This is a genomic window from Rhodococcus sp. NPDC060086 (assembly GCF_042730275.1).
In the GTDB taxonomy this organism is placed as follows: domain Bacteria; phylum Actinomycetota; class Actinomycetes; order Mycobacteriales; family Mycobacteriaceae; genus Rhodococcus.
Genome location: NZ_JBHWWZ010000035.1, coordinates 1 through 50,108 on the forward strand (window position 1 = coordinate 1; position 50,108 = coordinate 50,108).

46 protein-coding genes, 6 tRNA genes and 1 pseudogene are annotated in these 50,108 nt (G+C 66.1%); 35 read left to right on the forward strand and 18 right to left on the reverse strand.

The genetic code is table 11. The features are described from left to right. Positions 1 to 46: 46 nt before the first annotated feature. The 4 genes from ACFWB0_RS18040 to ACFWB0_RS18055 form a co-directional block, all read right to left on the reverse strand. Positions 47 to 2,155 carry a 3-hydroxyacyl-CoA dehydrogenase NAD-binding domain-containing protein gene (locus tag ACFWB0_RS18040; RefSeq protein ID WP_378491837.1) on the reverse strand — a complete coding sequence of 703 codons (2,109 nt, stop codon included), beginning with the start codon at positions 2,153 to 2,155 and terminating at the stop codon, positions 47 to 49. A gap of 2 nt (positions 2,156 to 2,157) precedes the next feature. Beyond that, on the reverse strand, positions 2,158 to 3,366 hold the full coding sequence (locus ACFWB0_RS18045) for a thiolase family protein (protein WP_378491838.1): 1,209 nt from the start codon (positions 3,364 to 3,366) through the stop codon (positions 2,158 to 2,160). Between the two features lie 141 nt (positions 3,367 to 3,507). After that, a complete protein-coding gene (locus ACFWB0_RS18050) occupies positions 3,508 to 4,770 on the reverse strand; it encodes an HRDC domain-containing protein (protein WP_378491839.1) in 1,263 nt (420 codons plus the stop codon). 10 nt (positions 4,771 to 4,780) lie between these two features. Continuing rightward, a complete protein-coding gene (locus ACFWB0_RS18055) occupies positions 4,781 to 5,356 on the reverse strand; it encodes a DUF3000 domain-containing protein (RefSeq protein WP_378491840.1) in 576 nt (191 codons plus the stop codon). 117 nt (positions 5,357 to 5,473) lie between these two features. Between ACFWB0_RS18055 and hemE the strand changes: the two genes are divergently transcribed. The 6 genes from hemE (at position 5,474) to ACFWB0_RS18085 (ending at position 13,050) form a co-directional block, all read left to right on the forward strand. Further along, entirely contained in the window at positions 5,474 to 6,571 is a 1,098-nt protein-coding gene (gene hemE / locus ACFWB0_RS18060) for a uroporphyrinogen decarboxylase (RefSeq protein ID WP_378491841.1), read from the forward strand. Continuing rightward, positions 6,568 to 7,926: a protoporphyrinogen oxidase gene (locus ACFWB0_RS18065; RefSeq protein ID WP_378491842.1), complete on the forward strand. Its 1,359-nt coding sequence runs from the start codon at positions 6,568 to 6,570 to the stop codon at positions 7,924 to 7,926. Before hemE ends, ACFWB0_RS18065 begins: the two co-directional genes overlap by 4 nt. A 5-nt stretch (positions 7,927 to 7,931) precedes the next feature. Further along, complete coding sequence (gene hemQ / locus ACFWB0_RS18070) at positions 7,932 to 8,627, forward strand: hydrogen peroxide-dependent heme synthase (protein ID WP_378491843.1); 696 nt, start codon at positions 7,932 to 7,934, stop codon at positions 8,625 to 8,627. A 77-nt stretch (positions 8,628 to 8,704) separates the two neighbouring features. Then, positions 8,705 to 10,993, forward strand: a complete 2,289-nt coding sequence (locus ACFWB0_RS18075) for a molybdopterin-dependent oxidoreductase (protein ID WP_378491844.1) — start codon at positions 8,705 to 8,707, stop codon at positions 10,991 to 10,993. Between the two features lie 44 nt (positions 10,994 to 11,037). After that, positions 11,038 to 12,300 carry a serine hydrolase domain-containing protein gene (locus tag ACFWB0_RS18080; RefSeq protein ID WP_378491845.1) on the forward strand — a complete coding sequence of 421 codons (1,263 nt, stop codon included), beginning with the start codon at positions 11,038 to 11,040 and terminating at the stop codon, positions 12,298 to 12,300. A 27-nt stretch (positions 12,301 to 12,327) separates the two neighbouring features. Beyond that, the gene (locus ACFWB0_RS18085; RefSeq protein WP_378491846.1) at positions 12,328 to 13,050 is read left to right on the forward strand and encodes an HAD family hydrolase; all 723 of its coding nucleotides are present in this window, start codon (positions 12,328 to 12,330) and stop codon (positions 13,048 to 13,050) included. On the opposite strand, the gene msrB is transcribed toward ACFWB0_RS18085, so the two are convergent. The 3 genes from msrB to ACFWB0_RS18100 all read right to left on the reverse strand — a co-directional run bounded on the left by msrB (position 13,013) and on the right by ACFWB0_RS18100 (position 16,398). Next, the gene (msrB, locus tag ACFWB0_RS18090; protein ID WP_378491847.1) at positions 13,013 to 13,441 is read right to left on the reverse strand and encodes a peptide-methionine (R)-S-oxide reductase MsrB; all 429 of its coding nucleotides are present in this window, start codon (positions 13,439 to 13,441) and stop codon (positions 13,013 to 13,015) included. The two genes, ACFWB0_RS18085 and msrB, sit on opposite strands and share 38 nt — an antisense overlap. 52 nt (positions 13,442 to 13,493) lie before the next feature. Continuing rightward, a complete protein-coding gene (locus ACFWB0_RS18095) occupies positions 13,494 to 14,777 on the reverse strand; it encodes a glycosyltransferase family 87 protein (protein WP_378491848.1) in 1,284 nt (427 codons plus the stop codon). A gap of 61 nt (positions 14,778 to 14,838) precedes the next feature. Then, a complete protein-coding gene (locus tag ACFWB0_RS18100; RefSeq protein WP_378491849.1) occupies positions 14,839 to 16,398 on the reverse strand; it encodes an alpha/beta fold hydrolase in 1,560 nt (519 codons plus the stop codon). Between the two features lie 175 nt (positions 16,399 to 16,573). Here ACFWB0_RS18100 and zapE point away from each other — a divergent pair, with 175 nt between their 5' ends. Beyond that, entirely contained in the window at positions 16,574 to 17,584 is a 1,011-nt protein-coding gene (zapE, locus tag ACFWB0_RS18105) for a cell division protein ZapE (protein ID WP_378491850.1), read from the forward strand. A gap of 42 nt (positions 17,585 to 17,626) precedes the next feature. Here zapE and ACFWB0_RS18110 read toward each other — a convergent pair whose 3' ends face one another. After that, positions 17,627 to 18,181 carry a GNAT family N-acetyltransferase gene (locus ACFWB0_RS18110; protein ID WP_378491851.1) on the reverse strand — a complete coding sequence of 185 codons (555 nt, stop codon included), beginning with the start codon at positions 18,179 to 18,181 and terminating at the stop codon, positions 17,627 to 17,629. 302 nt (positions 18,182 to 18,483) lie between these two features. On the opposite strand from ACFWB0_RS18110, the gene ACFWB0_RS18115 reads away from it, so the two are divergent. Then, the gene (locus ACFWB0_RS18115) at positions 18,484 to 18,810 is read left to right on the forward strand and encodes a hypothetical protein (protein ID WP_378491852.1); all 327 of its coding nucleotides are present in this window, start codon (positions 18,484 to 18,486) and stop codon (positions 18,808 to 18,810) included. A gap of 53 nt (positions 18,811 to 18,863) precedes the next feature. Here the strand turns inward: ACFWB0_RS18115 and ACFWB0_RS18120 are convergent. From ACFWB0_RS18120 to ACFWB0_RS18140, 5 genes are all read right to left on the reverse strand, one after another. After that, positions 18,864 to 18,938, reverse strand: a tRNA-Val gene (locus ACFWB0_RS18120). A gap of 18 nt (positions 18,939 to 18,956) precedes the next feature. Further along, positions 18,957 to 19,032, reverse strand: a tRNA-Gly gene (locus tag ACFWB0_RS18125). 49 nt (positions 19,033 to 19,081) lie between these two features. Beyond that, positions 19,082 to 19,156 (reverse strand) — tRNA-Val (locus tag ACFWB0_RS18130). Between the two features lies 1 nt (position 19,157). Further along, positions 19,158 to 19,228: transfer RNA gene (locus tag ACFWB0_RS18135), tRNA-Cys, on the reverse strand. A 25-nt stretch (positions 19,229 to 19,253) separates the two neighbouring features. Beyond that, a tRNA-Gly gene (locus tag ACFWB0_RS18140) sits at positions 19,254 to 19,326 on the reverse strand. Positions 19,327 to 19,712: 386 nt separating this feature from the next. Here ACFWB0_RS18140 and ACFWB0_RS18145 point away from each other — a divergent pair. The 21 genes from ACFWB0_RS18145 (at position 19,713) to ACFWB0_RS18245 (ending at position 41,616) form a co-directional block, all read left to right on the forward strand. Beyond that, a tRNA-Val gene (locus ACFWB0_RS18145) sits at positions 19,713 to 19,784 on the forward strand. Positions 19,785 to 20,293: 509 nt separating this feature from the next. Next, positions 20,294 to 20,617, forward strand: a complete 324-nt coding sequence (locus ACFWB0_RS18150) for a DUF742 domain-containing protein (protein ID WP_378491853.1) — start codon at positions 20,294 to 20,296, stop codon at positions 20,615 to 20,617. 156 nt (positions 20,618 to 20,773) lie between these two features. Then, a complete protein-coding gene (thrS, locus tag ACFWB0_RS18155; RefSeq protein WP_378491854.1) occupies positions 20,774 to 22,840 on the forward strand; it encodes a threonine--tRNA ligase in 2,067 nt (688 codons plus the stop codon). A gap of 41 nt (positions 22,841 to 22,881) precedes the next feature. Beyond that, complete coding sequence (locus ACFWB0_RS18160) at positions 22,882 to 23,403, forward strand: HIT family protein (protein ID WP_378491880.1); 522 nt, start codon at positions 22,882 to 22,884, stop codon at positions 23,401 to 23,403. Positions 23,404 to 23,512: 109 nt separating this feature from the next. Then, positions 23,513 to 24,187 carry a phosphatidylinositol phosphate synthase gene (gene pgsA, locus ACFWB0_RS18165; RefSeq protein WP_378491855.1) on the forward strand — a complete coding sequence of 225 codons (675 nt, stop codon included), beginning with the start codon at positions 23,513 to 23,515 and terminating at the stop codon, positions 24,185 to 24,187. 16 nt (positions 24,188 to 24,203) lie between these two features. After that, a complete protein-coding gene (locus ACFWB0_RS18170) occupies positions 24,204 to 25,106 on the forward strand; it encodes a phosphatidylinositol mannoside acyltransferase (protein ID WP_378491856.1) in 903 nt (300 codons plus the stop codon). Next, positions 25,107 to 26,234: a glycosyltransferase family 4 protein gene (locus tag ACFWB0_RS18175; protein ID WP_378491857.1), complete on the forward strand. Its 1,128-nt coding sequence runs from the start codon at positions 25,107 to 25,109 to the stop codon at positions 26,232 to 26,234. Continuing rightward, the gene (locus tag ACFWB0_RS18180) at positions 26,231 to 27,271 is read left to right on the forward strand and encodes an NUDIX domain-containing protein (protein ID WP_378491858.1); all 1,041 of its coding nucleotides are present in this window, start codon (positions 26,231 to 26,233) and stop codon (positions 27,269 to 27,271) included. Before ACFWB0_RS18175 ends, ACFWB0_RS18180 begins: the two co-directional genes overlap by 4 nt. Positions 27,272 to 27,588: 317 nt before the next feature. Beyond that, entirely contained in the window at positions 27,589 to 28,491 is a 903-nt protein-coding gene (gene pdxS / locus ACFWB0_RS18185; protein ID WP_378491859.1) for a pyridoxal 5'-phosphate synthase lyase subunit PdxS, read from the forward strand. A 68-nt stretch (positions 28,492 to 28,559) separates the two neighbouring features. Next, complete coding sequence (locus tag ACFWB0_RS18190) at positions 28,560 to 29,390, forward strand: acyl-CoA thioesterase (RefSeq protein ID WP_378491860.1); 831 nt, start codon at positions 28,560 to 28,562, stop codon at positions 29,388 to 29,390. 89 nt (positions 29,391 to 29,479) lie between these two features. Next, positions 29,480 to 30,100: a pyridoxal 5'-phosphate synthase glutaminase subunit PdxT gene (gene pdxT, locus ACFWB0_RS18195; RefSeq protein ID WP_378491881.1), complete on the forward strand. Its 621-nt coding sequence runs from the start codon at positions 29,480 to 29,482 to the stop codon at positions 30,098 to 30,100. 65 nt (positions 30,101 to 30,165) lie between these two features. Next, complete coding sequence (locus ACFWB0_RS18200; protein WP_378491861.1) at positions 30,166 to 30,918, forward strand: YebC/PmpR family DNA-binding transcriptional regulator; 753 nt, start codon at positions 30,166 to 30,168, stop codon at positions 30,916 to 30,918. 152 nt (positions 30,919 to 31,070) lie between these two features. Continuing rightward, on the forward strand, positions 31,071 to 31,649 hold the full coding sequence (ruvC, locus tag ACFWB0_RS18205; protein ID WP_378491862.1) for a crossover junction endodeoxyribonuclease RuvC: 579 nt from the start codon (positions 31,071 to 31,073) through the stop codon (positions 31,647 to 31,649). After that, complete coding sequence (gene ruvA / locus ACFWB0_RS18210) at positions 31,646 to 32,245, forward strand: Holliday junction branch migration protein RuvA (protein WP_378491863.1); 600 nt, start codon at positions 31,646 to 31,648, stop codon at positions 32,243 to 32,245. The genes ruvC and ruvA overlap by 4 nt, the downstream gene beginning before the upstream one ends. Next, positions 32,242 to 33,348 (forward strand): Holliday junction branch migration DNA helicase RuvB, encoded by a 1,107-nt coding sequence (gene ruvB, locus ACFWB0_RS18215; protein WP_378491864.1) that lies wholly within the window; start codon positions 32,242 to 32,244, stop codon positions 33,346 to 33,348. The genes ruvA and ruvB overlap by 4 nt, the downstream gene beginning before the upstream one ends. A gap of 157 nt (positions 33,349 to 33,505) precedes the next feature. Next, the gene (gene yajC / locus ACFWB0_RS18220) at positions 33,506 to 33,844 is read left to right on the forward strand and encodes a preprotein translocase subunit YajC (RefSeq protein WP_378491865.1); all 339 of its coding nucleotides are present in this window, start codon (positions 33,506 to 33,508) and stop codon (positions 33,842 to 33,844) included. Positions 33,845 to 33,993: 149 nt separating this feature from the next. Next, positions 33,994 to 35,745: a protein translocase subunit SecD gene (secD, locus tag ACFWB0_RS18225; protein ID WP_378491866.1), complete on the forward strand. Its 1,752-nt coding sequence runs from the start codon at positions 33,994 to 33,996 to the stop codon at positions 35,743 to 35,745. A gap of 2 nt (positions 35,746 to 35,747) precedes the next feature. Then, positions 35,748 to 36,941 carry a protein translocase subunit SecF gene (gene secF, locus ACFWB0_RS18230; RefSeq protein ID WP_378491867.1) on the forward strand — a complete coding sequence of 398 codons (1,194 nt, stop codon included), beginning with the start codon at positions 35,748 to 35,750 and terminating at the stop codon, positions 36,939 to 36,941. Position 36,942: 1 nt separating this feature from the next. Beyond that, the gene (locus ACFWB0_RS18235) at positions 36,943 to 38,694 is read left to right on the forward strand and encodes an ABC transporter substrate-binding protein (RefSeq protein ID WP_378491868.1); all 1,752 of its coding nucleotides are present in this window, start codon (positions 36,943 to 36,945) and stop codon (positions 38,692 to 38,694) included. After that, positions 38,691 to 39,248: an adenine phosphoribosyltransferase gene (locus ACFWB0_RS18240; RefSeq protein WP_378491869.1), complete on the forward strand. Its 558-nt coding sequence runs from the start codon at positions 38,691 to 38,693 to the stop codon at positions 39,246 to 39,248. The genes ACFWB0_RS18235 and ACFWB0_RS18240 overlap by 4 nt, the downstream gene beginning before the upstream one ends. A 40-nt stretch (positions 39,249 to 39,288) precedes the next feature. Beyond that, positions 39,289 to 41,616 (forward strand): RelA/SpoT family protein, encoded by a 2,328-nt coding sequence (locus ACFWB0_RS18245; RefSeq protein WP_378491870.1) that lies wholly within the window; start codon positions 39,289 to 39,291, stop codon positions 41,614 to 41,616. Positions 41,617 to 41,646: 30 nt separating this feature from the next. Here the strand turns inward: ACFWB0_RS18245 and ACFWB0_RS18250 are convergent, their stop codons facing one another. From ACFWB0_RS18250 to ACFWB0_RS18260, 3 genes are all read right to left on the reverse strand, one after another. After that, positions 41,647 to 42,513: a peptidylprolyl isomerase gene (locus ACFWB0_RS18250; protein WP_378491871.1), complete on the reverse strand. Its 867-nt coding sequence runs from the start codon at positions 42,511 to 42,513 to the stop codon at positions 41,647 to 41,649. Positions 42,514 to 42,638: 125 nt separating this feature from the next. Next, a complete protein-coding gene (locus ACFWB0_RS18255) occupies positions 42,639 to 43,412 on the reverse strand; it encodes a peptidylprolyl isomerase (protein ID WP_378491872.1) in 774 nt (257 codons plus the stop codon). Then, entirely contained in the window at positions 43,412 to 44,284 is an 873-nt protein-coding gene (locus tag ACFWB0_RS18260) for a peptidylprolyl isomerase (RefSeq protein ID WP_378491873.1), read from the reverse strand. The genes ACFWB0_RS18255 and ACFWB0_RS18260 overlap by 1 nt, the downstream gene beginning before the upstream one ends. Before the next feature lie 149 nt (positions 44,285 to 44,433). Between ACFWB0_RS18260 and ACFWB0_RS18265 the strand changes: the two genes are divergently transcribed. From ACFWB0_RS18265 to ACFWB0_RS18275, 3 genes are read left to right on the forward strand one after another with little or no spacing between them, the layout of a single operon-like run. Continuing rightward, a complete protein-coding gene (locus ACFWB0_RS18265) occupies positions 44,434 to 45,117 on the forward strand; it encodes an MBL fold metallo-hydrolase (protein ID WP_378491882.1) in 684 nt (227 codons plus the stop codon). A 50-nt stretch (positions 45,118 to 45,167) separates the two neighbouring features. After that, entirely contained in the window at positions 45,168 to 46,442 is a 1,275-nt protein-coding gene (hisS, locus tag ACFWB0_RS18270) for a histidine--tRNA ligase (RefSeq protein ID WP_378491874.1), read from the forward strand. 28 nt (positions 46,443 to 46,470) lie between these two features. Beyond that, on the forward strand, positions 46,471 to 47,082 hold the full coding sequence (locus ACFWB0_RS18275) for a hypothetical protein (protein WP_378491875.1): 612 nt from the start codon (positions 46,471 to 46,473) through the stop codon (positions 47,080 to 47,082). Between the two features lie 81 nt (positions 47,083 to 47,163). Here ACFWB0_RS18275 and ACFWB0_RS18280 read toward each other — a convergent pair whose 3' ends face one another. Next, entirely contained in the window at positions 47,164 to 48,393 is a 1,230-nt protein-coding gene (locus ACFWB0_RS18280) for a hypothetical protein (RefSeq protein WP_378491876.1), read from the reverse strand. Further along, a complete protein-coding gene (locus ACFWB0_RS18285; protein WP_378491877.1) occupies positions 48,390 to 48,728 on the reverse strand; it encodes a type VII secretion target in 339 nt (112 codons plus the stop codon). Before ACFWB0_RS18285 ends, ACFWB0_RS18280 begins: the two co-directional genes overlap by 4 nt. A 153-nt stretch (positions 48,729 to 48,881) precedes the next feature. Between ACFWB0_RS18285 and ACFWB0_RS18290 the strand changes: the two are divergent. The 3 genes and pseudogenes from ACFWB0_RS18290 to ACFWB0_RS18300 all read left to right on the forward strand — a co-directional run. Beyond that, positions 48,882 to 49,227: pseudogene (locus ACFWB0_RS18290) on the forward strand (radical SAM protein); the annotation flags it as partial. A 71-nt stretch (positions 49,228 to 49,298) separates the two neighbouring features. Further along, a complete protein-coding gene (locus tag ACFWB0_RS18295; protein ID WP_378491878.1) occupies positions 49,299 to 49,874 on the forward strand; it encodes an IS607 family transposase in 576 nt (191 codons plus the stop codon). Then, the coding region (locus tag ACFWB0_RS18300; protein ID WP_378491879.1) for a helix-turn-helix domain-containing protein at positions 49,871 to 50,108 on the forward strand (238 nt) is incomplete at its 3' end. The genes ACFWB0_RS18295 and ACFWB0_RS18300, both read left to right, overlap by 4 nt.

Sequence of the window (50,108 nt, forward strand, 5' to 3'; positions counted from 1 at the left end):
GGTCACCGACAGGTGACACGCCCCTCGTTCTCACGGATCGGAAACGTCAGGAGACGCCGGCAACTCCCGGCGCCAGGAAACGCTGTCCGTTGACCGCCTCGGAGACACCGGTGCGATCGAGGTACGGGGTGATTCCTCCGTTCCAGAACGCGAAACCACCGCCGAGGATCAGGCACAGATCGATGTCCTCGGGGGCCGCGACCACGCCCTCGTCGAGCATGATGCGGATTTCCTCGGCGAACGCACGCCGGGTCCGATCGAGGACCTCGTCGGCGGTCGAGGGGTTCTCGCCCTGCGGCCACAGTGCAGCGACCTCGGGATCGACGACCTGCGCGCCTCCCTCGTAGGACCACACACCGGGCTTCTTCGCTGCGACGAGTGCCTCGAGGCCGGGGGAGGAGACGAAGCGATCCGGGTACGCGGCGTGGAGCGTCTCGCCGGTGTGCAGCGCGACGGCCGGCCCGACGAGCGCGAGCAGCGTGAACGGTGACATCGGCATACCGAGCGCGCCGACGGCATTGTCCGCCACCTCGAACGGCGTGCCCTCGTCCACCGCGGTCATGACCTCACCGAGGGTGCGGGTGACGAGGCGGTTGAACACGAAACCGGGCTTGTCGCCGCACAGCACAGCCGACTTCTTCAGCGACTTCGCGGTGGCGAATGCCGTGGCGAGGGTTGCGTCGTCGGTCTGCTCGCCCTTGATCACTTCGAGGAGAGGGAGGACCGCGACCGGGTTGAAGAAGTGGAACCCGACGACCCGCTCGGGGTGCTGCAGATCCGCGGCCATCTCGGTGATGGACAGCGACGACGTGTTGGTCGCGAGGATCGTCTCGGGCGAGATGTGCTGCTCGAGTTCGGCGAACACGTTCTTCTTGACATCCATGTTCTCGAACACGGCCTCGATGACGAAGTCCGTCTTCGCGAACGCGGCCTTGTCGAGAGAACCGGACACGAGCGCCTTCAGGCGGTTCGCGGCGTCGGGGGAGAGGCGACCCTTGCCCTGCAGCTTGTCGATCTCGGCGTGCACGTAGCCCACACCCTTGTCGATGCGCTCCTGATCGATGTCGGTGAGGATCACCGGCACCTTCAGCTGACGCACGAACAGCAGCGCGAGCTGGCTTGCCATCAGGCCGGCGCCGACGATGCCCACACCGGTGATCTTCCGGGCGAGCGATTTGTCGGGAGCCCCGGCCGGACGTTTCGCACGCTTGTTGACGAGATCGAACGAGTACAGGCCCGCGCGCAGTTCGTCGGTCAGCAACAGGTCGGCAAGTGCTTCGTCCTCGGCGGCGAATCCCTTGTCGAGCGACGCGGAGTCGGAGATGTCGGTGCCACGGGCGAGTTCGAGCAGTTCGATCGCGCGCAGTGCGGCGGGGGCGAAGCCCCGGGTCTTGCCGTCGACCAGGGCCTTGGCCCGGGCGATCGCGGCATCCCAGCCGGCGCCACGATCGATTTCGGGGCGTGCGGGTGTGATCTCACCGTTGATGACCTTCACGGCCCAGGCGAGCGATTGCTCGAGGAAGTCGGCCGAGCCGAAGACCTCGTCGGCGTAACCGAGCTTCTTCGCCTGGGCTGCGCGGACGGTGCGTCCGTTGTTCAGCGGGTTCTCGAGGATGAGCGTGACCGCGTGCTCCGGGCCGACGATGTTCGGCAGCAACTGCGTGCCACCCCACCCGGGGACGAGGCCGAGCATCGTCTCGGGCAGGCCCAGGGCCGGAACATTGTCCGCGACGGTGCGGTAGTGCGCGTGCAGACCCACTTCGAGTCCGCCACCGAGGGCCAGACCGTTCACGAACGCGAACGTCGGGACCGACGACTCGCGCAACTTCCGGAACACGTCGTGGCCGAGCTTGCCGAGCTCGACGCCCTGCGCGTGCTCGGTGACCGCGGGGACACCCTTGAGGTCGGCGCCGGCAGCGAAGATGAACGGCTTGCCGGTGACGGCGACAGCCACCGGATTCGCGGCGAACGCCTTGTCGAGGGCAGCGCCGAACGCGGCCAGCCCGGCGGGACCGAACGAATTCGGCTTGGTGTGATCGAACCCGTTGTCGAGGGTGACCAGGGCGATCTGCCCCTCGAGTCCGGGAACCGACACGAGTGTGGTGTAGGCGTTCGTCACGACCTCGTCGGCGAACAGGGACGAAAGATCGGTCATGTCTACTTGTCTCCCTCGAAGTTCGGGTTCTCCCAGATCACGGTGCCGCCCATGCCTAGACCGATGCACATGGTGGTCAGTCCGTAGCGCACCTCGGGGTGCTGCGCGAACTGGTGGGAGAGTTGGGTCATCAGGCGTACACCCGACGATGCGAGGGGGTGGCCGCACGCGATGGCGCCGCCCCACTGGTTGACGCGCGGGTCGTCGTCGGCGATGCCGAAGTGCTCGAGGAACGCGAGCACCTGTACGGCGAACGCCTCGTTGATCTCGAACAGGCCGATGTCGTCGATGCTCAGACCGGTGCGGGCAAGGACCTTCTCGGTCGCCGGAACGGGACCGATACCCATGACGGCCGGGTCGACACCTTGGAATGCGAAGCCGACCATGCGCATGCCGATGGGAAGACCGAGCTCACGCGCGGTGTCTTCGCCCGCGAGGATCGCGGCGGTCGCGCCGTCGTTGAGGCCGGCCGCGTTACCTGCCGTGATCCGGCCTGCGGGACGGAACGGGGTCTTGAGCTTCGCGAGATCTTCGATCGTCGTCCCGGGGCGGGGCGGCTCGTCCTCTGTGGCCAGTCCCCATCCCGAGCCCGAGCGGGTTGCGACGGGCACGAGTGTGTCGGCGATCCAGCCGGCCTTCTTGGCGGCGTCGTACTTGTTCTGGCTGTTCACCGCGTAGGCGTCGGTGCGGGCCTTGGTGATGCTGGGGAACCGGTCGTGCAGGTTCTCGGCGGTATTACCCATGACGAGCGCACTCGGGTCGACGAGCTTGTCGGCGAGGAAGCGTGGGTTGGGGTCGGCGCCCTCACCCATCGGGTGGCGGCCCATGTGCTCGACACCGCCGGCGATCACGACGTCGTACTGACCGAAGCCGATTCCCGATGCGGTGGTGGTCACTGCGGTCATCGCGCCGGCGCACATGCGGTCGATCGCGAACCCCGGCACGGTTTCGGGAAGCCCGGCGAGGATCGCGGAGGTGCGACCGATCGTCAGCCCCTGGTCGCCGGTCTGGGTGGTGGCCGCGACAGCGACCTCGTCGATGCGGGCGGGATCGAGCTGGGGGTTGCGGCGCATCAGTTCCCGGATGGCCTTGACGACGAGATCGTCGGCGCGGGTGTCGGCGTAGATGCCCTTCGGGCCCGCCTTGCCGAACGGGGTACGTATGCCGTCGACGAAGACGACGTTGCGTTGGTTCGAGGTGGTGGAAGCCACGCGTTTTCCTCCCGGTGGAGCGGTGTCCTCGCCGACACGTTCCGCGGCGAGGCGAGGCGGACCGGGCACCGAGCGGTGACCGGTCTCGTCATCACCCTACATCGTCATTACCGGTGAGTAACTTGCGTGGCGTGGTCGCCTCTAATTCTCGTCTGCAAGGGCCTTCGAAAGCCGTGTGACAGTCAATTCTCGCTGCCACGGACGCGCGCCCCCCGCCGCGAACCGGGAGTCGATGTAGGCGGCCGCGTCGGCGGTCGCGGGTAGCTCCCAGTCCCAGCACAGGCGTCGCACGAGCTCGGGGCTCACGAGATTTTCCACCGGCACCGAAACTTCCTCGCCCAACGCGGAGAGTTCCGTACGGGCGGCCGTCAGGCGAGCTGCAGCCTCGGGATGGTGACGTGCCCAGCGTCCCGCAGGAGGCGGACCATCGAGCGGTGGTGTCAGCGGTGGAAGTTCGGAATCGGGCAGAGCTCGGGCACGCTCGATCGCGGAGAGCCACGCCCGCGAGGACCGCCGCTGGCGCGGGCCGCCGAAGACGGGTAGCCCGCGCAGACCGTCGATGGTGTTCGGAACGGACTGTGCCGCCGACACAATTGCAGAATCCGGCAGGATCCGTCCCGGTGCGATATCGCGCCGAGTGGCGATCTCGTCGCGGGCCGTCCACAGCTCCCGAACGATCGCCAGCTTGCGGGCGTTCTTGATCGCATGGACCCCCGAGGTGCGACGCCACCGCTCGGGCTTCGGCTTCGGCGGACCCGCGAGCCGAATATGCTCGAACTCCTGTGCAGCCCACTCCGACTTGCCCTGCCGGTCCAACTCTGCGGCCATCTCGTCGCGGAGTTCGACGAGGATCTCGACGTCGAGCGCGGCGTAGTTGAGCCACGAATCGGGCAGCGGGCGTTTCGACCAGTCGGCAGCGCCGTGACCCTTCTTCAGTTCGAAACCGAGTGTCTGTGCGACGATCGCGGCGAGCCCGACCCGCGGGAATCCCGCGAGCCGCCCCGCGAGTTCGGTGTCGTAGAGCATCGCCGGACGCAGCCCGAGTTCCTCCAAGCCGGGCAGATCCTGATCGGCCGAATGCAAGACCCACTCGAGTTCGTTGATCACCGATGCGAGAGATCCGAGCCCTCCTGCGATCGGGATCGGATCGATCAGGACGGTCCCCGCACCGCGACGCCGGAGCTGGACGAGATACGCGCGGGCGGAATACCGATAACCCGATGCGCGCTCGGCGTCGACCGCGAGCGGACCGTGGCCACGCGCCAGCAGCGCCGCGGCCTCGTCGACGTCCGCCGCCGTCGTGACGACGTCGGGGACACCCTCTCGCGGTGCCAGCAACGGCACAGTGGCCGCAGCGGGCTCGTCGTCCGAAGGGATCGGGTCGTGATCGTTTCCTGCCGACATGGCCGTGACTCTATCGCTGCAGGCGAGAGACTCCGGTCGGTGGCAGTCCTGCTGCGTACGCAAGGACTTCGCAGAAGGCCTCGACGTGGGGTCCGAGCACCTCGGAGGTCGGCGTCCACGACGCACGCAATTCCAACTGATGTGCGTGTGCCGGCCCCGCGATGTCACCGAAACGCACCGAACTCGTCGAGGTGACCGTGCCTCCGAGCGCTGTGAGAGGTTCGTGGTGGGCCTCGAGCGCATCGACGAGCCAGCTCCACGCGACCTCGGGAAGCAACGGGTCGGCAGCCAGGCTCGCGTCGACATCGGCCTGGATGTACGAGACCAGGCGGGTGGTTCCGTGCCAGGCCTCGTCGCCATCGGGGTCGTACAACAGGATCAGCCGTCCGAACGCGTCGCCCTCCGAGTCTTCCGGAACATCGGTCTCGTCGGGATGGAGGACTTCGGCACCGAGCGCGTAGCTGAAAGGGGCGAGTCGCTGCGGCGGCCGGATCGGTTCGACCTCGATCTCCGGTCGCACGGTAGCCGCTTTCATCGCGTCGACAGCGGCGCGAAAGCGGGCCGGCTCGGCAGGCGAGGTGGTCACGCCAGCGGACGTTAGTGCCGGTGACCGAGCACACGCGGGAGGCGCGCCGATTCCAGCGGACCGGACACGCGTGGCAGCATGGGCAGCGACCCGTGCCTTTCGGAAGAACGAGGATCGATGACCGGCTTGGAGAACACGAACGTCGGCTCCCCTGCGGCCACGCAGTACCCCACGCGGCGGGCCCTCCCGCACGCCCCGCTTCTCGCCGCGGCCCGCGGCGAGAAACCAGCACACCGGCCGGTGTGGTTCATGCGTCAGGCAGGCCGCTCGCTGCCCGAATACCGCGAGATCCGAGTGGGAACCGGGATGCTCGAATCCTGCTTCGATCCCGACCTCGTGTGCGAGATCACCATGCAGCCCGTACGTCGTCACAAGGTCGACGCTGCGATCTTGTTCTCCGACATCGTGGTGCCCCTCAAAGCTGCGGGTGTCGACCTCGACATCGTCGCGGGTACCGGTCCGGTCGTTGCCGAACCGATCCGCACCGCCGCCGATGTCGCTGCACTCCCACGCCTCGAACCGGAAGAGGTCGGCGCCGTTGCGCGGGCAGTGACCATGCTGACCCGCGAACTGGGCGACACACCGCTCATCGGGTTCGCCGGTGCACCGTTCACACTCGCGTCGTACCTGGTCGAGGGCGGACCGAGCCGCAATCACGAACACACCAAAGCGCTCATGCACGCGGATCCGAAAACCTGGCATGCACTGCTCGGCAAGCTCACCGATATCGCCCTCGTGTTCCTGCGCGCGCAGCTCGAAGCCGGCGTCGACGCCGTTCAACTCTTCGATTCGTGGGCGGGTGCACTCTCACTCGCCGACTATCGGGAGTTCGTCATGCCGCATTCACAGCGGGTGTTCGCCGAACTCGAGTCCGCCGGTGTTCCCCGAATCCACTTCGGTGTCGGAACGGGCGAACTTCTCGGCGCGATGGGTGAGGTCGGCGCGGATGTCGTGGGTGTCGACTGGCGGGTGCCGCTCGACGTCGCGGCGCAGCGTGTCGGGGCAGGCAAGGTACTGCAGGGCAATCTCGACCCGGCGCTGTTGTTCGCCGGCTGGGACGTCGTCGACTCCGAAGTCCGTCGTGTGATCGCCTCTGCCGACCGCGCCCTCGCGACCGGCGCGACCGGACACATCTTCAACCTCGGTCACGGTGTGCTCCCCGACACCGATCCGACCATTCTCACCCGGGTCGTAGAGCTGGTGCATTCGCTGTGAGCGCGCCTGCCGTCGCCGTCGTCGGTGGCGGCATCACCGGACTCGTCGCGGCATATCGGCTGCGGGCGACGTTGGGCCCGGACGCCCGGATAGTGCTGCTCGAGCGCTCGGACCGACTCGGCGGCAAGCTTCGCACCGTCTCGCTGGCGGGTGCTCCCGTCGACGTCGGTGCCGAGGCATTCATCGGGCGGCGACCCGAGGTGCCCGCTCTGCTCGACGAACTCGGGCTCACCGATCAGCTCGTCCACCCGTCAGGAGCACGTCCCCTCGTCTACGCCGGCGCGGCACTGCACCCCATGCCGACCGGAACGTTGATGGGAATTCCCGCCGACGCCCGGTCCCTCGAAGGGCTCGTCGACGAGCACACCCTTGCCCGCATCGTGGGTGAGCCCGAGGTGCCTCTCGGCTGGGACCGCGACGGGGACATGTCGGTCGCAGAGTTGGTGGGGTCGCGGTTCGGCGAACAGGTGGTGCGCCGCAGCGTCGACCCGCTGCTCGGCGGCGTCTACTCCGGCCTGTCCGACACAGCGGGGGTACGCGCCACGGTGCCGACCCTCGCACGCGCACTCGACGACGGTGCGGCGAGCCTGACCGAGGCGGTCGCGAGCGCGCTCCCGACTCCCTCCGACAAGCCGGTGTTCGGCACGTTGCGCGGTGGCTACGGTGTGCTCCTCGACGCGCTCGAACGCGCAGCAGGCGCCGAGATCCACTACGGAACGGTCGCGTCGAACCTGCGTCGTAGCGGGAGTCGTTGGTCACTCGATCCGGTCGGTGAGGTCGATGGTGTGATCCTGGCGGTTCCCGCACCGGAGGCGGCGGCGTTGCTGACCGATCCGGTGCCTGCCGCCGCCGCGCACGCCGCCGAGATTCCGCTCGCGTCGTCGGTGACCGTGTCGCTCGCATTGCCGGCGGGCACAGCATTGCCACAGAACTCGGGCATCCTAGTCGCCACCGGGGAGACACTGGCGGCCAAGGCTTTCACGCTGTCGGGACGAAAGTGGCCGCATCTCGCAGAACGCGACGTCGCTCTCGTGCGCGCGTCGTTCGGCCGGTTCGGCGACGACCGGCTCGTCGATGCATCCGACGAACAGCTGAGCACTCTTGCCCGCGCCGACCTCGCCACCGTCACCGGAGTCACCGCTGAGCCCGTCGCGGCATTTGTGCAGCGGTGGCACGGCGGCCTGCCTCAGTACCGTGCCGGACACACCGAGATCGTGGCGGCGTTCGAGCGGGAAATCGACGGAATCGACGGAATTGCAGTGGCCGGCGCGATGCTGCACGGGGTAGGTGTTCCGGCGTGTGTCGAATCAGGCACAAAGGCCGCAGCACGGCTCGCGGCACGAGTGGCAGGATGAGAGTCATGGCACGTCTCGATTTCGACAAGCTCAATTCCACGCTTCGCTACGCGATGTGGTCGGTGTTCCAGGTCAGGCCGGGTGCGCTCGGTGAAGATCGGACGGAGGCGATCGAGGACTTCCAGAAGTTCCTCGCCTCCTTCGACAGCACCGACGTCATCGTGCGCGGGATCTACGACATTGCAGGGATGCGCGCCGACGCAGACTTCATGATCTGGACCCACGCCGAACACATCGAGGATCTGCAGAAGTTCTACGCTGAATTCCGTCGCACCACGATCCTCGGGCGTGCGAGTACCGCGGTGTGGTCGAACACCGCGCTGCACCGGCCGGCGGAGTTCAACAAGAGCCACCTCCCGGCGTTCGTCGCAGGTGAGGAACCGGGCGACTACATCTGTGTGTACCCGTTCGTGCGTTCGCTCGACTGGTATCTGCTTCCGGATGCCGATCGTCGCAAGATGCTTGCCGACCACGGCAAGGAAGCGCGTCCGTACCCGGACGTGCGCGCGAACACCGTTCCGTCGTTCGCGCTCGGTGACTACGAATGGATTCTTGCGTTCGAAGCCCCCGCGCTCGATCGGATCGTCGACCTGATGCGCGACCTGCGTGCCACCGAGGCACGGCGGCACGTCCGGGAGGAGACGCCGTTCTTCTCCGGTCCGCGTGTCGCGCCAGAGTCGCTGATCGCTTCACTTCCCTGATCATGTCCGACGGGGCGCGGTACTCCCATATGGCGCACGCGAGGTACTCGCATATGGCGCACGCGAGGTACTCGCATATGGCGCACTGGGGGATGTATTCGGCGGAGGTGCGCGAGGGCGAGGTTGTCGCTGCGCACCCGTTCGCCGGCGACCGCGACCCGTCGCCCATCCTCGGGAACGTGCCGGGCTCGGTGCGGCACCGCGCCCGCATCGCCGGGCCTGTGGTGCGTCGAGGGTGGCTCGAACATGGTCCCGGGCCCAGCAGTAGACGCGGCAGCGACGAGTTCGTCGCCGTGTCGTGGGACGAACTGACCGAACTGCTCGCCGGTGAATTGCGACGCGTCGCGGATCGCTACGGCAACCGTGCGATCTTCGGTGGTTCGTACGGATGGTCGGCGCCCGGACGATTCCATCATGCGCAGAGCCAGGTGCACCGCTTCCTCAAGATGTTCGGCGGTTACACCCGCTCGGTGCACAGCTATTCGCTCGGCGCGACCGGTGTGGTCATGCCCCACGTCGTCGGGACCCACTGGAAACTGTTCGCGCGTTCGACCCATTGGGATCTCATCGCCCGGCACACCGAGCTGCTCGTGTGCTTCGGCGGCGTCCCCGTGAAGAACACCTCCATCAACGACGGCGGGAACAGCGACCACCCCACCCGCGACGCGCTCGACCGTATGCGGGCCCGTGGTGGCCGTATCGTGTCGATCAGTCCGCTTCGTGACGACACACATGGCGAGTGCGAGTGGCTCGCACCGCGGCCGGGGAGCGATGTCGCGGTCATGCTCGCGTTGGCGTATGTTCTTGCCACCGAGGGCCTGGCCGACCGCCGATTCCTCGATCGTTACTGCACGGGCTACGACAAGTTCGAGGACTATCTGCTCGGCCGTACCGACGGGATCCCGAAATCACCGCCGTGGGCGGCGGAGTTGACGGGATTGTCCGCGCGGACATTGATCGATCTCGCACACCGAATGGCGTCCTCGCGCACGTTGGTGACGGTGTCGTGGTCTTTGCAGCGGGTTCGGCACGGCGAGCAGGCGCCGTGGGCCGGAATCACATTGGCGGCGATGCTCGGACAGATCGGTGTGCCGGGGGGAGGATTCGGTCACGGCTACGGATCGATGAACGAGCCGGGCACTGCGCCGGTGCCGTACCCGCTGCCCACGCTGTTCCAGGGCAACAACGACGTGGACGACTTCATCCCGGTGGCTGCGATCTCCGATCTGTTGCTGCGACCGGGGGAGAAGTTCGACTACGACGGCAAGCAGTACACGTTCCCCGACATCCGGCTCGTCTACTGGGCGGGCGGAAATCCGTTCCATCACCATCAGGACATCGGTCGGCTCCGTCGTGCATTGGGACGCCCCGACACGATCGTGGTCCACGATCCGTACTGGACCCCGATGGCAAAACATGCCGACATCGTCGTGCCCTCCACCACGACCCTCGAGCGCAACGATCTCACCTGCACTCGCAGCGACCCGCTGTTGGTAGCGATGCAGGCGGCGGTACCCCGGTTCGAAGAGGCCCGCGACGACTACGACACGTTCTCGGCGCTCGCCTACCGACTCGGTTTCGGCGATCGGTTCACCGAGAAACGCAGCGCGCACGAGTGGCTCGAATATCTCTACGAGCAGTGGCGCGGTTTCGTCCTCGCCGATTCGGCCAGGGTCGAGGACCCACCCGAGTTCGAGGAATTCTGGCATCGCGGTCATGTGCGGATGCGGACCGAGGACGATCTGACGTTGTTCGAGGAGTTCCGCGACGACCCGCAGCGCGACCCGCTGCGGACCCCGAGTGGCCGCATCGAGATCTTCTCCGCGGACATCGACGGGTTCGGCTACGACGATTGCGCGGGGCATCCGAAGTGGTACGAGCCCGACGAGTGGCTCGGAGGTGCACGTGCCGAGCGGTTCCCGCTGCACCTGATCGCGAACCAGCCGCGGAGTCGGCTCCACGGCCAACTCGATCACGGCGCGGTCAGTCAGGCGTCGAAGATTCGGGGACGCGAACCGATCCGGATGCATCCCTTTGACGCTGCATCGCGCGACCTCTCGGAAGGGGACGTGGTGCGGGTGTTCAACGACCGTGGTGCCTGCCTTGCCGGGGTCGCACTCGACGCCGGAGTGTTGCGCGGGGTGGTCCAGCTCTCGACCGGCGCGTGGTACGACCCCCTCGACCCCGAGGATCCCGGGTCGATGTGTGTGCACGGAAATCCGAACGTGCTCACTGCCGATGTGGGCACGTCGCGACTGTCGCACGGCTGCACCGGACAACATGTTCTCGTCGAGATCGAACGCTTCGACGGTGAGCTCCCACCGATTCGCGCGTACGACCCGCCCGCCATCCGGCGCCGTATGTGAAATACGTCACCATGATGAGTGATGTCCCAGTAGCCTGAATGTTCATGAAGCGTCGCGCAGTAAGCAACCGTTGTCTGCGGGCTGCCGGCGCCGCAGTGGCCTTGATCCTGTTCGCAGGCGCGTGTGCGGATTCGGGTGACGACACCGCACAGGCCACGTCGCCGGGACCGACGACCTCTGCCACAGGCGCGTCTCCGACCGGCACCGTGTCTCCGGTCGACCAGGCCGGACTGCAAGCCGCATTGGACGCGGGCGCGCAGGAGTTCCTGCTGCCCGGCGCGGTGGCGCTGCTGCATACGCCGTCCGGCACCATCACCGCAACGTATGGCACCACCGAACGTGACGGCGGCGATCCAGTCTCTGCCGACGACCATATCCGTGTGGGTTCCAATACCAAGACCTGGACCGCGACCGTCATCCTGCAGCTGGTCCAGGAGGGCAACATCGCGCTCTCGGATCCGGTGTCGGAGCATCGGCCCGACGTGCCGAACGGCGAGAACATCACGATCGAACAGCTCTTGAACATGCGCTCCGGTCTGTACAACTACAGCGAGACACCGGAACTGAACGAGGCACTGGACAACGACCCCCAGCGTGTCTGGTCACCCGAGGACCTGCTCGCCCTCGCCTTCGCGAACCCGCCCTACTTCCCGCCCGGCGAGGGATATCACTATTCGAACACCAATTACGTGTTGCTCGGCCTGATCGCCGAGCAACTCGAGGGCAGGCCGTTGCCGCAGATCTACGACGACCGGATCTTCCGATCCACCCGGATGACGGAATCGTCGTATCCGGATGTCACCGACACGTCGATTCCCACCCCTTACTCGCACGGGTACTTCTACGGCACCAACATGCTCACCCTCACCTATCCGGCGCTGCCGCAGAGCATGCAGGACGAAGCGAAGGCAGGCACCCTCGCCCCGACCGACGTCACGAACAACAATCCTTCGTGGACGTCGTCGGCCGGAATGGGTATCTCCACCGCGAACGACCTCGCGACCTGGGTGAAGGCGCTCACCGACGGCTCGATGCTCGACGCGGACCTGCAACAGCAGCGGATGGACAGCATCCTCCCGACCGATCCGTCCGTGCCGGAGGCGGCAGGCTACGGCTGGGGAATCGCCAAGATGGGCCCGATGTACGGCCACACCGGCGAGCTCCCCGGATACAACTCGTTCATGGGTTCGGATCCCGAGAACGGCGTCACGCTCATCGTATGGACAAACCTGGCTCCCGGTGTCGACGGCCGCGACCCGGCCTCGACGATCGCGAAGGGCCTGATCGACGAGATGTACGCGAACTGAGGCGACAGAGCCATTAGCTTCGACACCATGACGAACTCGTACGACGCGGTCCTGTTCGATTTCTCCGGCACGCTCTTCCGGCTCGAGGAGGACGACAGCTGGATGGAGCAGATCACCGACAGTGCCGGTGCGTCGTTCGACGTGCACCAGCAGGCCGAACTGATGCGGCGCCTCACAGCACCGACCGGGCAACCGGTCGAGATGGATGCGGAGGAGCATCACGCCTGGACCAATCGTGACCGCGACCCGAAATGGCATCGGGAGGCGTACCTCACCGTGCTACGCAAGTCAGGCGTCGCCGACCCGCGACAGGCACAGAATCTGTACGCCAAGGTGACAGACCCGGACTGCTGGACCGTGTACCCCGACACGGTTCCGGTGATCGAGGCGTTGTCCGGCGACGGCTACCGCGTCGGTGTCCTCAGCAACATCGCTTTCGACATCCGGCCGGCCTTCGCGGCCCTCGGTATCGACGACCTCGTCTCGGCATTCACGCTGTCGTTCGAAGTCGGCGCGGTCAAACCCGAGGCGGAGATCTTCCGGCACGCGGTCGACACGCTCGGTGTCGCGCCGGAGCGCACCCTCATGATCGGAGACAGCGAGAAGGCCGACGGCGCAGCCCGTGAGATCGGATGCTCGTTCCAGCTCGTCGAACCTCGTCCGACCGCGGAACGACCCGATGCCTTGTGGCGAGCACTGTCGGCCGCCGGCATCAACCCTTCGGAACCAGGCGCAGGGAGATCGAGTTGATGCAGTACCTCTGATCTGTGGGTGTCGGGTAGCCTTCGCCCTCGAACACGTGACCCATGTGGCTGTGGCACGACGCGCACAGAACCTCGACGCGCCGCATTCCGAGGCTGTCGTCGGTGCGCAGGATCACGGCCTCGGATTCGGCCGGATCGAAGAACGACGGCCAGCCGCAGTGCGAAGGGAACTTCTCCGAGCTACGGAACAACTCTGCACCACACGCGCGGCACTCGTAGACACCGTCGGTCTCGATATCGGTGTATTCGCCGGTGAAGGGGCGTTCGGTACCCGCCTGGCGTAGCACGGCGTACTCTTCCGGGCTGAGCTTGGCGCGCCACTCGTCGTCGCTGTGCGTGACCTTCGGCGTGGGTTCCGATCGGGGAGTGGTAGTCATGGGACCCACGCTAGCGGTGCCGGGGTCGCCGTGCCACGAGCCGGGGGCAAGGTCAGGGTGTCGCGGTCTCCCGCTCGGGCTCCGGGTCCGGCTTCGGCGGGGTCGTCGCCCCGGTCTTCGCAGTAGGCAACAGATGTGACGGTTCGATTCCACCGTCGAGACGACCTTCGCGGCGCGCAGCGAGGTACCGGTCGAGTAGCACTGCGAACACCACGATCAGCAGCAGGGACCACCCGAACGTCGTCTTCATGTACTCGGCTGCGCGGCCGGCCTCGACCCAGCGTCCGGACAGCCACGAGTCGTAGCTGAGGAAACCGTAGACGGCGAGCCACGCAGGCCAGTTCCGCATGACCGAGTTCGGTAGCAATACGGTCATGATCAGCGGGAACAACATCATCGAGTAGTACATCTGCCCGAGCGAGCTGAGCAGGAACGACGCGCCGAGAAGCACACCCGTGCTGGTGCAGACGAAGAACAGTTCGTCGTCGCGGCAGTAGCGGTACAGCAGCCACAGCGACGCGACGACCATCAGCCCCAGTACGACCCGCAGGCCCGCGACCAGCCAGCCGGGAAGCCCGTAGTACATACCGTTGCCGACGATGGCACTGTTGAAGTAGTCGCGCGATTCCAGCAGGTACGGGACGGTGTGTTCGACGAACTGCCACGCATCGACCGACAACGGCCACGCGATGGCCGTCAACGCCAGGGGGACGCCCGCTGCGGTGAGGAACACCTTCCACTGACCGCGCAGGAGAGGTAACAACAGTAGGGGCGCCAAGATCGGTTTGACGGCGAACGTGAGACCGATCGCGACGCCTGCCCACAAATCTCGGCGCTTCAGTAACAAGGCGAGGAACGCAACCTCGCCGAGCAGCACGAGGCCGTTGATGTTGGTGAACACGAGGGTGTTCGTAACGGTCTCGGACGCGAACGCAGCCAGCACGAGGATCGGTGCGACGGGGGAGTCGAGACGCAACCCGAACATCCGCAGCAGCAGATAGAGCGCAATGAGGATCGCAATGGCGTTCGCGAGGATGAACAGCCACCGGGAGCGCTCCGGATCGATGACGGCGATCGGTGAGATCAGCAGCGTTCCCGACGGTGGATACAGATAGTGCGGATCCACCCACTGGAAGTTGGCCGTGTATACCGGGCGACGGTTGAGGAACGCCAGGGCGGCCTCGTACACGGGCTTGAAGTCGTCGGTCCGGAATCTGTTGACGGCTTTGATGACGACCCGATGCAACACCGTCAGTACGGCCAGTGGCCATACGACGTACTTGACCACTTCCGCTGTGGTGCGGGCGGTGCGAGGCTCGAGACTGCTGAGGAACACTACGGCACGGTACCCTGCAGCGGGACCGAACGGCGCATCCAGGGAGGTTGCCGAACCGCGATCAGGCCGGACAGAGGCTGCCGTTCGGTGGAAGTACTCCGTCGGCCAGATACGCCTCGGCGCGGCTCTGTGCACATGTCGAATGCAGTGTCGCGGAATACCCGGCTCCCTGCCATGCCAGTGCCGCCCATCGGATACCACTCGCGGTCAGTGCACCGGTCACCGATTCCAGGCCTGCATTTCCGACGATCGGGTCTGCTGCCGCACTGGTGACGAGCACCGGCACGTCGAGCGCCGCGGGGAGCGACGGTGCGGCCATGCTCGGCCACGCCGCGCACGACGTCGCAGCGACAGCGGCGTCGCCGCCGAACAACGGATACGTCGCCGACCAGTTCTTCTGTAGTTCGGCGGCGCGCATCGGTGTCGGCCATCGTTGCCCGTCGCTGCACCGCGAGACCCACTGACCGTCCGTCGAGAGCATCGCTTCTGCTGCCCCTACGGATTCGAGCAGCGGCATGACATCGCCGTCTCGGGCGGCCGACAGGATGTCGGACAGCTCCCGGATACGAGCCTGAAGGTCGGCGCGGGGGGTGCCCAGGAACGCGGTGATCGCCGTCAGAAGCGCATTCGACGACACCGGTGCGAGCAGACCGTCCGCGGCCCGACCGTAGAGTTCCTCGATCGCTCCGCGTGGATCCGCACCCAGCGAACACTCCAGTGCGGCGCATCGACGGGAGAACTCGTCGACTGCGGCTTCCGCGCCTCGTGCGCTGGATTCGGCGAGCAGCTCGGCGTCCGCGGTCGCTGCGGCGGGCGAGTCGAGGATCAGCCGCCCGACACCACCGGGATAGGTGGCTGCGTACGCGAGTGCGACGGTTGCGCCATTTCCGATCCCGAGCAAACCCAACTGGTCGACATCCCATGCTCGCCGCAACTGCTCGATATCGCTCGCGGCATTCGATGTACCGAACATCAGTTGCTGCGGTTGCAGGTAGTCGGTGCACGAGATGGTCGCCTGCCTGCCCAGCTCGGCGACGCGATCCGATGCATCGCCGCTGCGACCGAACTGACCGAGATCGGCGAGGGCGCGGCGGTCGGCGCCGAAGATGCAGTCGATCTCCTGGGACATTCCGAGCCCACGACGGTCGATGGCGACCAGCGGCCTGGCGGTCAGGATCGCCGACATCGGGCCTGTCGCGAGTGCTGCAAGCGCGCGGCTCGACGGAAGATCGGATCCGGTCGTCACGACCAGCGGCGCGACATCGGTGGGAGTATCGGCGATCCGTGCGCGGACGACTCCGAGCGGAAATGATCCGGGCACCGCTCCCGTCACGTCGATCGGTGCGGGAATCTGCGCGCATTCGAGAACGAGCCCGGTCGGGCCGGAGGGGAGTGCGAACGCACCGACCGTCTCGGCTGTGCAGTCTCGCCAGGCCAGGTCGTTCTGCGGTACCGGAAGCTCGGCGGCACCGGGGTCGCTCTCTTCGGGCTCGACCTGCTGCTCGCCCCCCACGTCCTGGACGACTGCCACATCGGGTCGGATCGAGGGGCCGGCACCGCACGCGGCTACCACCGACGCAACTGCGAGCCAACACACAGCGAGCACCCCGGTTCTGCGCATGCGGACAGCCTGCCAGGTGCGCGCCGCGGCGGTGCGCGCCGGTGCGCTCGGAGTGGGTCGACGTGTACCTGTCTCGTGCTCCGATGCGGTGAACTCACCGTGAACGGCTTGTGAAGTAGGTCCCATTACCCCGTCCTGTGCTGGTTGTGCCATTCGGCGCCACTATCCTGGTGTAATGCACGAACGCCTCGTCGACCGGAATCCGGTGGTGCCCGCAGACCAGTTGGTGGCCCAAATGGTGCCGCCCGCGATGTTCGACGAGGTGAGCTTCGCGTCGTACATCCCGGATCCCAACGAGCCGAGCCAGGCAGCCGCAGTGGCCGCAGCCGAGGCGTTCGTCGGGAAGGTCGGGAAGATTCGCGGCGGTAAGCGTGGGTTGTTCGGCCGCAAGGCGCCGTCCACGGGTGCCGGTCTGTATCTCGACGGCGGATTCGGCGTCGGCAAGACCCACCTGCTCGCCTCGATCTTCCACAGCGCCCCCGCGCCCAAGGCCTTCGGTACGTTCGTCGAACTCACCCATGTCGTCGGTGCACTCGGATTCAACAAGGCTGTCGAGGAACTGTCGACCCACAGTGTGCTGTGCATCGACGAGTTCGAACTGGACGATCCGGGCGATACCATGCTCGTGTCCCGGCTGCTGACCGAGCTGTCGGCGCGCGGAGTCTCGATCGTCGCTACCTCGAACACCCTTCCCGGCCAGCTCGGCGAAGGCCGGTTCGCGGCGCAGGACTTCCTTCGTGAGATCAAGAAGCTCGGCTCCATTTTCGAGACGCACCGGGTCGACGGCCCCGACTACCGTCACCGCGACCTTCCGCCGGCGCCGGAACCGGTCGAAGCGAAGGTCCTGGTCGAGCGTGCCAACGAGATCGCCGGCGCGACGCTCGACGATTTCGACGAGTTGTGCGCACACTTGAGCACGCTGCACCCGTCTCGCTACGGAAAACTGGTCGAGGGTGTCAGCTCGGTGTTCCTCAACGGCGTTCACCCGGCCCACGACCAGTCGGTCGCCCTGAGGCTGGTTGTCCTCGCCGACCGGTTGTACGACGCGAGCATTCCCGTGACGGTGGCGGGCGCGAAGCTCGACGAGATCTTCACACCGGAGATGCTGTCCGGCGGCTATCGCAAGAAGTACCTCCGGGCCACGTCGCGACTCCTCGCGCTGTCGCGCTTCGAGGTTCCTGCCTGATCTCGCGGTCCGGTCGGCAGACCTTGATGCAGCGTGCACGTCCTACACGGTGCGCTGCATCACGAAGTCTTCGTGGAGCTGCGACCCCACCGTGAAGGTGCGCTCGCCGACGATGTCGAACCCTTCCTTCGCATAGAAGCGACGCGCTCGTGAATTCTGCTGATTCACACCGAGCCACAGGCCGGCGTGTCCGCGGGAGCGCCCGATCTCGACGATTGCTGCCATGAGAGCTTTCGAGACTCCCGTTCCGTGTCTGCCGGGGAGTACATAGAACTTGCTGATCTCGATCGAACGCGCGGTGATCATTGCGGCGATTCCCGGGTCGTCGGGGGGAGCGTCGATGGCCATGAGATAACCGACGATCTCACCGTCGATCGTGGCCTCGAGGACGATCCGCGTCGGGTCCGTGAGGTACTCGCTGAATCGTTCGGCCGTGAGAGTGGCCTCGATGAATGCGGCAATGTCCGAGTCCGTCGCGTCGGGTGGGCACGCCAACGGAAATGTCGCTGCCGCTACATCGGCGAGGCTCTCTGCGTCCCAGATTCCCGCACGTCGCACTGAGACGGGTGCGGTGGCTTCGTCGAGTGGTGTCGGCATGAATCCAGTGAACCAGCCGCCGGAGGTCCGGCGCGTACCGACACGGAAAGTGCCCGGATATGGCTGAACCCCAGCCTTGGATGGGGGGTCATGGCTGGGGTTCATTACCATCGGGGGGGATGGCACTTGCCACGATACATGAGGGATTCCTCAGCTTCCAAGTTGTATCTCGATTCGAGCGGTCACGGTTTCATCACACAGTTCCCGGGAGGATGTTTGCACTCGTCACAACGGGGTTCTAGGGTGGGGCCGGATCGACCTGGGAACGATTCACCGCCATCTATGCACCGCAGAACGGTCCGGTGTGTCTCGGTGGATGGCGCGCCACCGCGCTGGGGGCGGGGCGTAACTCGTACGAGGCGACGCTGGCAGTGAATGCAACGATCCATACCGCGTCGGCGGTCGCGAACGGTCCCGTCGCGGGAATGACCGCGCTGCTCCACGATCTCGGAATCCGCCTCGAGATCCTCTCGTTCGATCAGCGCGAACTCGGTGGATCGTACGCGACGTTCCTCCTCTGCCGGCAGGGCGAACAGCAGATGTGGGCCATGGGTACGGGGGAGGCCGCAGCGGAGTCCACGCTGCGCGCCATGATCGCCGGCGCCAACCGGCTCAGCGTCGGGCGCTGATCGGAAACAGTGAAGTCCCCCTTCGGAATCCGAAGGGGGACTTCACTGTGTTCTGGTGCGCGATACTGGGATTGAACCAGTGACCTCTTCCGTGTCAGGGAAGCGCTCTCCCGCTGAGCTAATCGCGCCGGCTACTGACGCCGGTGTGGAGCGGATGACGGGATTCGAACCCGCGACCCTCACCTTGGCAAGGTGATGCGCTACCAGCTGCGCTACATCCGCATTCGCACGTTGGGGTGAAACTCGGATCGACCCACGTGCTGGTCGATCCTGGTGCGCGATACTGGGATTGAACCAGTGACCTCTTCCGTGTCAGGGAAGCGCTCTCCCGCTGAGCTAATCGCGCGAGGTGGAGACGGGAATCGAACCCGTGTGCACGGCTTTGCAGGCCGTTGCCTCACCACTCGGCCACTCCACCATAAAAGGTCGAGTCCAACCTCTCGAGCGGATGACGGGATTCGAACCCGCGACCCTCACCTTGGCAAGGTGATGCGCTACCAGCTGCGCTACATCCGCACTCGCACCGTGGCGTCGTGCTCTCCGTGGTGCGGTTAAAAACTTAGCCGACCATCGCGGAAACACACAAATCTGCAGGTCAGCAAAAGAAAACTCAGCGAGGACGGCGTTGGATGAGCTGTGTGGGGCCCTGGGGAGGGCATAACGGGTGCCGACGGCGCGCCGGGAAGGCATGCGGCGAAGACCGCGACTCGCCCGAGGTGCACCTCTCGTCCGAGAGGCCTCTACTCGAGGGGTGCTGCCCCGAAAAGGAGGGGTCCTGGCAGACGAGGAGGTGTAGTCATCACTCGGATGCAATCTTGACAAAGGCTCATGACCTGCTGATTCGTGTTGACATAGGGGTGCATGTTAAATTTCTTTCCGTTCGAGCCGCTGCAAAGCGGAACGGTCCCGTGGCTCAGTGGAAGAGCGTCCCGTTCACACCGGGAAGGTCGCTGGTTCGATCCCAGCCGGGACCACAGGTACACGACAAGGGCACCCTGCGAAGGGTGCCCTTTTTGCGTACCTTGGCATGCAACCGTCGAGCGCAGTGGTGACTGTGTGATCCGGTGGGACGAGAAGTTCTTTCCCGCTCGACGATGTGCACGTCTGCGGCCATCGAAGTCCGCGTGGGCGATGCAGGGCAGACCACGGTGGTTCGAGGAGGATTCGTCAGATGAGTGTCGCCGACGGCGCATGGCCGGCAGTGGGGACGACGGGTGCCCGCTTCGGGCCCAGGCGTCCACGTCACCGCACGAAGCGGGACGATCTTGTATATTCACCCTCTGAAGAGGGGGAGCCGGTGTCCGAAACGGACGCTGCAGCGACACCGTCGTCGGCCGAGGGGGTAAGGCCGACCGCCGGAGAACAAGTGGCTGCCGGTGTGATGGCACGCCGTGAATCCCGAACAACGGATCGGACGTTCGACGGCACTGGGTTCGAAGGCACTGGGGGAGTCGGAAAATTGGAAGAGCACACGTCATCGTTCGTGAGACCGTTCGTTCGTAGTGGCGGCCGTACCCGCGCCGATATCGACCTGCCGCTCGAAGCCCTGGTGTCCACGGTCCCGTCGGCGATGAGCATGATCGCCGGCCGATTCGCGGAGGAACACCGTGTGGTCGTCGGCCTGTGCGCACAACCGCGATCGACGATGGAGGTGGCCGCCCTCGCCGGAATCCCTCTCGGAGTGGCCCGTGTGCTGATCGGCGACCTCGCGGGGGCGGGCGTCCTGACCGTGCACAGCACCGTGGACCGCGTGGGGCCGGGCAGCGACCTTCTCGAACGTGTACTCACGGGGCTGCACTCGCTCTGACGGCGCGGCGGGTGCTGTCGCCTGGTTTCCGCTCGGCACGCCCTGTGTTCAGCGGTGTGAGCGCATATCGATAGCATGGGGAGGTTGCCGTCGCGCATCGTCGACGCGCCCGGCAGCAGCCCCCAGAACAGGCATCCAGCCGAGGAGTCCAGCACAGTGACCACGCCCGCATCCGCGAAACCAGCCACACTCGTCCGGGTGCCCGCGGGGACCACTGCCGCTGCCGCCGTGCGCGAGGCCGGCCTGCCCGCAAAGGGCTCCGATGCCATCGTGGTCGTCCGCGACGACGAAGGCGCGCTGCGCGACCTCGCCTGGATCCCCGACACCGACGTCGAGGTCGAGGCAGTCGGTGCCGACACCGAAGACGGGCGCAGCGTGATCCGGCACTCGGCCGCACATGTCCTTGCGCAGGCCGTGCAGCAGGAATTCCCCGAAGCCAAGCTCGGTATCGGACCGCCGATCAAGGACGGGTTCTACTACGACTTCCAGGTCGAGCGGCCTTTCACGCCCGACGATCTCGCGAAGCTCGAGAAGCGCATGAAGAAGATCGTCAAGGATGCGCAGCGCTTCTCCCGCCGCGTCGTCGAGAACATCGAGGATGCCCGCGAGGAACTGAAGAACGAGCCGTTCAAGCTCGAGCTCATCGACGACAAGTCGGGTATAGACGACCCCGAGATCATGGAGGTCGGCGGCAAAGAGCTGACCATCTACGACAATCTCAATCCCCGCACGGGTGAACTCGTGTGGAAGGACCTGTGCCGCGGCCCGCACCTGCCCACCACCAAGTTCATCCCCGCTTTCAAGCTCACCCGCAGTTCCGCAGCGTACTGGCGCGGCGACCAGGACAACGCCGACCTCCAGCGGGTCTACGGCACGGCATGGGAGTCCACGGAAGCGCTCGACCGCCACCTGGATTTGCTCGCCGAGGCCGAGCGCCGCGACCACCGCAAACTCGGCGCCGAACTCGACCTGTTCTCGTTCCCGGACGAGCTCGGTTCGGGCCTGCCGGTGTTCCATCCCAAGGGCGGCATCATCCGCCAAGAGATGGAGAACTACTCGCGTGAGCGCCATGTCGAGGCCGGATACGATTTCGTCAACACGCCGCACATCACCAAGGGACACCTCTACGAGGTCTCGGGTCATCTCGATTGGTACAAGGACGGCATGTTCCCCGCGATGCACATCGACGAGGAACTGAACGCCGACGGCACGATCCGCAAGCCCGGCCAGGACTATTACCTCAAGCCGATGAACTGCCCCATGCACGACCTGATCTTCCGGTCGCGTGGGCGCTCGTACCGCGAGCTTCCGCTCCGCATGTTCGAGTTCGGCTCCGTCTACCGCTACGAGAAGTCGGGTGTTGTTCACGGCCTGACCCGCGTGCGAGGCATGACGCAGGACGACGCACACATCTTCTGCACGCCCGAGCAGATGCGCGACGAACTGACCACCGTGCTCGAGTTCATTCTCGACCTGCTCAAAGACTACGGTCTCGACGACTACTACCTGGAGCTGTCGACGAAGAACCCCAAGAAGTTCGTCGGGAGCGACGAACTGTGGGACACCGCCACCGAGACGCTGCGCGAGGTCGCGGAAGCGTCGGGTCTGAACCTCGTGCCCGACCCGGGCGGAGCTGCCTTCTACGGCCCGAAGATCTCCGTGCAGGTCAACGACGCTCTCGGCCGCAACTGGCAGATGTCGACGATTCAGCTCGACTTCAACCTCCCCGAGCGGTTCGAACTCGAATACACCGGATCCGACGGCGCGAAGCACCGCCCGGTGATGATCCATCGCGCCCTGTTCGGCTCGATGGAGCGGTTCTTCGGTGTGCTCACCGAGCATTACGCAGGCGCGTTCCCCGCGTGGCTCTCGCCGGTTCAGGTGGTCGGCATTCCGGTGGCAGCCGAGTTCGAAGAGCACCTGTTCGACGTCGTCGGAAAACTGAAGTCGGTCGGGATCCGCGCCGAGGTGGACGCATCCGACGACCGCATGCAGAAGAAGATCCGTAACCACACGACGCAGAAGGTTCCCTTCATGCTGCTCGCCGGCGAACGTGACGTGGCCGCCGGTGCCGTGAGCTTCCGATTCCGCGATGGGACCCAGGTCAACGGGGTCCCCGTCGACGAGGCGGTGAGCATCGTGTCCGACTGGGTGCGTCGCCGCGACAACGCCTCTCCCACCGCGGAACTGGTGCGGCCGGCCGAACAGGGAGCGACCAATTGACCGGCGAGGGAACTCCCGGCCCCGCCGACACCTCCGATTCGATGATCGATCGTGGTGCCGGTGAATCCGACCACCTGCAGCGGCTCTGGTCCCCGCACCGCATGTCGTACATCACCGAATCGCCGGGACTGCGGAGCGAGCCGTACGAGCCGTTCACCGAGATCCCGAAGATGGCGGACGAAGAAGGTCTGGTCGTCGCACGCGGAGAATCCGTGTACGCGGTGCTCAACCTCTACCCGTACAACCCGGGCCACCTCATGGTGGTGCCGTACCGGCGGGTGGCGAACCTCGAAGACCTCACAGTCGAGGAGAGCACCGAGCTCATGGCGTTTGCTCAGCGGGCGCTGCGGGTGATCAAGAAGGTGTCGCGTCCACACGGGTTCAACGTCGGACTCAACCTGGGCGCTGCCGCAGGCGGTTCGCTGTCCGAACACCTGCACCTGCACGTAGTGCCGCGCTGGGGTGGCGACGCGAACTTCATCACCGTCCTCGGCGGATCCAAGGTGATGGTGCAGCTGCTGCGCGACACCCGCGCACTGCTGGCCTCGGCATGGGACGAGTGAAGCGAGCCGACGACGGCCCCACTCTCGACCACACCCGCGTTGTCGCGGTGCGTCATGGCAGGATCGTGTTCCGGACACGTCGGTCGAAGGGAAATTCGGGGGTCTCGGAATGCTGAGCTTCTTCGGTCGTGCATCGGTGTCGAAAGTGACCACACCGCTCGGGCACGCGTTGAACCGCACCGGCCTGACCCCGGACGCCGTGACCGTCATCGGCACTGTCGCCACGATCGCGGCGGCGCTCACCCTGTTCCCCACCGGCCACCTGTTCATCGGCACACTCGCGATCTGGCTGTTCGTAATGTTCGACATGCTCGACGGTGCCATGGCACGTGCCCGCGGCGGCGGAACACGTTTCGGTGCCGTCCTGGACGCCACATGCGACCGGGTCGCAGATGGGGCGATCTTCGCCGGCCTGGCGTGGTGGGCGGTCTATCACGAGCAGAGCAGGCCGCTGGTGATCGCAACGCTGATCTGCCTCGTGTGCTCGCAGGTGATCTCGTACGCGAAAGCGCGGGCCGAGGCGAGCGGGTTGTCCGCCGACGGCGGTCTCATCGAGCGCGCCGATCGCCTCGTCATCGTGCTCGTCGGTTCCGGGCTGACCGGACTCGGACTGGACTGGGCCATCCACATCGCGATGTGGCTGCTCGCTGCCGGATCGGTCATCACCGTGTTCCAGCGTGTCCTCGCGGTGCGGAACTCGCCGGGAGCGCGTGAACTGCTGCCGCTCCCGCCTGCCTCGACTCCGGCGTCCGAGACGGATGCCGGCAACGGGGAACGGTCATGAACGACGAGGACCGGACATGAACGCAGCCGAGCGTCTCTCGGACCTCGGATACGCTGCGGGATGGCGACTGGTGCGGCTGTTGCCGGAACCCGTCGCGACGAGACTGTTCGATGCGGGAGCCGACTTCGCAGCCCGTCGGAACGGTGGACCGAAGCAACTGCGCCGCAATCTCTCCCGCGTACTCGGTGTTCCGCCCGAACGTGTGCCGGATGACCTGGTCAGGGCTTCGGTCCGGTCGTACGCACGCTACTGGCGTGAATCATTCCGGCTTCCGTCGATGGACCTCGCCGCCACGGCCGAGTCGATCGACTCGGCAGTCGAAGGCCGCGAGCACATCGATGCGGCATTGGCCGCCGGACGCGGCGCAGTTCTGGCTCTGCCGCACAGCGGCAACTGGGACATGGCCGGCGTGTGGTGCGTCCGCACGTACGGCGGACTGTCCACCGTCGCCGAGCGCCTGCGTCCCGAATCGTTGTTCCGACGCTTCGTCGAGTATCGGGAAGGCCTCGGGTTCGAGGTGTTCCCACTCTCGGGTGGAGAAAGCCCACCGTTCGTCGAATTGTCGGCGCGCCTGCGCGCCAACAAGGTGGTGTGTCTGCTGGGGGAGCGGGATCTCGCGCGTAAGGGTGTGCCAGTGACATTCATGGGAGAACCCACGCGCATGCCCGCCGGCCCCGCAAAACTGGCCATCGACACCGGCGCCGCCCTCCTTCCCGTGCACTGCTGGTTCACCGAGCAGGGGTGGGGCTTCCGAGTGCACCCGGAGATCGACGTCAGCGACGGTATCGGCAGCGCCACGCAGGAACTGGCCGACCGATTCGCCGCCGATATCGCGGAACACGCTGCAGACTGGCACATGTTGCAACCACTGTGGATGGACGATCTGTCCGACTCACGACGCGCCCGAATGGAGGAGTGAGTGAGGATCGGAATGGTCTGCCCGTACTCGTTCGACGTACCGGGCGGTGTCCAGGCGCATGTCGTGGACCTCGCCGAGGTCCTCATCTCACGGGGCCACGAGGTGAGCGTACTCGCGCCCGCGTCCGCGACCACGGCGCTGCCCGACTTCGTCGTCTCTGCAGGTAGAGCAGTTGCAATCCCATACAACGGGTCTGTGGCCCGGCTGAGCTTCGGACCTGTCTCCTATGCGCGCGTGCGCCGCTGGATCAACGACAACAACTTCGACGTCCTCCACATCCACGAACCGAACGCACCGAGCCTGTCGATGCTCGCATTGAAAATCGCGGAGGGGCCGATCGTCGCGACCTTCCACACCTCGACGACGAAGTCGCTGGTGCTCAGCACGTTCCAAGGAGTATTGCAGCCGTTCCTCGAGAAGATCAGCGGTCGCATCGCCGTCTCCGAACTCGCCCGGCGCTGGCAGGTCACCTCGTTGGGAGCCGATGCCGTGGAGGTCCCGAACGGGGTCGACGTGCCGTTCTTCCGGCACTCCCCGTTGCTGCCGGGCTACCCGCGGATCGGTCGGACGGTATTGTTCCTCGGCCGTTTCGACGAGTCCCGAAAGGGCATGGACGTGCTCATCGGAGCGCTGCCGGCACTGGTCGCGCGATACCCTGACATCGAGATTCTGGTGGTGGGCCGCGGTGACGAGGACAGGCTCCGCAAGGACGCCGGGCCGCATGCAGGTCACCTCCGGTTCCTCGGGCAGGTCGACGACGACGAGAAGGCCTCCGCGATGCGCAGCGCCGACGTGTACTGCGCACCGAACCTCGGCGGCGAAAGTTTCGGGATCGTCCTCGTCGAGGCCATGGCGTCCGGTACTGCAGTCGTTGCGTCCGAACTCGATGCATTCCGGCGCGTCCTGCGCGATGGGCGGGCAGGAGTGCTTGTCCCCATCGGTGACTCGAAGGCCCTCGCCGACAGCATCATCGAGGTCCTCGCCGACGACAACCGTCGCACCGCGTTGATCGAAGCCGGATCCGAGGTCGTGGAAACCTACGATTGGCCGGTCGTGGCCGACCAGATCCTGCGGGTGTACGAGACGGTCACCGTCGGTGCCGGACCCGTCCGAGAGGTGCGTTCGTGACTCTCAGCGCTCTGACGATCCTCGTCCTGGCATCGATCGCAACCGTCGTCCTGCTGCTCGGTCTGTGGGCGTACGCGACGGCGAATCGCCTCGATCGATTGCACGTGCGATCGGACCTTTCGTGGCAGGCGCTCGACGCGTCCCTCGCCCGTCGCGCAGTGGTGGTACGAAGCATCGCGGCGTCCACCTCCGCATCGGACGGACGTCGATTGTCGGCCCTGGCCGACCGGGCAGAACGAGCGGACCGTGTTCATCGGGAAGGCGCCGAGAACGAACTCTCCGTCGCGCTGGCCGGACTGGACGTCGAGCGCCTGCGCCCGCAACTGGTGGCGGAACTCGCCGACGCCGAAGCCCGGGTACTCATCGCCAGAAGATTCCACAACGACGCCGTGCGCGACACACTTGCGTTACGCACCCGGCGCCCGGTGCGGTGGCTCCACCTCGGTGGTACCGCACCATTGCCGACCTACTTCGAGATCGCCGAACGCGCCGTCGGGACCGTCGAGAAGGTCGGGAATGTCGAGACCCGGAAGCCGACGCCGGATCGGGCACGAACGTCGGCGCGGGTGGTACTGCTCGACGACACCGGGCGCGTGCTCCTGCTGCGCGGCCACGATCCCGACCGCCCGGATGTGCGCTTCTGGTTCACCGTCGGTGGAGCCGTGGAACCGGGCGAAGACCTGCGGGTCGCGGCAGTCCGGGAACTCGCGGAGGAGACCGGGCACGGCATCGCCCCCGAGCAGCTCATCGGACCGGTGTGGCGGCGAGTGGCCGTCTTCCCGTTCAACGGCGAAGTCCTGCACTCCGAGGAACTGTTCTTCGTCCTCCAAACGCCCGCATTCGAACCGGGCACCGATGGATTCACAGAGCTCGAACGTCGAATGGACCTCGAACTCAAGTGGTTCGACACCGACGAGCTGCGCGAACTGGTCTCCGCAGGAGAACCCCTGTATCCGCAGGACTTACCGGAACTCCTCGCCGAGGCCCGCCGGATCGCGGGCACCCGACAGGAAACCCCACTGCGCGCCATTCGCTGACCTCGAGATCCGACGGCGACCCGCCCGCGACACGAGGGCGACCCGCCCGCGACTCGAGGGCGACCCGCCCGCGACTCGAGGGGCGACCCGCCCGCGGCATGAGGGCGACCCGCCCGCGACACGAGAAGGCCAGCGCATCACGACTGGCTATGGGGAACCGCCGGTGTGGAGCCATAGGCTCGGCACGTCGCGATTCGCTTCTGCGCGACGGCCATTCCGCGCCGACATCGTCGTGCCGGACTGCCCTGTCAGTTCGGCCCTGCCGAGTTCTGCTGTATCGAGTTCTGCTGTATCGAGTTCTTCTGAGGAGTTCAGCTGTGAGTACCCCGGATACCACTGCCCCCACCGGTACCGCCCGCGTCAAGCGTGGCATGGCGGAAATGCTCAAGGGCGGTGTGATCATGGATGTGGTCACTCCCGACCAGGCCAAGATCGCCGAGGACGCGGGTGCGGTCGCCGTCATGGCACTCGAACGCGTGCCCGCTGATATCCGTGCGCAGGGCGGGGTGTCGCGGATGAGCGACCCCGACATGATCGACGGCATCATCAGCGCCGTCTCCATCCCCGTCATGGCCAAGGCACGGATCGGGCACTTCGTCGAGGCCCAGGTGCTGCAGGCACTCGGAGTCGACTACATCGACGAGTCCGAGGTCCTCACCCCGGCCGACTACGAGAACCACATCGACAAGTTCGCCTTCACCGTGCCATTCGTATGTGGTGCCACCAACCTCGGGGAAGCGCTTCGCCGCATCAACGAAGGCGCCGCGATGATCCGCTCCAAGGGCGAGGCCGGCACCGGCGATGTCTCCAACGCCACGACCCACATGCGACAGATCCGGCAGCAGATCCGACGACTGAGCTCACTTCCCGAAGACGAGCTCTACGTCGCGGCGAAGGAACTGCAGGCTCCCTACGACCTCGTCGTCGAGGTTGCGAAGGCCGGAAAGCTCCCGGTGACGTTGTTCACGGCCGGCGGGATCGCCACTCCCGCGGATGCCGCGATGATGATGCAGCTCGGCGCCGAGGGCGTGTTCGTCGGTTCCGGAATCTTCAAGGCGGGCAACCCCGAACAGCGAGCCGCAGCAATCGTCAAGGCCACCACCTTCTATGACGACCCCGATATGCTCGCGAAAGTGTCGCGCGGACTGGGTGAGGCCATGGTCGGCATCAACGTCGACGACATCCCGGTACCGCACCGCCTCGCCGAGCGTGGATGGTAGCCGTCCCTGCCGTGCCCCGGTCATCCGGCGGATAACCTACTTCCGGGTACAAAACGGAAGGGTCCCGCATGGCGAAGATCGAAGACATCCTCGAACTCGAACGAATCGAAGAGAACATCTTCCGCGGTATCGCAACGGAGACGTTGCTACCGCGGACGTTCGGCGGCCAGGTAGCGGGGCAGGCGCTGGTATCGGCGGTGCGCACCGTGGTCCCGGAATTCCAGGTCCACTCCTTGCATGGCTACTTCCTCCGTCCGGGAGACCCGACCAAGGGAATCGTGTACCAGGTCGACCGGATCCGTGACGGTCGCTCGTTCTGCACACGCCGCGTCACCGCAGTGCAGGGCGGTCACGCGATCTTCACGATGTCGGCGTCGTTCCACGCCGACGAGCAGGGAATCGAACACCAGGACGAGATGCCCACGGTACCCAGGCCGGAAGAACTCCCCGATGCGAAGACCCTCGTCGAACAGGGCCGCGAGGAGTTCGCGTGGGCACTGCGCGAGTGGTCGAACTGGGACTTCCGATTCGTGCCACCGGAGCATATGGTTGCCGACCGCGGGGTGGCCGCGCACCAGCGAGTGTGGTTCCGCTCGCGCGCCACACTCCCGGACGACCCGGTCTTCCACGTGTGCACACTCGCTTACATGAGTGACATGACGCTCCTCGGTTCCGCGCACGTCATCCATCCTGAGGAGAAGACCCAGGACGCATCGCTCGACCATGCCATGTGGTTCCTGCGACCCTTCCGGGCCGACGACTGGTTGCTCTACGACCAGACGTCACCCTCTGCAGGATTCGGCCGTGCGCTGACGCAGGGCCGGATCTACGACAGCAGAGGAAACATGGTCGCCGCAGTCGTGCAGGAAGGACTCACACGCTATCTCCGTGAGTCCTGACATGCCCGGTGAGCCCTGACCCGCCCGGCGGGACAGTGGAGGCGGCGGCCGACGACATGAGAGGAAGACGGCCCGCCGTGGCAACTTCGATGCTGCACACAACTCCGACGATCGGGGTACTCGCACTCCAAGGCGATGTGCGGGAGCATCGAGCCGCACTCGAAGCGGCAGGTGCGCGCACCGTAGCGCTGCGCCGCGAAAGCGAACTCGACGCGGTCGACGGTATCGTGATTCCCGGTGGCGAATCGACGACGATGAGCAGGCTCCTGCAGGTATTCGACCTGCTCGAACCGCTGCGGGCGCGCCTGAAGGAGGGGCTCCCCGCCTACGGTTCGTGCGCCGGGATGATCCTGCTCGCCACCGAGGTGCTCGACACCCGCCCGGACGCCGAGCACCTCGACGCGCTCGACATCACCGTGCGGCGGAACGCCTTCGGACGCCAGGTGGACTCATTCGAAGCCGATCTCGACATGACCGGAGTCGACGGTGGCCCGCTCCGAGCCGTGTTCATCCGCGCCCCGTGGGTGGAACGGGTCGGACCCGACGTCGAGGTTCTCGCCCGGGTTCCCCACGGTCAGGCCGCGGGAAAGGTGGTCGCGGTGCGTCGAGGGAGTGTGTTCGCGACGTCGTTCCACCCCGAAGTGACGGGTGATCTGCGGGTCCACCGACTCTTCGTCGACACTGTGCGCTCACAGTTCGCAACCCCATAGGTAGACTCGACTCTCCGAACTGTCGGTTTCACCGACGTCACATCGCCGGAAGGGGCTCGAAGCGAATGAGCGGCCACTCCAAATGGGCCACCACCAAGCACAAGAAGGCGGCCATCGACGCCAAGCGCGGCAAGATGTTCGCGAAACTCATCAAGAACATCGAGGTGGCAGCTCGTACCGGCGGTGGTGACCCTGGCGGGAATCCGACCCTGTTCGACGCCATCCAGAAGGCGAAGAAGAGCTCGGTACCGAACGACAACATCGAACGCGCCCGCAAGCGCGGCGGCGGCGAAGAAGACGGCGGCGCCGACTGGCAGAACATCACGTATGAGGGCTACGGACCCAACGGTGTCGCATTGCTCATCGAGTGCCTGACCGACAACCGCAATCGTGCTGCGGGCGAGGTTCGTACCGCGATGACACGCAACGGCGGCAACATGGCGGATCCGGGCTCGGTGGCCTACCTGTTCACCCGCAAGGGCGTCGTCACCCTCGAAAAGAACGGTCACAGCGAGGACGACCTCCTCGAGATAGTCCTCGATGCGGGTGCCGAAGAGATCAACGACCTCGGAGAGTCCTTCGAGATCGTGTCGGAACCGACAGATCTCGTTGCAGTCCGTACCGCGCTGATCGATGCGGGAATCGACTACGACGCGGCCGATCCCGACTTCCGTGCCTCGGTGGAGGTACCCGTCGATGCAGAGGGCGCACGGAAGGTCATGAAGCTCATCGATGCGCTCGAAGACTGCGACGATGTGCAGGACGTGTACTCCAACGTCGATATCCCCGACGAGGTTCTCGCCGAACTCGACGCGTGATCCACCGCTGTGCCGCCGGACTCGACGGTCGGTGGCACAGCAGGTCGGTCGCACAGCAGGTCGGGGAGGCGGCGCGTGTCGTTCGGGCAGTGGTCCCGGGTCTTCCGCTAGGCTCTCGAACAACTGTTCGTAGCGGGTGAAGGGTGTGGCAGTTGCGTGTAATGGGTGTCGACCCCGGGCTAACACGATGCGGGTTCGGGATGGTCGACACGGGCCGGGGCCGGGTCGTGGTGCCCGTCGCCGTCGACGTGATCCGCACGCCCGCCGACCTCGATCTGGCGAAGCGGCTGTTGCAGATATCCGATGCCGCCGAAGACTGGCTCGACCGCTACAAGCCGGATGTCGTGGCAGTCGAGCGGGTCTTCTCGCAGAACAACGTCAGTACCGCGATGGGCACTGCGCAAGCCGGGGGAGTGGTCGCACTCTCCGCCGCACGTCGTGGCATTCCTGTCATGTTCCACACCCCCAGTCAGGTCAAATCCGCGGTCACCGGCAACGGCAGTGCCGACAAGAAGCAGATGACCGCGATGGTGACCCGCATCCTCGGACTCGACACCCCGCCGAAACCGGCCGACGCTGCCGACGCATTGGCCCTTGCCATCTGTCACTGTTGGCGGGCGCCGATGTTGGCGCGGATGGCAGCGGCGGAAGCTGTGGCGGAAGAACAGAAGCGACGGTACGAGCAACGGCTGCGCGACCAGGTCGCGGCCCGGAAGGCAGGGACACGGTGATCGCCTCGGTGCGCGGAGAGGTCCTCGAGATTGCACTCGACCACGTCGTCGTCGAATCCGGGGGTATCGGCTACCGCGTCAACGCGACACCGACCACTCTTGCGACGTTGCGTCGCGGCAACGAAACGCGCCTCGTGACGGCGATGATCGTTCGAGAGGACTCGATGACCCTGTACGGGTTCGCCGAGCCGGAGGCACGCGATCTCTTCGGACTGCTGCAGACCGTGTCCGGAGTGGGGCCGCGTCTGGCGATGGCGACACTCGCAGTCCTCGAGCCCACTGCGCTGCGCGCGGCGCTCGCTGAGGGGAACACCGCGGCGCTCACCCGCGTTCCCGGAATCGGCAAACGCGGAGCCGAGCGCATGATCGTCGAGTTGCGCGACAAGGTTGCCGCGTACGGCGTCGGCGAGGAGCCGCCCGCACTGTCCGCGGTGCCCTCGCCGGTCGGCGAGCAGGTCGTCGAAGCGCTTGTCGGACTCGGTTTCCCGCTCAAACAGGCGGAGCAGTCGGCCGACGCGGTGTTGAAGGCGGATCCTGCTGCCGATACGTCCACCGCGTTGCGTGCTGCCCTGTCGGCGTTGGGTAAGTCGCGATGACCGACGACGAGCCGGCAGATCCCTTCGCCGAGGAGTTCGGCGACGAGTCGCCGGTGACGGCGGAATACACCTCGTCCGACGGCGAGATCGAAACGAGCTTGCGTCCGAAGAGCCTCGACGACTTCATCGGACAACCCAGGGTGCGAGAACAACTGCAACTGGTGTTGCGCGGCGCCAAGATGCGCGGCGGTACGCCCGACCACATCCTTCTGTCCGGTCCACCGGGGCTGGGGAAGACGTCGATGGCGATGATCATCGCCGGGGAACTGGGGTCGTCGCTCCGGTTGACGTCCGGACCGGCTCTCGAACGTGCCGGCGACCTCGCCGCGATGCTGTCGAACCTCGTCGAAGGGGACGTTCTCTTCATCGACGAGATCCATCGGATCGCGCGACCGGCGGAGGAGATGCTCTACCTCGCGATGGAGGACTTCCGTGTCGATGTCGTCGTCGGCAAGGGCCCGGGCGCGACCTCGATCCCGCTCGAGGTCGCCCCGTTCACGTTGGTCGGCGCGACCACCCGCTCCGGTGCCCTGACCGGCCCCCTGCGCGACCGGTTCGGTTTCACCGCGCACATGGATTTCTACGACCCGCCGGAACTCCAGCGGATTCTGCAGCGGTCGGCCCGCCTCCTCGGTATCGAATTGCACACGGATGCGAGCACGGAGATCGCCGGTCGTTCTCGCGGAACTCCGCGTATCGCGAATCGTCTGCTTCGGCGGGTCCGCGACTACGCGGAGGTTCGCGCCGACGGCATCGTCACCCGTGCGATCGCGCAGGCCGCCCTCGAGGTGTACGACGTCGATCCGATCGGGCTCGATCGGCTCGACCGTGCCGTGCTGGGAGCGCTCGTGCGTAGCTTCGGCGGCGGACCGGTGGGTGTGTCGACGCTCGCGGTTGCCGTCGGCGAGGAACCCGCCACCGTGGAGGAGGTCTGCGAGCCGTTTCTCGTGCGTGCGGGCATGGTGGCGCGCACCCCGAGAGGACGCGTCGCGACGCAGGCGGCGTGGGTGCAGCTGGGTTTGACGCCACCTCCGGACGCGGCCGCCGGCGGTATCGAGGTGCGTGCTCGCGAGCCGCAGATCGACGCGTATGCCGAGGAGTGAACGGGTCCGATCGCGGCGAACCGGACGGCGGGCCATACCTTCCCGTCCGGGGTAGTGGCACACTGGTCTACTGCGTCGGTCCACGGAGGCCGACAGAGCGTTGCTGTGGTGGATACCACCGCGACACCGGTTACGAACCCGAGGACTGACTTCAACGATGGAATTGCTCTTCCCGCTCCTGATTCTCGCCCTGCTGGTGCCCACCTTCCTGGGTGTGCGGCGCCAGAAGAAGGAGATGCAGAAGGTCACTGCGCTTCAGGACTCGCTGCGCGTCGGCGACCGTGTCGCGACCACTGCGGGGCTGCACGCCACTGTGGCAGCCCTGCGCGACGACACCGTCGATCTCGAGATCGCACCGGGTGTCGTCACAGTGTGGTCGCGCTTGGTCATCCGTGAGCGCATCGAGGAGACGTCTGCGGCCGACGATCTCGACGCGATTTCGCTGCGCAAGGACGACAACGCCACATCACCCGAGACGGGTACGACCGAGCACTGAGGCGTACGCTCGGCCGACCCGCCGGCGCCGCCGGTGCTGCAGGGCTGGACACAGTCGACACCGCGGTAGCCGGTGTCGATCTGTCACGTCACGTCCTGCGCGGCCGCTTTCACCGACCCACTCACTCGTATCGAGGAGACTGACAGACCGTGGCACCTTCCAATGGATCGGTGCATCCCGCGCGCGCACTCGCCCTGTTCGGGGTGATTCTCGTCGCGTTGTATGCACTGGTCTTCTTCACCGGGGACAAGTCGCCGACTCCGAAACTCGGCATCGATCTGCAAGGCGGCACACGGGTGACGCTGACAGCGCGTACACCCGATGGGAGCACCCCGAGCCGGGACAGCCTCGAACAGGCTCAGCAGATCATCGAGACCCGCGTCAACGGTCTCGGCGTGTCGGGTTCCGAAGTGGTCGTCGACGGCGACAATCTGGTGATCACGGTGCCCGGTGACGACAGTGCGCAGGCCAAGACGCTCGGCCAGACTGCTCGTCTGTACATCCGGCCGGTGGTCGGGGGCCCGATCGACAGTTCCCTCACTGCGGATCAGCTGACCGAACAGGCGCCACCGGAGGGAACCGACCCGGCAGCACCGGAGGGAACCGATCCGGCGGCACCTGTCGAGCCGGAGACTGCGGAGCAGCCCGCGGGCGATGTCCCCGAACCGCAGGGCAGGCCGTTCCCCGCGCAAGATCCCACTGATGTTCCCGTCGAACCCGGAGACGGGACCGCTGCGCCGACGGATGAGCCCGCCCCGGCACCGGAGGACGCCGAGCCGCTCACACAGCAGGAGCAGGATGCGGCCGACATCGCTGCGGCGAAGGCGACCCGACAGAGCGAGGACCCGATGGTGCAGCAGGAGGCTGCCCTGGCACTCGACTGTTCGGCCACCGACCCGCTGGCGGGTAACGACGACCCGACGCTCCCGCTGGTGGCCTGCTCGACCGACGGCACTGCGATCTACCTGCTCGGGCCGAGCATCATCGACGGGCAGCAGATCGACGACGCGACCTCCGGATTCAACAGCCAGCAGTCGCGTTACGAGGTGAGCCTGACGTTCGACAACGAGGGGAGCACCACGTGGGCGCAGTACACCGCCGCGAACATCGGTTCGCAGGCCGCGTTCGTCCTCGACTCGAAGGTCGTGAGCGCCCCGGTCATCCAGGGAGCCACACCCGCGGGTAGTGCCACCTCGATCACGGGTCAGTTCACCAATGTCCAGGCCACCGAGTTGGCGAACACCCTCAAATACGGTTCGCTTCCGTTGTCGTTCGTTGCTTCCGAGGCACAGACGGTCTCGGCGACCTTGGGCTTCGCCTCGCTTGAAGCAGGCCTGATCGCCGGCGCAGTCGGGCTGGCCCTGGTGCTGGTCTTCTGCCTCGTGTACTACCGCATGCTGGGTCTGCTCACCGCATTGTCGTTGGTGCTCGCAGGTCTGGCCGTCTACGCCATCATGGTGCTCCTCGGCCGGTACATCGGGTACACCCTCGACCTCGCTGGTATCGCAGGTCTGATCATCGGCATCGGTATGACCGCAGACTCGTTCGTGGTGTTCTTCGAACGAATCAAGGACGAGATCCGCGAGGGTCGCAGTTTCCGGTCGGCTGTGCCTCGTGGTTGGGCCCGTGCCCGCCGCACCATCCTCTCGGGTAACGCGGTCAGCTTCATATCCGCTGCGGTGTTGTACGTCCTGGCGGTGGGACAGGTCCGCGGGTTCGCCTTCACTCTGGGCCTGACCACGATTCTCGACGTCGTGGTGGTGTTCTTGGTGACCTGGCCGCTCGTCCATCTCGCGTCCAGGTCGAAGACGTGGTCCAAGCCGAGCATGAACGGTCTCGGCGCGATTCAAGAGGTGGCGCGTGAGCGTCAGCTCGCTGCGGCTTCGGCGAAGGAGGCGTGACCATGACCGACACGACGACAACGGCATCGACCGTCTCGCGGAAGGGCAGGCTGTCCGGCCTGTACACCGGTACAGGCGCCTTCGAGATCATCGGTAATCGCAAGCGCTACTACATCATCACCGCTGTCATCGTGGCCATCGCCATGTTGAGCATGCTTGTGCGTGGCTTCACGTTGGGCATCGATTTCGAGGGCGGTACCCGGATCCAGATGCCTGCGGTGGAAGGCGCGACCACCACCGAGGTCGAATCGGTGTTCAGCGATGCCATCGGGTTCGAGCCGGAATCGGTGCAGACCGTCGGCGCGGGTGCCGGCGCCACCTTCCAGATCCGGACGGAAACTCTCGATCTCGGTCAGATCGAGGCGGTGCAGACGGCGCTGTTCGAAGAGTTCCAGCCGGTGGGATCCGATGGAGAGCCCTCGCGCAACGCGATCAGTGTGGCCGACGTCAGCTCGACCTGGGGCGGGCAGATCACCCAGAAGGCGCTCATTGCGTTGCTGGTGTTCCTGGTGATCGTCAGCGTCTACATCGGGGTGCGGTACGAGCGCGACATGGCGATCGCCGCGATCGCGGCGATGTTCTTCGACATCGGCGTCACCGCGGGCATCTACTCGCTGGTCGGGTTCGAGGTGACACCCGCGACCGTCATCGGTCTGCTCACCATCCTCGGGTTCTCGCTGTACGACACCGTGGTGGTGTTCGACAAGGTCGAGGAGAACACCCGCGGAATCATGCATCTGCATCGGCGTACCTATGCGGAGCAGACCAACCTCGCGGTCAACCAGACACTGATGCGGTCGATCAACACCACGGTCATCTCGGTGCTCCCGGTGATCGCGCTCATGGTCATCGCCGTGTGGATGCTCGGTGTCGGAACCCTCAAGGATCTGGCTCTCGTGCAGTTGGTGGGCATCGTGGTCGGTGCCTATTCGTCGGTGTTCTTCGCGAGCCCGCTTCTCGTTACGCTCAAGGAATGGCGCGGTCCGATCGCGAAGCACACCCGAAAGGTACTTGCGAAGCGGGAAGAGGCGGCCACGCGTGCGGAGAGCCGCGCCGGCGACCTCGCGCCGGCGGGTGCCGACGCTTCGGCTGCGCCGACCGTGGGCTTCGCCGCGCAGCGGCCTGCAGCCGCACCGCAGCGGACCCCGCAACCAGGTATCCGCCCGACCGGAAAGCGTGCCAAGAGAAGGTCCTGATATGGCTGCGAGTGAACGCAACGAGCGACCCCACACCCGACGCAGCCGACTGTCCAGGCGGGCGGTCGCGGTCGGCGTGGCACTTGCCGCGGCTGCCGTGACCACCGTGGCGTGCGGCACGGAAGAAGAGCCGTTGCCGTCGATCGGATACATGATCGACAACACGGTGACCTCGTACAACGCAAACACGGTGGACGGCGCTGCCTCCGGGGCCAGGCAGGCGCTGGCCCGGGTGCTGCCCGGCTTCGGATACGTGGGTCCTTCGGGCCGTGTCGTCGCGGATACCGATATCGGTACCGCGACGGCGGTCCCCGGCGAGCAGCTCACCGTCCAGTACCGGTTGTCTCCGGACAGCGTCTATTCCGACGGTGTACCGATGTCGTGTGACGACCTCGTGCTCACCTGGGCCGCGGCGAGTGGCCGTTTCAGTGCGCCCGACGACTCGGGTGCCGACTCCAACATCTTCGATGCAGCGCGGCGCGGCGGATATGCCGATATCGAGCGTATCGACTGTGCCCCGGGTTCCAAGGACGCCACCGTCGTGTTCCGTCCCGGTAGGGGTGATACCGACTGGAAGGCTCTGTTCGGCGCGACCGAGTTGATGCCCTCGCACGTCGCAACGCGGGTGTCCGGGGTCACCGACCTGGTCGGCGTGCTGAGCGGAGGCGATGTCGAAGCGGTTCGGCCGATCGCCGAATTCTGGAACACCGGATGGACGTTGACACCGGGTGCTCTGGATCCGAGCCTGCTGCCGTCGTCCGGGCCGTATCGGATCGAGTCCTACACCGCAGAGGACGGTCTCGTGCTCGTGGCGAACGAGCGGTGGTGGGGTAATCCGCCGGGGACCGACCGGATCGTCGTGTGGCCGCGCGGGACCGCAGCACAGACCGCGGCCGAAGAGGGGCAGGTGCAGGTCGTCGACAGCGCGGACGGAGCGCTCGGACACACCGCAGCTCTCGGGGAAGATGTCGAGACCACGACCGGGGTCTCGCGCAACCTCGAGCAACTCGTCCTGGCGACGAGCGGTGTTTTCGAGAACCCCTCGGCGCGCCGGGCCCTTGCGTCGTGCGTACCCCGCCAGCAACTGTTCGACGAACTCGGAGCCGCGACCGAGGACGAGCGTTCGGGTCCGATCGGATCGCGGTTGCTTCCGCCGGACTCACCGTTGTATCCGCTCGTGATCGGCCCTTCCGAGCGGTTCGGCAGTGTGGATCTCGACGCGGCGCGCGCCGAGCGTGAACGGTCGGGCCAGGACCGGTTCGAGGTGCGGATCGGATATACGACTCCGGACATGCGTCGGGCACGCACCGTCGAACTGATTGCGCAGTCGTGCCGTGATGCCGGGATCGATGTCGTCGACGCGGGGTCCGAGTCGTTCGTCCCGTCACAACTGGGTGCGGGCGAGGTCGATGCTGTTCTCAGTGGGACCGCCGGAGTCTCCGGCGCAGGTGGCCGGGCGGACATGGAGGATGCGCGCGGCGCGTTGAGTTCACGTGCGGGAAGCAACGTCGGCGGTTATGCGAACGGGCGGATCGATGAGATCCTCGACGGTCTGCTCGTGGCCGGCGACAATGCGACGGTGCTCGGCCTGGTGGAGGAAGGGGAGCGGATCCTGTGGGACGAACTTCCCACGTTGCCTCTGTTCCTGCAGCCGCGCATCGTCGGGTTCGCCCCGAACATGCACGCTGCAGTCGGCAATCCGACGACCGCTGGTGCGGGGTGGAACATGGATCGGTGGATACTGACCGGGTGAACGTTTTACGCACTGCCGATCCTGACCTGGTCCGAGAGGCCGCTGCCGCGGTGACGGCCCACACGCGCTGGGTCGACGATTTTCCGAGCCCGGGTGTTCGCTTCGCCGATCTCACGCCGGTATTCGCCCACGGCCCGTCGTACGCGGCGGTCGTTGCGGCGTTGGCTTCGGCCGCTCCGGATGCCGAGCTCGTCGCGGGCATCGACGCTCGCGGATTCCTGCTCGGCGGAGGAATGGCGCGCGAGCTCGGTGTGGGGGTGCTTGCGGTGCGCAAAGCAGGCAAGCTTCCGCCGCCGGTGCAGAAGTGCGAGTACACACTCGAGTACGGGACGGCCGCCATAGAGATCCCCGACGGGTCGCCGTCGCTGCGGGGGCGCCGAGTGCTCGTGGTCGACGACGTGCTCGCCACCGGCGGCACACTCGGCGCAACCCTCGAATTGCTCGAGCGGGTCGGGGCGGAGATCGTCGGGGTCACGGTGGTGACCGAGCTCGAGGCTCTCGGTGGGCGCGCACGCCTGGAAAGCCACCCACTGACGTCGCTCGTGCGTCTCTGAGGATTACAGTTGGCGGAAAGCCGGTGTACCGGAGCCAGCGATGGGAGGAGTGGGGATGACCCAGAATCTTGACAAGCCCCAGAGCTCTGGTGCGGGACCGGTACCGACACCTGCGTCGACGTCGGCGTCGCGGCGGGTGCGGGCGAGGCTCGCGCGCCGGATCACCGGGCAGCGCGGCACCACCGTCAAACCGGTGCTCGAGCCGCTGGTGACGATTCACCGGGAGCTGTATCCCAAGGCGGATCTGTCGCAGCTGCAGCGCGCCTATGACGTCGCGGAGGAACGGCACGCGAGTCAGCGGCGCAAGTCCGGCGATCCGTACATCACCCATCCACTGGCGGTCGCGACGATCCTCGCCGAACTCGGCATGGACACCACGACCCTGATCGCTGCGTTGCTGCACGACACCGTAGAGGACACCGGATACTCCCTCGAACAGCTCACCTCGGAGTTCGGTGACGAGGTCGCGCACCTCGTCGACGGTGTCACCAAGCTCGACAAGGTGGTGCTCGGCAACGCCGCGGAGGCCGAGACCATCCGCAAGATGATCATCGCGATGGCTCGTGATCCGCGGGTGCTGGTGATCAAGGTCGCAGACCGGTTGCACAACATGCGCACGATGCGGTTCCTGCCGCCCGAGAAGCAGGCCCGCAAAGCCCGCGAAACGCTCGAGGTCATCGCGCCGCTCGCGCACCGGCTCGGCATGGCGACCGTCAAGTGGGAACTCGAGGACCTCTCGTTCGCGATCCTGCATCCGAAGAAGTACGAGGAGATCGTGCGACTGGTCGCGAACCGTGCCCCGTCCCGCGACACGTACCTCGCCAAGGTTCGCGACGAGATCGGGTCGTCGCTCGCCGGGTCCCGGATCGACGCGACCGTCGAGGGTCGCCCCAAGCACTACTGGTCGATCTACCAGAAGATGATCGTCAAGGGTCGCGACTTCGACGACATCCACGACCTGGTGGGCATGCGAATCCTGTGCAACGAGGTACGCGACTGTTACGCCGCCGTCGGTGTGGTGCATTCGCTGTGGCAGCCGATGGCGGGACGGTTCAAGGATTACATCGCGCAACCGCGATACGGGGTGTACCAGTCGCTGCACACCACGGTCATCGGTCCCGAAGGCAAGCCGCTGGAGGTGCAGATCCGGACCCGCGACATGCACCGCACCGCCGAGTTCGGCATCGCTGCGCACTGGCGGTACAAGGAGACCAAGGGGCGGCACTCGGGCGATGTCGCCGAGGTCGACGACATGGCGTGGATGCGTCAACTCCTCGACTGGCAGCGTGAAGCTGCCGACCCGGGCGAGTTCCTCGAATCGTTGCGCTACGACCTTGCGGTCAAGGAGATCTTCGTGTTCACCCCGAAGGGGGAGGTGATCACGTTGCCGTCGGGTTCGACGCCCGTTGACTTCGCGTATGCGGTACACACCGAGGTCGGGCATCGATGTATCGGTGCGCGGGTCAACGGGAGGCTCGTCGCTCTCGAACGCAGACTCGAGAACGGCGAGGTAGTCGAGGTGTTCACCTCGAAGGACCCGAATGCCGGACCGACCCGTGACTGGCAGGCTTTCGTCGTCTCGCCCCGCGCGAAGGCGAAGATCCGTCAGTGGTTCGCGAAGGAACGCCGCGAGGAAGCGCTCGAGGCGGGCAAGGATGCCATCGCGAAGGAGGTCCGCCGCGTCGGGCTGCCACTGCAGCGGCTCATGAACGCCGACCTGATGGTTGCCGTTGCCAAGGAGCTGCACTACGCCGATGTATCGGCGCTCTATACCGCGGTCGGTGAGCACCACGTGTCGGCGCATCACGCGGTGCAGCGGCTCGTGGCGTTGCTCGGTGGTGTCGGTGGAGTCGAGGAAGAACTCGCCGAACGGTCCACACCGTCCACAATTCCCACCCGGTCGCGGCAGAGCGGCGACTCGGGCATCCTCGTACCGGGTGCGCCGGGCACGGTCTCGAAGCTGGCGAAGTGCTGCACCCCGGTCCCGGGCGACGAGATCATGGGATTCGTGACGCGAACCGGATCGGTGAGTGTGCACCGCACGGACTGCACCAATGCGGGTTCGCTGCGCGAGCAGTCCGAGCGGATCATCGAGGTCGAGTGGGCGCCGTCGCCGTCGTCGGTGTTCCTCGTCGCGATCCAGATCGAGGCGCTCGACCGGCACCGATTGCTCTCCGATGTGACGAAGGCGTTGGCCGACGAGAAGGTCAACATCCTGTCTGCATCCGTCACCACCACCGGCGACCGGGTCGCGGTGAGCCGCTTCACCTTCGAGATGGGCGACCCGAAGCATCTCGGTCACGTGCTGAACGTGGTCCGTAATGTGGAGGGCGTGTACGACGTCTACCGTGTGACGTCGGCGTCCTGATCCTCGGCGTGTGTCGCGCGACGGTGCGTGTCAGCCGACCGCGGTGATCGTCACGGGAGTGTTCGGCGCGCCGCCGCCCAGCACCGAGCTGTCGTCGTGACCCGCTGCGGCCGCGGCATCGAGAAGTGCCAATGAGTCGTCGGTGATGCGACCGAAGGCCGTGTAGTCGGGGCGCAGCAGCGTGTCGCCGGTGACGAGGAAGAACTGGCTCCCGTTGGTGTCGGCCCTGCCGCTGTCTGCGACGGCTACGGTCCCGCGCGGGTACGCGATGATATTCGTGAGGCGTCCTGTCACGGTCTGCTCTGCCAACTGCGGTACTGGGTATTCGTCCGGATAGGTGAAGCCGGGGCCACCGGTGCCTGTCCCCGTCGGATCGCCGCACTGGTAGTACTGCGCACCGACTTCGTCGGACAGCCGGTGGCATGAGGTACCGGTATAGAAGCCCTGTTGCGCGAGGCTGACGAAACTGTTGACGGCGCAGGGGGCGCGGCCGCGGTCGAGGACCAGATCGATGCGGCCGATCGATGTTTCGAGGCCGACTTCCACGGTGCCGGTTGTCGATGCGGACGTCGGGGGTACGGTCACGGCCCGTGCGGCCGGTTCCGTCGGTGTGTACGAACAAGTGACAGTGGCAGTGTCGAGCGGGAGCACCTCGGGGAGGCGGGAGTATTGCGCCACGTATTCGTTCGTCACCGCGTGACTGGGCGCCTGAGATGTGGTGGTGGCAGGTGGCGGAGCTGCTGCCTCGCCGCCCGAACAGCCGGCCGTCAGCGCCGCACCGAGGAGCACGCCTGCGACGGCCGCGCCGCGCAATCCGAATGAGCCGGTCGATGTAGTGGAGATCACAGAGTCGGGAGCGTAGCCGAGATAATCACGATTCGGCAGAGGTGTTGTCACTTTTCGGAAGAATATGACCCCGGAGAGCTGTACTCGACTCGCGGACGAGTCGACGATCGATGACGTGAAGAAGGGTGCTCCACGCCGTGATGGCGAGGAGCACCCTGTGCGTTCCGAACTCTCGTCTACGACGAGACGGTCACCGATTCGATCTGAACCGGAAGGTTCGGGGCTCCGCCACCGGCAGGCATCGAACCGTCATCGCCTGCTGCGGCGATCTCCTCGACGACTGCGAGACCGGCCTCGTCGACGGTGCCGAACACCGTGTACATCGGAGGCAGTTGCGAGTCTTCGTAGACCAGGAAGAATTGGCTTCCGTTGCTGCCGGGTTGTCCGGTGTTGGCCATCGCGATCGTGCCGCGCGGGTAGACGACCGGCTGTCGCAGCTGCGGGTCACCCTGCTCGTAGACGTTCTCCGGATATTCGGTGTCGAAGCCGTATCCCGGGCCACCGGTGCCGGTGCCCGTCGGGTCGCCGCACTGCAGCACCTGCAGCCCCGGCGACGTCACGAGCCGGTGGCAGGGGGTGTCGTCGAAATAGCCCTGCTCTGCGAGCGAGACGAAACTGTTCACCGTGCACGGTGCGGATGCCCGGTCGAGCAACAATCCGATGGACCCGGCGCTTGTCGTCATCGCGACCTCGGCGATGCCGGTTGCGGACACGTCCGCGTCGGACGGCGGCGCTACATCCACGGCGGCACTGCCGTCCGGCGCGTAGGTACACGAGACGGGGTCCCCGTCCGTGGGACGCTCGGGCAAGGCGCCCAGTGCAGGCGGCTGCTCGGCTTCGGAACTGATCGATGTAGTCGTCGTGGTGTCGCTCGCAGAGTCGTCGGCACAGCCGGCCAACAGCAGGGCCAGGCCTGCGCCGGCGGCAACGGTGGTGCGCAATCGGATCATCAGTCCATCCTCACACTCGTGAGAGTTGTTTCGAGTGCCGGGGCGCCGTCCTGGCCGCCACCGGCAACTCCGTCCGCCGCGATCTTGTCGAGCGTCGCAAGCCCGGTCTCGTCGATCTCACCGAAGACCGTGTACTGCGGAGGCAGGACGGAATCGCCGTACACCAGGAAGAACTGGCTGCCGTTCGTTCCCGGGCCTGCATTCGCCATCGCGAGAGCGCCGCGCTTGTAGGTCATCGGTTCCTGCGAGGCCGGATCGTCGGCGGCGAACTGATCGGTGGGGAACTCGTTCGCGAACTGGTATCCGGGCCCACCGGACCCCGTTCCCGTCGGGTCACCGCACTGCAGTACCTCCAATGTGGGGGCCGTCGTCAGTCGGTGGCAGGTGGTGGCGTCGAAATAGCTCTGCGCCGCGAGGGACAGGAAGCTGTTGACCGTGCACGGCGAATCGTCGTTGTGCAGGATCAGCCCGATGTTGCCCTGCGACGTCTCGACGCTGACGCTGATGTCGGTGTTGGCGTCACCGGAGGTGAGGATTCCGTCGGTGCGCGGCGGCTCCACCGGCTTCGACGGTTCGCGGCCGTCGGCCGGATACTCGCAGCTCACCGACTCGGCGAGAGGTTCAGCGCGGCCCGCGGGCACCGCCGGGTACTCGGGCTCCGTGGTGTCGGTGCCTGCGGCGTCGGTCGCTGTGTCCTCGGAGTCCCCGTTCATCGACCACAGGACGGCGGCCGCGCCGACCACCACCACGACCCCGAGTGCCGATAATCCGATGGTCAGACGACGCCGTTGACGCTCGCGGTCTGCGCGGCGTTCGAGCTGACGCTCGAGTTTGCGTTTCGCGGCCTGGCGCCGCTGTGCATTGCTCGGCACTGCAGTTGTCCTCCCGTGAACCGATCGTTGTGCTGGTGCCCGCGTTCAGGCCGAGTCGAGTTTGCCACCCCAACCTGAGAACGGGTCGTCAGGGCGCAGCGCCTAGGCTGTACGAGACCACGAATGCCCACACCGTAGGAGCGATGCTCGTGCTCGTTACCGGATTTCCCGCGGGGATGTTCCAGACGAATTGCTACATCCTTGCGCAGGACAACGCGAAAGAGTGCGTCGTCGTCGACCCAGGCCAGGACGCCGCGGAGCCTCTGATCGAGTTTCTCACCGGCTCCGACATGACGCCGCGGGCCGTGTTGCTCACGCACGGTCACCTCGACCACGTCTGGTCCGCTCAGGCCGTCGCCGATCGGTTCTCGATTCCCACCTACATCCATCCGGACGATCGCCACATGCTCAGTGATCCCGGTGTCGGATTGGGATCGAGCCTCGCTTCGATGCTCGAAGGAACCACGTTCACCGAGCCGCACGAAGTGATCGAACTCGCCGACGGCGACAAGATCGCGCATGCGGGCATCGAGTTCGTCGTCGATCACACACCCGGCCACACCCAGGGCTCCGTCGTGTTGCGCACTCGCACCACGAACCCGGACGGCACCGAGTTCGAGGTCGCACTGACAGGCGACACGCTGTTCCAGGGATCGATCGGTCGTTCCGACCTTCCCGGTGGAAACCACGAACAGCTGCTCGCGTCGATCGCCGAGAAGTTGCTCGTGCTCGATGACACCACCGCGATCCTGCCCGGGCACGGCGGCTCCAGCACCATCGGGCAGGAGCGGGCCTCCAACCCGTTCCTGGTCGGTCTCACCGGCTCCCGCTGACAGCGGCTCTGCCCGTATCACGAACCTTCCGACGAAAGAAAGCAGCGACAGTGAGCAAGGCCTCCACGTTCTCGGCTCCCAAGGGTGTGCCCGATTACGTTCCCCCTCAGTCCGCCGAGTTCGTGGCGGTCCGCGACGGTCTGACCCGAGCCGCGCGCATGGCGGGATACGGGCACATCGAGCTGCCGATCTTCGAGGACACCGGACTGTTCGCGCGTGGCGTCGGCGAGTCGACCGACGTCGTGTCCAAGGAGATGTACACCTTCGCCGATCGCGGTGACCGATCGGTGACGTTACGACCGGAGGGCACCGCCGGTGTCATGCGTGCGGTGATCGAGCACGGCCTCGACCGCGGGCAGCTGCCGGTCAAGGTGTCGTACTCGGGTCCGTTCTTCCGCTACGAGCGCCCCCAAGCGGGGCGCTATCGGCAGTTGCAGCAGGTCGGCGTCGAAGCCATCGGCATCGACGATCCGGCTCTCGACGCAGAGGTCATCGCCATCGCGGATGCGGGCTTCCGTGGCCTGGGGCTCGAGGGTTTTCGTCTCGAGCTCACCTCGCTGGGCGACGACACCTGCCGGCCACAGTATCGGGAACGGTTGCAGGAGTTCTTGTTCGGGCTTGCTCTCGACGAGGAGACGCGTCGTCGTGCGGAGATCAATCCGCTGCGCGTGCTCGACGACAAGCGTCCCGAGGTTCGGGAGATGACCGCCGATGCACCGCTGATGCTCGACCATCTGTCCGACACTGCGCAGGCGCACTTCGACGAGGTCCGCGCACACCTCGACGCGCTCGGTGTGCCGTACGTGGTCAACCCCCGCATGGTGCGCGGTCTCGACTACTACACGAAGACCACGTTCGAGTTCGTGCACGACGGACTCGGCGCTCAGTCCGGCATCGGCGGTGGCGGCCGGTACGACGGACTCATGGAACAGCTGGGCGGACAACCGTTGTCCGGAATCGGATTCGGGCTCGGTGTCGATCGCACAATTCTCGCGCTCGCCGCGGAGGGCAGGACGGCGGCCACTCCTGCCCGGTGCGAGGTGTACGGAATTCCGATGGGCGACGCGGCGAAGGCGGCATTGGTGCCGATCGCGCATCGCGTGCGGGCCGCGGGGATCCGTGTCGACCTCGCCTACGGTGGTCGCGGGCTCAAGGGAGCGATGAAGGCGGCCGACAAGTCGGGAGCCGTCCTCGCTCTGGTCCTCGGCGACCGGGAACTCGAAGCGGGGGAGATCGTCGTCAAGGATCTCCGCAACGGCGAACAGGAAACGGTGCCGCTCGCCGACGTCGTTGCACGCGTGGGTGAGGCCGTTGACCGCGCCTGACGGCAGGAAAGGGGCGCGGCCGGACCCGGTGGCACTCGATCTGATTCCGGCGCAGCTGCTGGCGCCGCGTGCCCGGAAGCTCGCGACACTGGCGGTTCTCGCGGGTGCGCTCGTCGGCGCGGTCGTGTGGCTCGTCGCACCGTGGTGGGTCGCGATCCTCGTTGCGGCCGTTGTCGGATTACCGCCTGCACTCGGCGTGTTCGCTGCGACGAAGCGTCATATCCGGCTCGACGGAACAGTGATCACGGCAAGTGGATTGTTCCGATCTCGCAGTGTCGAACTCGAGCATCTGGCAGGGGTCGAACTTCTCGTGCGTACGGCCCGGGTGTCGCAGGTCATCGCCCGGGTCAACGATGGAAGCCACGGGCTGATCATGATCCCGCTCGCGTTGTACAGCGGTGAAGGTGGCCGCGAGCTGGACATCCTCGCGCTACGGAAGCTGGCAGACGCCTTCGCCTCGAGTGAACTTGCTTCCGCGGCCGCGATCTCCTCGGTGCTGGTCGAACAACTGCGGGCGGAAGCGCGCGGTGCCGGCTTGGGTGAACGCCCCTTGTATCGCGCGGTCGAATTGGCGCGTACCGCGGGGCGGGTGCCGCAGACGACATTGACGGATCATGAGGTGGCATCGCTCGTCGAGTAAGACCGTCCGGATCCTCTCGAGATCCGGACGGTCCTACTCCGAGTGGTGGTAGCGACCGGTCTGGTCGCCGACGAAAGCCGATCACCACTCGTCGTCGACGGCTCCGATCACTGCGGGAGTCACGAACGGAAGCTCGCCGACCACTTCGGTGCTCGTCCCGGAGGTGACGAGGATGCCCTGACTGCGGCGGTGTTCGGTGTCGTCGCCACGGTTCGCTGCGGCCATCGGTGCGCCACCGAGGACAGGCCCTCGAGCGGCATGTGCTCCCGCGGCACCGGCCGCGCTCGTACCGCTGGAGGTCGGAGCCATGGGGAAGGGTGCGCCGGCCGGCGACATCGCTGTCGCTCCGGAATTCGCCGGGCCGTAGCTGCCGACCGCGCTGCTGAATCCGGCCCCCATGCCCCCGGCGCCCATGCCTGCGCCGCCGACACCCGACGTGACCGAGGTCGCCATAGTAGCGGCCGCGCCGGTGGGAGCGGTGGAGGTGGGGACGGTCGAGGCGGGCTCGCCGGTCGCACCGGAGAAGACCTCACCGATTTTCGGCACTGCGCCCGTGGCTGCGCTCGCAATCCCGCTCGGATCGAGAGGCATCGAGGTCAACGCCGGTGGCGGTACCGGGATCGGGGGAGTCAACGCATTCATCGCCACGGTATGGCCGGTGAGTTCTCCACGAGTGCGTGCAACGACCGCGAGTGCAGAACTGACGTGCTCGACCGCGGAGGCGATCAGCGCCGCCTGACCGGGCGGAGTCATCGCCACCGGCGCGGTCGCCACAGCGGACGCGATGAAAGACTGTGCGATGCCGGTCAGCTCGATGTTCCCGCGCTCCACGGTGGCGGTGGCCGCGCGGGTCACCTGACCGATGAGGTCGCCGCGCTCACTCAACTCGTACGAGGCGAGCTGCGCTCTGGTCGAGTGATCGGCGGCCGTATCGGCAGCCGTGCCCTCCCACGAATCAGGCAGGGCGGCAAGGGCAGATCGACCGATCGAGGCAGCCCCGTCGAGCAGGCGTGATCCCTGGTGCAGGATGGTCGAAGGGTCGAGCGCCTCGCAGATGCCGGTGCCGAACATGTTTCCGAGTTCGACGATCGGTCGGAGCAGTTCGTCGATCTCGGGCAGTGTGGGAACCGGAATCGACTGCAGCAGTTCAGCAATCGAATCCGGTCCGGGTGCTACCGGCGCCGCGAAGATGGGTAGCTCCGGTGCCGGCGGAAGAGGCATATCGAGTACGGGTGCCACCGGCGACGCACGCAGGGCGTCGAGCACGGTCGGGGAGACCTCGGGCGCCTGGATCGGCGCGACGGTGTTCACACCGAGCTCCCGCCGGAACTGGCGAGCGCAATGGACGTCGCGGCGTCGGTTCCGTCGTATGCGGCAGCGGCCTCATGGGCGGCAACGCCATTGGATGCGTACGCGAGTGTCAATTGCCCTACCGCGCGCGTGTGCTCGCTCTGCGCAGCCACGAAGGCGGCGAGAAAATCGGCCCCGATCAACCCCATGGCCGGACTCAGTGACGCCACATTTGCCCCAAGATCCATCGATCCGGCCTGTGCAACATGTTCTGCTGCTTGAATATTGGTACTTCCGTACAGTCGGACGCCGTCGGGAACCACCCGGATTCCGGCACCGGGAATCAAACCGCTCATCGAACCCCCCTCGATATCAACGTGAGGAGCACTTTAGCTCGAGGCGTCGGGCGGTGCGACCGGGCCTTGGTCGCCGGATGAGTTGCGGGGGTGGTCGAACATCGATTCGGTGGTGCGGTTGACAGTTTATCGTACATGTGTTCGACTCTGAGTATGCGGTGGACGACACAGGCGGTGGACGCTGACGACGGTGCACTGCCCGGGTTCGAGCGCTCCGACCTCGTACGTCGTGTGCAGACACTCGAATTCGACGGAATCACCTTCCACGACGTGTTGTGCAAGAGTGCGCTGAACAAGACTCCCGAGGCATCACGCCTTCGAGACCAATGTCGCAGCCGTTCTGCGTCGAGAACTCGCCCGCAAGTCCTGGAAGCACGAACACGTGGCGCTCGGCACCGACACCGACCCGTACCAGCGCGCCGAAGGCAGGTACCGGTTGATGCCGGGCGTCATCGGTGCGCTCGCGGAATCAGGCACACCGTTCTCGATTCTGAACGAAGTGAACGCTGCGGGGTGTCAACTGTTCGCCATATCGAGTAAGTTTGCGTTATTTGATGTAGTTTTGTGTATGTGAGGTTGAAGGAGTGGGCTGCCGGTCAGGGGGTTTCGTACCGGACCGCGTTGAACTGGTTTCATGCTGGGACGTTGCCTGTGTCTGCTCGTCAGCTTCCGACCGGGACGATCCTGGTCGCCCCTCCTGTCGCTGCGACGGATGGTGCGGCGGTGGCGTATTGCAGGGTGTCGTCGTCGGATCAGCGGGCGGATCTGGAACGGCAGGCGGGTCGGGTGGCCGAGCGGTGCGGTGAGCGCGGGATCGTGCTCTCGGCGACGGTGACCGAGCTTGGTTCCGGGCTCAACGCTCATCGCCCGAAACTGCGGAAGCTGCTGGCGGATCCGTCGGTGACGACGATCGTGGTTGAGCACCGTGACAGGTTGGCCCGGTTCGGTGTCGAGCATCTCGAGGCTGCGCTGTCGGCATCCGGCCGCCGCATCGTGGTCCTCGACGACGCCGAGATCAACGATGATCTGGTCGCGGACATGGTCGAGGTGTTGACGTCGATGTGCGCTCGGCTGTACGGCCGCCGCTCCGCGCGGCGCCGCGCCGAGGCGGGCATCCGGGCCGCTGCGGGTGAGGCGACCGGATGAGGTCGGTGATCCAGGCCTACCGATTCGCGCTCGATCCCACCATCGGGCAGGAGCAACAGCTCCGGTCGCATTGCGGTGCGCAGCGTTTCGCGTTCAACTGGGGCCTGGCGCGGGTGAAGGCGAACCTCGACCAGCGCGGCGCGGAGCGTTCCTACGGCATCGCCGACCCGGATCTGACACCGAGCGTGAGCTGGTCCGCCTACAACCTTCGCAAGGACTGGAACCAGGCCAAAG

Coding starts and splice junctions, on each gene's coding strand:
- ACFWB0_RS18040 (WP_378491837.1), bottom strand. CDS start 2,155: ATGACCGATCTTTCGTCCCTGTTCGCCGACGAGGTCGTGACGAACGCC.
- ACFWB0_RS18050 (WP_378491839.1), bottom strand. CDS start 4,770: ATGTCGGCAGGAAACGATCACGACCCGATCCCTTCGGACGACGAGCCC.
- hemE (WP_378491841.1), top strand. CDS start 5,474: ATGACCGGCTTGGAGAACACGAACGTCGGCTCCCCTGCGGCCACGCAG.
- hemQ (WP_378491843.1), top strand. CDS start 7,932: ATGGCACGTCTCGATTTCGACAAGCTCAATTCCACGCTTCGCTACGCG.
- ACFWB0_RS18075 (WP_378491844.1), top strand. CDS start 8,705: ATGGCGCACTGGGGGATGTATTCGGCGGAGGTGCGCGAGGGCGAGGTT.
- ACFWB0_RS18080 (WP_378491845.1), top strand. CDS start 11,038: ATGAAGCGTCGCGCAGTAAGCAACCGTTGTCTGCGGGCTGCCGGCGCC.
- ACFWB0_RS18085 (WP_378491846.1), top strand. CDS start 12,328: ATGACGAACTCGTACGACGCGGTCCTGTTCGATTTCTCCGGCACGCTC.
- msrB (WP_378491847.1), bottom strand. CDS start 13,441: ATGACTACCACTCCCCGATCGGAACCCACGCCGAAGGTCACGCACAGC.
- ACFWB0_RS18100 (WP_378491849.1), bottom strand. CDS start 16,398: ATGCGCAGAACCGGGGTGCTCGCTGTGTGTTGGCTCGCAGTTGCGTCG.
- zapE (WP_378491850.1), top strand. CDS start 16,574: ATGCACGAACGCCTCGTCGACCGGAATCCGGTGGTGCCCGCAGACCAG.
- ACFWB0_RS18110 (WP_378491851.1), bottom strand. CDS start 18,181: ATGCCGACACCACTCGACGAAGCCACCGCACCCGTCTCAGTGCGACGT.
- ACFWB0_RS18160 (WP_378491880.1), top strand. CDS start 22,882: ATGATCGATCGTGGTGCCGGTGAATCCGACCACCTGCAGCGGCTCTGG.
- pgsA (WP_378491855.1), top strand. CDS start 23,513: ATGCTGAGCTTCTTCGGTCGTGCATCGGTGTCGAAAGTGACCACACCG.
- ACFWB0_RS18170 (WP_378491856.1), top strand. CDS start 24,204: ATGAACGCAGCCGAGCGTCTCTCGGACCTCGGATACGCTGCGGGATGG.
- ACFWB0_RS18190 (WP_378491860.1), top strand. CDS start 28,560: ATGGCGAAGATCGAAGACATCCTCGAACTCGAACGAATCGAAGAGAAC.
- pdxT (WP_378491881.1), top strand. CDS start 29,480: ATGCTGCACACAACTCCGACGATCGGGGTACTCGCACTCCAAGGCGAT.
- ACFWB0_RS18200 (WP_378491861.1), top strand. CDS start 30,166: ATGAGCGGCCACTCCAAATGGGCCACCACCAAGCACAAGAAGGCGGCC.
- ruvB (WP_378491864.1), top strand. CDS start 32,242: ATGACCGACGACGAGCCGGCAGATCCCTTCGCCGAGGAGTTCGGCGAC.
- yajC (WP_378491865.1), top strand. CDS start 33,506: ATGGAATTGCTCTTCCCGCTCCTGATTCTCGCCCTGCTGGTGCCCACC.
- secF (WP_378491867.1), top strand. CDS start 35,748: ATGACCGACACGACGACAACGGCATCGACCGTCTCGCGGAAGGGCAGG.
- ACFWB0_RS18235 (WP_378491868.1), top strand. CDS start 36,943: ATGGCTGCGAGTGAACGCAACGAGCGACCCCACACCCGACGCAGCCGA.
- ACFWB0_RS18245 (WP_378491870.1), top strand. CDS start 39,289: ATGGGAGGAGTGGGGATGACCCAGAATCTTGACAAGCCCCAGAGCTCT.
- ACFWB0_RS18255 (WP_378491872.1), bottom strand. CDS start 43,412: ATGATCCGATTGCGCACCACCGTTGCCGCCGGCGCAGGCCTGGCCCTG.
- ACFWB0_RS18285 (WP_378491877.1), bottom strand. CDS start 48,728: ATGAGCGGTTTGATTCCCGGTGCCGGAATCCGGGTGGTTCCCGACGGC.